At 53.0% G+C, this 57,671-nt stretch carries 55 protein-coding genes; 26 read left to right on the top strand and 29 right to left on the bottom strand.

Annotated features, from left to right (window positions below):
- Nucleotides 1-92 precede the first annotated feature (92 nt).
- From DXXMK7_RS23165 to DXXMK7_RS21340, 11 genes are all read left to right on the top strand, one after another.
- The gene (locus DXXMK7_RS23165) at nucleotides 93-215 is read left to right on the top strand and encodes a hypothetical protein (RefSeq protein WP_022632489.1); all 123 of its coding nucleotides are present in this window, start codon (nucleotides 93-95) and stop codon (nucleotides 213-215) included.
- A 101-nt stretch (nucleotides 216-316) separates the two neighbouring features.
- Nucleotides 317-1,402: a molybdopterin-synthase adenylyltransferase MoeB gene (gene moeB / locus DXXMK7_RS04970; protein WP_049842509.1), complete on the top strand. Its 1,086-nt coding sequence runs from the start codon at nucleotides 317-319 to the stop codon at nucleotides 1,400-1,402.
- A gap of 9 nt (nucleotides 1,403-1,411) precedes the next feature.
- Nucleotides 1,412-1,678 carry a hypothetical protein gene (locus DXXMK7_RS04965; protein ID WP_038918116.1) on the top strand — a complete coding sequence of 89 codons (267 nt, stop codon included), beginning with the start codon at nucleotides 1,412-1,414 and terminating at the stop codon, nucleotides 1,676-1,678.
- 2 nt (nucleotides 1,679-1,680) lie between these two features.
- Entirely contained in the window at nucleotides 1,681-2,265 is a 585-nt protein-coding gene (locus DXXMK7_RS04960) for a hypothetical protein (RefSeq protein WP_038918115.1), read from the top strand.
- Nucleotides 2,262-3,095, top strand: coding sequence for a DUF692 family multinuclear iron-containing protein (locus tag DXXMK7_RS04955; protein ID WP_038918114.1), 834 nt, complete (start codon nucleotides 2,262-2,264; stop codon nucleotides 3,093-3,095). The genes DXXMK7_RS04960 and DXXMK7_RS04955 overlap by 4 nt, the downstream gene beginning before the upstream one ends.
- 43 nt (nucleotides 3,096-3,138) lie before the next feature.
- The gene (locus DXXMK7_RS21345; protein WP_049842508.1) at nucleotides 3,139-6,156 is read left to right on the top strand and encodes a carbamoyltransferase C-terminal domain-containing protein; all 3,018 of its coding nucleotides are present in this window, start codon (nucleotides 3,139-3,141) and stop codon (nucleotides 6,154-6,156) included.
- Nucleotides 6,153-7,334 (top strand): YcaO-like family protein, encoded by a 1,182-nt coding sequence (locus DXXMK7_RS04945; RefSeq protein ID WP_038918113.1) that lies wholly within the window; start codon nucleotides 6,153-6,155, stop codon nucleotides 7,332-7,334. Before DXXMK7_RS21345 ends, DXXMK7_RS04945 begins: the two co-directional genes overlap by 4 nt.
- Before the next feature lie 2 nt (nucleotides 7,335-7,336).
- The gene (locus DXXMK7_RS21650; protein WP_071605167.1) at nucleotides 7,337-8,005 is read left to right on the top strand and encodes a TfuA-like protein; all 669 of its coding nucleotides are present in this window, start codon (nucleotides 7,337-7,339) and stop codon (nucleotides 8,003-8,005) included.
- Between the two features lie 3 nt (nucleotides 8,006-8,008).
- Nucleotides 8,009-9,343 carry an MFS transporter gene (locus DXXMK7_RS04940; RefSeq protein ID WP_038918112.1) on the top strand — a complete coding sequence of 445 codons (1,335 nt, stop codon included), beginning with the start codon at nucleotides 8,009-8,011 and terminating at the stop codon, nucleotides 9,341-9,343.
- Between the two features lie 22 nt (nucleotides 9,344-9,365).
- Complete coding sequence (locus DXXMK7_RS04935; protein ID WP_038918111.1) at nucleotides 9,366-9,926, top strand: GNAT family N-acetyltransferase; 561 nt, start codon at nucleotides 9,366-9,368, stop codon at nucleotides 9,924-9,926.
- 14 nt (nucleotides 9,927-9,940) lie between these two features.
- Nucleotides 9,941-10,729: an aspartyl/asparaginyl beta-hydroxylase domain-containing protein gene (locus DXXMK7_RS21340; protein WP_049842507.1), complete on the top strand. Its 789-nt coding sequence runs from the start codon at nucleotides 9,941-9,943 to the stop codon at nucleotides 10,727-10,729.
- A 180-nt stretch (nucleotides 10,730-10,909) separates the two neighbouring features.
- On the opposite strand, the gene DXXMK7_RS04925 is transcribed toward DXXMK7_RS21340, so the two are convergent.
- Nucleotides 10,910-11,488, bottom strand: coding sequence for a YbhB/YbcL family Raf kinase inhibitor-like protein (locus tag DXXMK7_RS04925; protein WP_071605166.1), 579 nt, complete (start codon nucleotides 11,486-11,488; stop codon nucleotides 10,910-10,912).
- 183 nt (nucleotides 11,489-11,671) lie between these two features.
- On the opposite strand from DXXMK7_RS04925, the gene DXXMK7_RS04920 reads away from it, so the two are divergent.
- Entirely contained in the window at nucleotides 11,672-12,508 is an 837-nt protein-coding gene (locus tag DXXMK7_RS04920) for a helix-turn-helix transcriptional regulator (RefSeq protein WP_038918110.1), read from the top strand.
- Nucleotides 12,509-12,654: 146 nt separating this feature from the next.
- On the opposite strand, the gene DXXMK7_RS04915 is transcribed toward DXXMK7_RS04920, so the two are convergent.
- Nucleotides 12,655-13,269, bottom strand: coding sequence for a TetR/AcrR family transcriptional regulator (locus DXXMK7_RS04915; RefSeq protein WP_038918109.1), 615 nt, complete (start codon nucleotides 13,267-13,269; stop codon nucleotides 12,655-12,657).
- Nucleotides 13,270-13,396: 127 nt separating this feature from the next.
- Here DXXMK7_RS04915 and DXXMK7_RS04910 point away from each other — a divergent pair, with 127 nt between their 5' ends.
- The 5 genes from DXXMK7_RS04910 to DXXMK7_RS04890 all read left to right on the top strand — a co-directional run bounded on the left by DXXMK7_RS04910 (nucleotide 13,397) and on the right by DXXMK7_RS04890 (nucleotide 20,031).
- The gene (locus DXXMK7_RS04910; protein WP_038918108.1) at nucleotides 13,397-14,125 is read left to right on the top strand and encodes a nitroreductase family protein; all 729 of its coding nucleotides are present in this window, start codon (nucleotides 13,397-13,399) and stop codon (nucleotides 14,123-14,125) included.
- Between the two features lie 166 nt (nucleotides 14,126-14,291).
- Nucleotides 14,292-15,254, top strand: a complete 963-nt coding sequence (locus DXXMK7_RS04905) for an efflux RND transporter periplasmic adaptor subunit (protein ID WP_197724589.1) — start codon at nucleotides 14,292-14,294, stop codon at nucleotides 15,252-15,254.
- Between the two features lies 1 nt (nucleotide 15,255).
- Nucleotides 15,256-16,356 carry an efflux RND transporter periplasmic adaptor subunit gene (locus tag DXXMK7_RS04900; protein WP_038918106.1) on the top strand — a complete coding sequence of 367 codons (1,101 nt, stop codon included), beginning with the start codon at nucleotides 15,256-15,258 and terminating at the stop codon, nucleotides 16,354-16,356.
- Nucleotides 16,356-19,397 carry an efflux RND transporter permease subunit gene (locus tag DXXMK7_RS04895; RefSeq protein ID WP_038918105.1) on the top strand — a complete coding sequence of 1,014 codons (3,042 nt, stop codon included), beginning with the start codon at nucleotides 16,356-16,358 and terminating at the stop codon, nucleotides 19,395-19,397. The genes DXXMK7_RS04900 and DXXMK7_RS04895 overlap by 1 nt, the downstream gene beginning before the upstream one ends.
- Before the next feature lie 73 nt (nucleotides 19,398-19,470).
- Nucleotides 19,471-20,031: an NADPH-dependent FMN reductase gene (locus DXXMK7_RS04890; protein WP_038918104.1), complete on the top strand. Its 561-nt coding sequence runs from the start codon at nucleotides 19,471-19,473 to the stop codon at nucleotides 20,029-20,031.
- Between the two features lie 75 nt (nucleotides 20,032-20,106).
- Here DXXMK7_RS04890 and DXXMK7_RS04885 read toward each other — a convergent pair whose 3' ends face one another.
- Together DXXMK7_RS04885 and DXXMK7_RS04880 are read right to left on the bottom strand one after the other, a co-directional pair.
- Entirely contained in the window at nucleotides 20,107-20,877 is a 771-nt protein-coding gene (locus DXXMK7_RS04885) for an alpha/beta fold hydrolase (protein ID WP_038918103.1), read from the bottom strand.
- A 111-nt stretch (nucleotides 20,878-20,988) separates the two neighbouring features.
- Nucleotides 20,989-21,363 carry a helix-turn-helix domain-containing protein gene (locus DXXMK7_RS04880; protein WP_038918102.1) on the bottom strand — a complete coding sequence of 125 codons (375 nt, stop codon included), beginning with the start codon at nucleotides 21,361-21,363 and terminating at the stop codon, nucleotides 20,989-20,991.
- Between the two features lie 94 nt (nucleotides 21,364-21,457).
- On the opposite strand from DXXMK7_RS04880, the gene DXXMK7_RS04875 reads away from it, so the two are divergent.
- The 3 genes from DXXMK7_RS04875 (at nucleotide 21,458) to mutS (ending at nucleotide 25,721) form a co-directional block, all read left to right on the top strand.
- Complete coding sequence (locus DXXMK7_RS04875) at nucleotides 21,458-21,868, top strand: DoxX family protein (RefSeq protein ID WP_038918101.1); 411 nt, start codon at nucleotides 21,458-21,460, stop codon at nucleotides 21,866-21,868.
- A 162-nt stretch (nucleotides 21,869-22,030) separates the two neighbouring features.
- Complete coding sequence (locus DXXMK7_RS04870; protein ID WP_038918100.1) at nucleotides 22,031-22,666, top strand: NAD(P)-dependent oxidoreductase; 636 nt, start codon at nucleotides 22,031-22,033, stop codon at nucleotides 22,664-22,666.
- Nucleotides 22,667-23,165: 499 nt separating this feature from the next.
- Nucleotides 23,166-25,721, top strand: coding sequence for a DNA mismatch repair protein MutS (gene mutS / locus DXXMK7_RS04865; RefSeq protein WP_038918099.1), 2,556 nt, complete (start codon nucleotides 23,166-23,168; stop codon nucleotides 25,719-25,721).
- A gap of 76 nt (nucleotides 25,722-25,797) precedes the next feature.
- On the opposite strand, the gene DXXMK7_RS04860 is transcribed toward mutS, so the two are convergent.
- Complete coding sequence (locus DXXMK7_RS04860; protein WP_038918098.1) at nucleotides 25,798-26,400, bottom strand: copper resistance protein NlpE N-terminal domain-containing protein; 603 nt, start codon at nucleotides 26,398-26,400, stop codon at nucleotides 25,798-25,800.
- 45 nt (nucleotides 26,401-26,445) lie between these two features.
- A complete protein-coding gene (locus DXXMK7_RS04855; protein ID WP_038918097.1) occupies nucleotides 26,446-26,994 on the bottom strand; it encodes a YaeQ family protein in 549 nt (182 codons plus the stop codon).
- 239 nt (nucleotides 26,995-27,233) lie between these two features.
- Between DXXMK7_RS04855 and DXXMK7_RS04850 the strand changes: the two genes are divergently transcribed.
- Both DXXMK7_RS04850 and rof read left to right on the top strand, forming a co-directional pair.
- Nucleotides 27,234-27,434, top strand: a complete 201-nt coding sequence (locus tag DXXMK7_RS04850; protein ID WP_013316770.1) for a YaeP family protein — start codon at nucleotides 27,234-27,236, stop codon at nucleotides 27,432-27,434.
- On the top strand, nucleotides 27,421-27,681 hold the full coding sequence (rof, locus tag DXXMK7_RS04845; RefSeq protein WP_038661467.1) for a Rho-binding antiterminator: 261 nt from the start codon (nucleotides 27,421-27,423) through the stop codon (nucleotides 27,679-27,681). Before DXXMK7_RS04850 ends, rof begins: the two co-directional genes overlap by 14 nt.
- Nucleotides 27,682-27,726: 45 nt before the next feature.
- Here the strand turns inward: rof and tilS are convergent, their stop codons facing one another.
- From tilS to rpsB, 19 genes are all read right to left on the bottom strand, one after another.
- Entirely contained in the window at nucleotides 27,727-29,085 is a 1,359-nt protein-coding gene (gene tilS, locus DXXMK7_RS04840) for a tRNA lysidine(34) synthetase TilS (protein WP_038918095.1), read from the bottom strand.
- Entirely contained in the window at nucleotides 29,075-29,464 is a 390-nt protein-coding gene (locus DXXMK7_RS04835; protein ID WP_038918094.1) for a VOC family protein, read from the bottom strand. The genes tilS and DXXMK7_RS04835 overlap by 11 nt, the downstream gene beginning before the upstream one ends.
- A 184-nt stretch (nucleotides 29,465-29,648) precedes the next feature.
- Nucleotides 29,649-30,608, bottom strand: a complete 960-nt coding sequence (gene accA / locus DXXMK7_RS04830; RefSeq protein WP_038661476.1) for an acetyl-CoA carboxylase carboxyl transferase subunit alpha — start codon at nucleotides 30,606-30,608, stop codon at nucleotides 29,649-29,651.
- A gap of 12 nt (nucleotides 30,609-30,620) precedes the next feature.
- A complete protein-coding gene (gene dnaE, locus DXXMK7_RS04825; protein WP_038918092.1) occupies nucleotides 30,621-34,103 on the bottom strand; it encodes a DNA polymerase III subunit alpha in 3,483 nt (1,160 codons plus the stop codon).
- Between the two features lie 75 nt (nucleotides 34,104-34,178).
- Nucleotides 34,179-34,775, bottom strand: coding sequence for a ribonuclease HII (gene rnhB / locus DXXMK7_RS04820; RefSeq protein ID WP_038918091.1), 597 nt, complete (start codon nucleotides 34,773-34,775; stop codon nucleotides 34,179-34,181).
- On the bottom strand, nucleotides 34,772-35,920 hold the full coding sequence (gene lpxB / locus DXXMK7_RS04815) for a lipid-A-disaccharide synthase (protein ID WP_038918090.1): 1,149 nt from the start codon (nucleotides 35,918-35,920) through the stop codon (nucleotides 34,772-34,774). Before lpxB ends, rnhB begins: the two co-directional genes overlap by 4 nt.
- Nucleotides 35,921-35,923: 3 nt before the next feature.
- Complete coding sequence (gene lpxA / locus DXXMK7_RS04810) at nucleotides 35,924-36,712, bottom strand: acyl-ACP--UDP-N-acetylglucosamine O-acyltransferase (protein WP_038661490.1); 789 nt, start codon at nucleotides 36,710-36,712, stop codon at nucleotides 35,924-35,926.
- Nucleotides 36,713-36,715: 3 nt separating this feature from the next.
- Complete coding sequence (gene fabZ, locus DXXMK7_RS04805; RefSeq protein ID WP_013316761.1) at nucleotides 36,716-37,171, bottom strand: 3-hydroxyacyl-ACP dehydratase FabZ; 456 nt, start codon at nucleotides 37,169-37,171, stop codon at nucleotides 36,716-36,718.
- A gap of 149 nt (nucleotides 37,172-37,320) precedes the next feature.
- Nucleotides 37,321-38,343, bottom strand: coding sequence for a UDP-3-O-(3-hydroxymyristoyl)glucosamine N-acyltransferase (lpxD, locus tag DXXMK7_RS04800; protein ID WP_038918089.1), 1,023 nt, complete (start codon nucleotides 38,341-38,343; stop codon nucleotides 37,321-37,323).
- Nucleotides 38,344-38,346: 3 nt separating this feature from the next.
- A complete protein-coding gene (gene skp, locus DXXMK7_RS04795; RefSeq protein WP_024104884.1) occupies nucleotides 38,347-38,844 on the bottom strand; it encodes a molecular chaperone Skp in 498 nt (165 codons plus the stop codon).
- A 139-nt stretch (nucleotides 38,845-38,983) separates the two neighbouring features.
- Complete coding sequence (gene bamA / locus DXXMK7_RS04790) at nucleotides 38,984-41,401, bottom strand: outer membrane protein assembly factor BamA (RefSeq protein WP_038918088.1); 2,418 nt, start codon at nucleotides 41,399-41,401, stop codon at nucleotides 38,984-38,986.
- A gap of 34 nt (nucleotides 41,402-41,435) precedes the next feature.
- Complete coding sequence (gene rseP, locus DXXMK7_RS04785) at nucleotides 41,436-42,791, bottom strand: sigma E protease regulator RseP (protein ID WP_038918087.1); 1,356 nt, start codon at nucleotides 42,789-42,791, stop codon at nucleotides 41,436-41,438.
- A gap of 21 nt (nucleotides 42,792-42,812) precedes the next feature.
- A complete protein-coding gene (cdsA, locus tag DXXMK7_RS04780; protein WP_038918086.1) occupies nucleotides 42,813-43,670 on the bottom strand; it encodes a phosphatidate cytidylyltransferase in 858 nt (285 codons plus the stop codon).
- A gap of 9 nt (nucleotides 43,671-43,679) precedes the next feature.
- The gene (gene ispU / locus DXXMK7_RS04775) at nucleotides 43,680-44,441 is read right to left on the bottom strand and encodes a (2E,6E)-farnesyl-diphosphate-specific ditrans,polycis-undecaprenyl-diphosphate synthase (protein WP_038918085.1); all 762 of its coding nucleotides are present in this window, start codon (nucleotides 44,439-44,441) and stop codon (nucleotides 43,680-43,682) included.
- 181 nt (nucleotides 44,442-44,622) lie between these two features.
- Nucleotides 44,623-45,816, bottom strand: a complete 1,194-nt coding sequence (gene ispC, locus DXXMK7_RS04770) for a 1-deoxy-D-xylulose-5-phosphate reductoisomerase (protein WP_038918083.1) — start codon at nucleotides 45,814-45,816, stop codon at nucleotides 44,623-44,625.
- A 199-nt stretch (nucleotides 45,817-46,015) separates the two neighbouring features.
- The gene (gene frr / locus DXXMK7_RS04765) at nucleotides 46,016-46,573 is read right to left on the bottom strand and encodes a ribosome recycling factor (protein ID WP_024104878.1); all 558 of its coding nucleotides are present in this window, start codon (nucleotides 46,571-46,573) and stop codon (nucleotides 46,016-46,018) included.
- 266 nt (nucleotides 46,574-46,839) lie between these two features.
- Nucleotides 46,840-47,571: a UMP kinase gene (gene pyrH, locus DXXMK7_RS04755; RefSeq protein WP_013316752.1), complete on the bottom strand. Its 732-nt coding sequence runs from the start codon at nucleotides 47,569-47,571 to the stop codon at nucleotides 46,840-46,842.
- Nucleotides 47,572-47,740: 169 nt separating this feature from the next.
- On the bottom strand, nucleotides 47,741-48,598 hold the full coding sequence (tsf, locus tag DXXMK7_RS04750; protein WP_038918082.1) for a translation elongation factor Ts: 858 nt from the start codon (nucleotides 48,596-48,598) through the stop codon (nucleotides 47,741-47,743).
- 125 nt (nucleotides 48,599-48,723) lie between these two features.
- Entirely contained in the window at nucleotides 48,724-49,449 is a 726-nt protein-coding gene (gene rpsB / locus DXXMK7_RS04745) for a 30S ribosomal protein S2 (RefSeq protein ID WP_033569777.1), read from the bottom strand.
- Nucleotides 49,450-49,813: 364 nt separating this feature from the next.
- On the opposite strand from rpsB, the gene map reads away from it, so the two are divergent.
- From map to DXXMK7_RS04725, 4 genes are all read left to right on the top strand, one after another.
- Complete coding sequence (gene map, locus DXXMK7_RS04740) at nucleotides 49,814-50,608, top strand: type I methionyl aminopeptidase (RefSeq protein WP_038918081.1); 795 nt, start codon at nucleotides 49,814-49,816, stop codon at nucleotides 50,606-50,608.
- A 52-nt stretch (nucleotides 50,609-50,660) separates the two neighbouring features.
- The gene (glnD, locus tag DXXMK7_RS04735; RefSeq protein WP_038918080.1) at nucleotides 50,661-53,342 is read left to right on the top strand and encodes a bifunctional uridylyltransferase/uridylyl-removing protein GlnD; all 2,682 of its coding nucleotides are present in this window, start codon (nucleotides 50,661-50,663) and stop codon (nucleotides 53,340-53,342) included.
- Nucleotides 53,343-53,407: 65 nt separating this feature from the next.
- Nucleotides 53,408-54,232, top strand: a complete 825-nt coding sequence (gene dapD, locus DXXMK7_RS04730; protein WP_038661525.1) for a 2,3,4,5-tetrahydropyridine-2,6-dicarboxylate N-succinyltransferase — start codon at nucleotides 53,408-53,410, stop codon at nucleotides 54,230-54,232.
- A 122-nt stretch (nucleotides 54,233-54,354) separates the two neighbouring features.
- On the top strand, nucleotides 54,355-54,741 hold the full coding sequence (locus DXXMK7_RS04725) for a DUF3461 family protein (protein WP_038661528.1): 387 nt from the start codon (nucleotides 54,355-54,357) through the stop codon (nucleotides 54,739-54,741).
- An 89-nt stretch (nucleotides 54,742-54,830) separates the two neighbouring features.
- On the opposite strand, the gene DXXMK7_RS04720 is transcribed toward DXXMK7_RS04725, so the two are convergent.
- The 4 genes from DXXMK7_RS04720 to syd form a co-directional block, all read right to left on the bottom strand.
- On the bottom strand, nucleotides 54,831-55,283 hold the full coding sequence (locus DXXMK7_RS04720) for a flavodoxin (RefSeq protein WP_038918078.1): 453 nt from the start codon (nucleotides 55,281-55,283) through the stop codon (nucleotides 54,831-54,833).
- 28 nt (nucleotides 55,284-55,311) lie between these two features.
- Complete coding sequence (truC, locus tag DXXMK7_RS04715) at nucleotides 55,312-56,085, bottom strand: tRNA pseudouridine(65) synthase TruC (RefSeq protein WP_038918077.1); 774 nt, start codon at nucleotides 56,083-56,085, stop codon at nucleotides 55,312-55,314.
- A gap of 2 nt (nucleotides 56,086-56,087) precedes the next feature.
- Nucleotides 56,088-56,408: a YqcC family protein gene (locus DXXMK7_RS04710; RefSeq protein ID WP_038918076.1), complete on the bottom strand. Its 321-nt coding sequence runs from the start codon at nucleotides 56,406-56,408 to the stop codon at nucleotides 56,088-56,090.
- 680 nt (nucleotides 56,409-57,088) lie between these two features.
- On the bottom strand, nucleotides 57,089-57,637 hold the full coding sequence (gene syd / locus DXXMK7_RS04705; RefSeq protein WP_038918074.1) for a SecY-interacting protein: 549 nt from the start codon (nucleotides 57,635-57,637) through the stop codon (nucleotides 57,089-57,091).
- Between the last annotated feature and the right edge of the window lie 34 nt (nucleotides 57,638-57,671).

The following is a 57,671-nucleotide window of genomic DNA, read 5'->3' as shown; positions in this document are numbered from 1 at the left end:
ACAATTATTTATAGCCAATAATATTTGTCACGCGGAATAAACACATTCTGCTTAATTCAAAAAACTCAATGTGAAACTATAAGGAAATTAATATGGATAAGGCTCAAGAATTAGAGTTGGCTGTTGCTGAACTGAATGCAGAAAATACCGAAGCTGAAAATGAAATTCTGCTGGATGTAACCTGCATGGTTTCGAATAAAGAGTGGCAAGAGTAAGAAAAAGTGGCCGCGATGCGGCCACCTTTCCTTAATCTATCCATCTTAAAGCAAACATCAAAACCATATTTTACTTTTCAGTAATCGAAAGGTATTTGTTTATGAGCAACATAGTCGATGGAATTGACAGTATCCGTTCAATATCGATAGATGAATTGAAAGACAGCGACGGTTTTCTTTTGATTGATGTAAGAGAGAGCCATGAATTTCTTGATGGTACTATTCCCAAAGCACTTACTATCGGACGTGGTTTTTTAGAAATAGAGCTAAAGAAAAGAAAAATAGAATTAGATAAACCTATAGTCCTCTTTTGTGCAAGTGGCTTACGCTCCAGGTATGCTGCATTAAATTTAATGCTACTTAATTATTCGAATATCTACTCCCTTCAGGGTGGATTTGAAGCATGGAAAGCTCAGGGGAATCATATTGAATACCCGCAGAGCCTTAGCGAAAATGATAAAAAGCGTTATGCAAGACATCTGTCGCTACAAGACATCGGTTCCGATGGCCAGTTAAAAATTATGCAAGCGAAAGTACTGGTTGTTGGTGCCGGAGGACTTGGCTCATCATGCCTGTTGTATCTCGCAGCCGCCGGCGTTGGTGAAATTGCCATTGTCGATCATGACATTGTCGATCTGAGCAATTTGCAACGGCAGGTCATTCATAACGAAAACATGCTGAAAAAGAAAAAAGTTGATTCTGCATTGCATACACTACGGGCACTCAACTCTGAGATCACCGTTAATACTATTGATGAGCGAGTAACGCCAGAAAATATTGATGCATTAGTAGACGGTTACGACGTCATCGTAGATTGTACCGACAACTTTAAAGCCCGGTACATTATTAACGATTCCGCTGTCGCGGCAGGAAAACCCGTCGTCTCCGCGGCCGTATTCCGTTTTTCCGGACAAGTCATGACACGCTCTAATAATCAGGCGCCTTGTTACCGCTGTGTCTATCCGGAAGCCCCTCCAGCAGAATTAGCGCCATCCTGCACAGAAAATGGCGTTATTGGTGTTATCCCTGGAATGCTCGGGATCTATCAGGCAAATGAAGTACTAAAGATTATTCTTGGGATTGGCGACTGTTTAAATGGAAAACTATTAAAAATAGACATGCTCAACAATCAGCATCAGTTACTAACCACGAAAAAACGCCCTGGATGTCAATGCCATAATAATTAATGGAACTGTATGACGATGATTGAGATATCGCTGCCAGAATCAATAAAAAGCACAAGTAAGATAACAACAGACGCTAAAAATCTTAATGATATTTTACTTGAAATCAGGAGTATGAATCCTGAGGCATTTAAATTAATAGCCGTAGAAAAAAATGAAAGCTGCAAGTTAAAACCTTTCATTACCCTTTTTATTAACAATACGATGTCAGTTGATAGTAACCCAATCCTAACCGATGGTGATCATTTGACATTCGAAGTAGCTATTTCGGGAGGTTAATCTTGGACGCGAAAAAGTTACAGAAAGCGTATGTATCGATGCTATATAGCAACAACTATCGGATAAGCGGTGCAGATACCGAGTATCAGTACCTTGCCCAAACGATGGACAGCGAAAGACTGATCGTTGAACGCGCCGCCAGGCAGCGAAATTTGCGTACCGTGCTTTATTCAGACATGCACTTTTCCCCGCGTTTTTTTAGCAAAGAGCAGTTTCTTGCCCTGGTAATAGCCTATTGTGAGTCAGACAGTTTCTGGAACTGGAACAGCAGGACACTTATTGAAAGCTTTTGCTCATTTGTCGTCGAAAAATCCGACCTGACTGAAGAAGAGAAAACCATATTTCTGATTGATGGCATTTATTCTGGCATCTCAACAAACTCGGAAAACTCACCGTGGCAATCGAAAATAACTCATGTTGCCGAAAAGTCGACAACTGAAGAGATTATTCTCGACAGATATTTTTCATTATCACTGTTGAACAAAGCGGATCATCTCTCAGATGTCACATTCGAGAATAAAACAGCATGTTTACGCTTACAAAATGAAAATGGGAAAGTAGCGATTTCACTTAAGGAGACAGCATGAGCTCACTTGTAGGATTAGGGATTGATTACACTCACAGCTATGGTCATAAATTAAGTGAACTATTGAAATTATCCCAAAACGGAATCAGCCATCTGTCAGTCGTTGCTATTCCAGATCTCGCTGTCGCTAAAACATTTCGTCAGACTTTTATTGACTATCCAATCATACACCATTTTTCAGGCATGGAGCCTGCGGGAATTGATGGATTACGGCCTGATGTACTGGAGCGTCAAAGCAACATCAGTGATGTACTGCAAGCGGCATGGTGCCTGGAAGATATCGGCATCTGGAATGTTGGCCCTTATAATCTGCCCTATTTCGCCGCACCGGTGCTCTGCGAATCAGTCCTTGCAATGACAATCGAGGGTGTAAAACGTATTCAGCAAGTCTCCCGCATTCCGTTCTGTGCTGAAATTCCCTCGTTCAGTATTGCCGCGGGCGACATGACGCTGGGTGAATTTTTTCATCGTCTGGTTGATGCTACTCAATGCGGTGTTGTGTTGGATATTAGCCATGTATTTTCTTATGCGATCTATTATGGTCTGAAACCGGAAGATGTCCTGAATAGTCTGCCACTTTCAGCCGTTAATGAGATTCATATTGCAGGAGGTAGCGTTCATCCCAAGCATCATTGGCGATATCGTGACACGCACTCAGAAAAAATTGTTGCTGAGGTGTTTCCTCTGCTAGAACAAGCCATTACGCAATGCACCGAGCTTAAAGCCATTACCTATGAGCTAGGGGTAGGTATCTCAACTGAAGTGATCGTGACAGATTTGGCAAATATAGAAAACGCCTGTCAGAGGATGAATTTCACTCCTTCATTCTGACTTAAAAAAATAAATATAATAGTACTGGTTAATAAGGCAATGTATGGATACTAACAACACGACTATCCTGCTATTTGATAGTGCAAGAAAAAACGAACTCGTAAGGCTGGCGGAAATATCAAATGTAGAAACACTACATCCACATACGGTTAAAATCTCCAGTTTGCTGGCCAGCGATCTTTTTTCTTGCTCAGGAGAAGACTTTTCCCGCGTTGTTTCCGCCAGTTACCTTGATGCCTTATCCCAAGGCTATGATAGCGTGAGAAAGCGTGTCGCCAAACAATTTGGCAACTGTCATATTGAAGCGCATGCTTATTCTTCCGCTGAAAATGAATCTTCTCATTCGCTGCATGCGGCGTTATCTCACTTTTCCGACGAAATTGAAAAGCCTTACATATTGGCATCGGTAGGTCATGATTTCGGCCGCCAGCGTTTTCCAGGCTCTTCGACGGAAGCAATCGGCGTTGCACTGTTATTAAAAAACAACACCATTCCAGGAAAAACGCCAGCAGGTAATGGCAATATAGAATTTATCGTCAGGGAATTTGACTATCCAACACGTAATAATACTGGTGCGTCAGACTCCATCAAAGGCACTTCCGCCGCTGTAGTTTACCTCGCAGGGCTGGCAGCCAACCTACGCGACTTTCTTATAAAATCGGGGCATCCTCACGATCGCCTTGCGCTGCACGCCGGTATGATCTACCTGGGTGAGGCTTATCAGGGATTGTACTTATTTGAAAATAAGCCACTTCCACAACCAATGCCACAGTGTTGGGATCTCAATGTCGAAAGATCGACGCGGGTGGAAACCGCACTCACATTGCCATCAACAGACACCGGAGTGAAAATCAGCCTGGTCGCCAGTTTTCAGGGAAGCATCGCACGCACAACCCGGTTGACGGCAATAGTCGATGGTCAGAAAATCATTGGGGAAAACGGAACACTGCTGATCTCTACCGAGCGGCTAAGTCATACCGGCGAGCATACGATAGGGTTACAAGCAGAAGGGCTGTTCGATCGGATCACCTTCGCCTCTCAGGCGACCATAGCCACAAATATAACGTCGTCACTCCCTCTGATTAAACCTGATGATGATGTCATTGTCGGCATTTCCGCCAGTCATGATGCGTCGGCATGCCTGATGGTCAACGGAAAAATTCGTTATGGTATTCAACTGGAACGCCTTACGCGGATTAAACATGATGGCCGGAGTATTCTCGACAGTACCCTGGCAGTGGATTACTGCCTTTCAGCAGCAGGCCTTACTTATAATGATGTGAACTGCTTTGCCTATAATATTCAGGCTGCCACACCGGAGTATGTCGGCCTTAATCAGCCGATCCATGCCGCAGATTTCACCCTGTTTGATCCGTTTTCCGCCAAAGCCGTCTTTGCCAGCCATCATCTGTGTCATGCCTTTGCAGCCTGGTCTGGTTCGAAATTTAACCAGGGTAATGTACTGGTCGTTGATGGTTCAGGCGGAACCGTCGTGGGCCGGGAAGATCTTTTATGCAGTGGCGAAGAATTTGCCGCCTACCTGAATGCAGGTCTGAACGGAATTAAGCCGTTGTTGCATGTCGTGTCGCATTATTCTTTTGATCAACAGGACTATCAACTAGTAAACCGGGAATACAGCCCGTCGTTTAATATCAGAAATGGCAGTTTTTCCCTTGGAGAAGCCTATGCTTCCGTGAGCCAGTTCGTATTTAATTCCTGGCAAGCCTCCGGTAAATTGATGGGATTAGCGCCGTACGGCACGCCTGAGTATGCTAATGAAATCGCGGTTGAAACACCGTCAGGCCTATCGTATGGCTATTTGTGGAAGCAAAAATTTACTGAAAAGAAATCCAATCCTATGGATTACGCCAACCTGGCGGCTTCGGTGCAGGCAGTATTAGAACAAGGAATATTTTCCCGCCTGGAGCGTTACCAGATTACGAATAATACGCCGCTGGTCATGACCGGCGGTGTGGCGTTAAATTCCGTCGTCAACTTCAAGGTTCGCAACCATCTTAAATTAAAAGACTTCTATCTATTTCCCGCGCAACATGATGCCGGTATCTCCATCGGAGCGGCCAGCGCCGCCTATTACAAAAGGCATGGAAAAACCCTGAATGATGCCTTTAGCCATGACTATCTGGGCAAAGTTTATCATCACCGGGATATTGCTTTTGCCGCCAACCGCTTTGCCGACAGAATAACCATCACCGCCATTGACACTGCCGCGCTGGCGGGACGATTAAACGCCGGACAAGTCATCGGGTATTTTTCCTGCAGTAAAGGTTCTGAATTTGGCCCGCGCGCATTAGGCGCTCGCTCATTACTGGCAAGTCCATGTTCAATGGACACCTGGAAATTCATCAACAAGTGGGTGAAATTCCGTGAAGACTTCCGCCCCTTTGCCCCAATGGTCGCCGCCGAACATCTTAGCCAGTACTTTGACGGGGATGGTGAACATAAATACATGCTCGAAGTTCTGCCGGTTAAAAAAGCATACCGAGATAAACTCGCAGCAATCACCCATGTCGATGGTACTGCACGGGTACAAACGGTCTCGGAGCATGACAATGCCGAAATCCACGCGTTGTTGAATGCCTTTGGCGAACGCTCTGGATTTCCTGTTTTGCTGAATACCTCATTCAATGTCCGCGGACAACCGATCGTTGAAGAGCCACAGCAGGCAATAGAAATGCTGCTTTCAACGCATATCGATGCCGTGGTATTTGGCGGCTATATCGTTGAACTACGCGAGTGGGAATTGGATGAACAAAACCTGCCGGGATTGTTACGTCTTAGCCCCGGCTGCAAGCTGCACAGCGCGCTGGAAAAAAATGAAGCAAAGTACTGGCTTACTCATGACTATCAGGGAACGTCGCAATCAATCAGCGCCCAACTTTATCATTCGCTAACGGAACTGCTCAGACTCCATTGCCTGGCTGATGCGCAGAAAGCCTATGCTGAACTTCCTTTAACGCTCAGAAAGCAGATAAATAAATATATTCAGTTGAAATGCCTGACTCTTGCCTATGATTTTTCGGCCGGGAGGAATGAACCTTGAAAACGGCAACGCATCCCGGCTTAAGGCGTTATACCGAGAAAGAAGTGCTGGCGCTGGCGCTACCGCTGCGCAAGCGTTTAGGTATTTCAAGACTCACTTCAGTCGGCGAGTTTATTAATCTTCCTGGGGTATCCATCGTCAATGCAGTGAGAACGGAGATAAAAAAAGGCCAGATATCATCCACACAGGGTAAAGGTCGTAGTTTAATCGCTGCGACCTGCAGCGCGCTGATGGAAGCGTATGAACGACACTGTGCTTGCTGGTGCGAGCATGCCATTTTTCATCATCAGGCAACCAGGGACGATAAAAAGACACTGCAACGATTAGGTTTCACTCCGGAATGTGATATTCAGCAATGGATAAACGGATATGAGTGGCATACGGGTCGCGAGCTGCGCCTCCCGGCTATTGAAGTACAATTTCCATATCATGGTTCCGACAGGCATAGCTCTAATATACAAGCACATACTTCCGGACTGGCTTGCGGCGGCAGTCTGGAGGAGGCGACCTGTTTTGCGATCATGGAGTCGATTGAACGTAATACGACATCCTTGTTTTACAAACACTGCCTGTCCAAAATCTGCGCTGACTTCGTTGATCTCTCGACCATTTCCAGAGCATCGACCATGACGTTGTGGGAACATCTTAACGATAAAGGGTACGAAAGTTTCGCGTTGCGCATACACGGTCCCTTACCCACTTACTACGTTGCTCTGTATGATCCCGTCAGTATGGGGCCAAAGTTTATGATTGCTGGTTCTGCGTCGGGTTTTACCGAATCTGACGCGCTGGATGCCGCAATGATGGAAGCTATTCAGGGGCTGGTGGTGAGTCTGCAAGCCTCCCGGGAAGATTTAAGCCGGCAGGAGAAAAAGTACCGCTCACAATCCTTCTTTGAAACATCGAAATTTAGCAAATTGAAGGCGTTATTCCACAAACATTATGCCAACGTGGCGATGCCGTCATCAGAGCAATCACCTTTAGAACCATCTCCTTCAGAACAGTCTCCCCAAACGCTGACAGCTGCGACGCAATTTCTTGCGAAGGTTCTCGAAAAGCAAGAGATAGAGGATGTTTATATTGTGGACTTATCGCTGCACGATCTACCTTTTCATACGGTTAAAGCCGTTATTCCTGGCCTGTATGACTGGCATGTTAATCCGGGCCGGGTGGGATAATTATGCTTTTTTCACCTAAACGTAAACCGATCGTATTTGGTGGTCCGTCAGTTTCAACGATTAAACAGCGTGACGATATTATTGAATATCGCCCACCGATTCAGGGTGGAGAGCTGGCAGCATTAACAGGTAGTGGTCGCCCAGTATTAATCGTTGATGGTTTATTTGGCACGAAAATGTCTGTAACCGTGGTTGAATGTCTGGAATTTATTCAGGCCGGAGGGTTGTTGCTGGGCTGTTCCAGCATGGGAGCACTGCGCGCTGCCGATTGTTATACTGCTGGGATGGTAGGAGTGGGACAGATTTTTCAGGGATACATTATGGGTTATTACCATTCTGACGCAGATGTAGCATTACGTTATCATTCCGGAAGTTATGAAGAGATAACGCTCTCATGGGTGCATATAGACCATATTACGCGTCATCTCGTCATGCAAAAGCAATTTTCGTCACTCACCGCCCGACTTATTTTAGCGAAGGTTCGTTCTATTAGTTGGTATGAACGTTATATTGATCGAGTAGTAGAAATCATTCGTTCTTTTTCACCACAGATCAAAGGCAGTGAATTAAGAGCACTATTTAGTGATGATGCTTTACATCCTAAAAAGAATGATGCGCAACTGGCGATTAACTATCTGACTCAATTTTATCTGGCAAGGCGTGAGCAATAAAAAATGAAAAATAGTAATTGGTTAAAAAGCATCGGCTATCTGGATAGCACCTTCCGCGCGATGCAATCGACATCAAATCAGTTAAGCCATCTTTTGGTCGGCGCTTTAGGCGGGATGTTTAATTCCGCGGTGTCGCTACGCGTTTCTATCGCATTTTATTCATCAATCCTCCTCGAAGTGCCATCGGGTTTACTCGCCGACAAGCTGGGGCATTTTAGAAGCGTTGCTTTGGGTAGCCATTTTACCGCATCGGCTCTGCTCACACTTTTTTTCTCACTGACAAGCACCCACGATGCCGGCTTGCAAATATCACTGCTGATCCTCAGCTCATTTCTCAGCGCTATCGGTATGAGCCTGATTTCGGGGGCCTATCAGGCAATGCTGCAAGACATGATAGACAACCAAATCATTAAGCATGGTGAGGAAAGCGGGTTGCGCACCAAAGCACTTCTGCTTTCGCAACGATACGGCAAGGAGATTGTGTCGATTGTCCCGATCATCTTTCTGCTCATTTTGCTCGTCATGTATCGAACTATCGGGTATGCAGAAGCGATGCTGTTTATCCCGGCAATTATGTTTATTATTTTAGGTATCTGGCTGTGGCGCTATCCGCAAAGAAATAATGCACAAGAAATTGACACTGAAAATAACCAGAAAGCCGGTGATAAAAACACGCTTAAAAATTTTATTTCTTGTCTCAGAGCGATGACCCGAGATCAGTTGGTCATGCTGATTAAAATTTCGTTGATAATTGTTTTACTTAACTTCTCAATGGTCCATGTTCATACCTACCTGATGGTGGCGGAGTTTAGGGAATACAATATCATGGACATCAGCATTATTTATCTTATCCCTTTATTCCTGTTTATTGCCTCCTTTGACGCCGCCCACTATGTTAAGGGTGTCATTGTGCCACGTGCCGCAGCGAAGTTTGATGATAAATCGCTGGTTATGCTGTCCTTTGGCAGCCTCGCATTATTATCTGCCGGTTGTTATTTCCTCTATATCTATTGCGATGGCATATTTGCACTTATTTTATATGTTTTATTTTTCCGGGCATGCGTAACAATGGGACAGGACGTCGCCATCAGTAATTTACTGGCTCGCCTTCCTGAAGAGATCCGGGCGTTCACCCTTAGTCTGGTGATGAGCTCTGTGATTGTTTTATACGGGGCTTACTCTGTCTATTTAACATTTATCGGTATTGGCGCAGAGCCCGCACAGAATGTTTTGATAGAAATCCTTATAATTGCTTTAATTGGCGGAATCTTCTCGCTTTCGTTAAAAATAGTACCGTTGAATGAACCTGATGGTTCTGAACTACAACCGTCAAATTAATGATCAGACCGGAAAAAGAAGCATGAGCACAGAAAAAACAACATTATTCTCCACTGCAAGGACCGATGTTTACTGCCTTACAGAGGATTTTTCCGAGCAACTTCAACTTTTCTTAGTCGAGAACAGGGATAATTTTGCACCATTTGAACCATTGCGTTCTGAAGATTACTTCTCGCTCGACAGCATCAGGCAGCGCATTGCCGATTCTCAGCCTGATTTTAAAGCGAAAAAATGCTTATTGCTTGTTTTCACCCTCAAAGGAGAAGATAAGATCATTGGGAGCATTAATTTTACCAACTTTGTTTATGGTGTATTCCAGGCTGGTTATTTAGGCTTCTCAATCGATAAATCATACCAGGGAAAAGGGTTGATGCATGAAGCTTTGGAAAGTTCAATCGCCTACGTCCATGAAAATTATGGTTTGCATCGTATTATGGCTAACCACCTCCCTGACAATACGCGTAGCCAAAATATATTAGAAAAATTGGGATTTGTGAGAGAAGGGTTTGCTAAATCCTATTTGAAAATAAATGGAATATGGCAGGACCACGTCCTGAACTCATACATAACCCCTGAAAAATAAGAAGGATAAATAACATGGACAAGAGCGAAATCAATCTATATCTCAAGAAATCATTTGCTGACATCACTACACAGCTATCTGATATTTATGGCATTGATTCGACAGGACGATTATCCGATTTTCTGGCCGGCATGTTGGGTGAGTCTCATAGTAAACCATCACATCCGCTGCAAAAGCCACGTTTGCTGTTTTTCCCCGGTCTTAGCAACGGCCCGTGGATTGATGAAAGCTCAAGTGAAGCGACTGCGCATGTTGCTAAACTATTGACTGAAAACTTTCATGCGATTAAAGAGGAATTCACCGCCGCAACCGGTCAATTGAAAGAATATTCATCCAGTAATCTGTTTAAAAATCTTTCAGAAAAAGACTGGTCATCCATTTCACTTTGGAGCCGTGGGAAATTCAGTGAAAAAATAGTTCACTTCCCTCACTTAGAAAAATTAATCGGTAGATTTGAAGACATTCTTTTTCCGTGGCGAGGAGAAGTCACTTTTATGCGATTAAAAGCCGGAGCCTGGCTTCCTGAACATTATGACTGGACTAATGCGCAAATAACCTGCCACTTTGGTATTAATATCCCTGAGGATTGCGGCCTAATCGTTGCGGGAGAAGAACGACGCTGGGAAGAAGGGAAGTCCATTTTTTTCGATCATAGTTTCCTTCATAACGTTTACAACCATTCTGCTCGTGATCGTGACATTTTGCTGATTAATCTTTTACATCCAGAGCTCACTGATGCGGAAGTTCATGGAATTAAGTTATTAGGCCCGGTTTTGGCAAAAATCAGCGACGCCCCCCGGTAAACGAGACCATCATCTTTCCTCCAGAATGAGCAGTCTGGGGTGTTCGGCACTATTCAGCAGGTGGCAATCAACAAGTGACAATCAGCAGGTGACAAATGGCGGCTTAACCGCACCACCGGCCCAACCGACCAGACGCTACATCCCCGCCATTCAGCGGGGAAAGCAAGATACCTCAGCGTCCTACTGCGCCGGACGGCCGTAATAGGCGGTGAAACTGGCTTTAGCCAGCGTGTTGCCGTTAATCATGTAGCCGCCGAGCGCCGGGCTGGCGTCTTTAGGGACATCCAGCGTTTTGGTCTTCAGCGCGTAAACGGTGAAGATGTAGCGGTGCGGTTTGTCGCCCGCCGGCGGACATACGCCGCCCCAGGCCTCCACGCCGTAATCGATACGCACCTGACGCGCACCGGCAGGCAGGCGTTTGCCGCCGATTTCGCCGGCGTTGGCGGCAAGACTATTCACATTCGCCGGAATATTGATCACCATCCAGTGCCACCAGCCGGAGCCGGTCGGCGCATCCGGATCATAAACGGTGACGGCGAAGCTCTGAGTCCCTGCCGGCGCGCCGCGCCAGTTTAACGCGGGAGACTGGTTCAGCCCGCTACAGCCGAAGCCCTTGAACTCAAAGCTGGCAGGCAACGCGCTATCAGGCGCGATGGATGGGCTGGATAATGTCAGGGTATCCGCGTGCGCCGCGGCGGTCATCAACAAACCGGCGAGCAGCGGCGCGCAGGAGCGAATCAGGCGAGAACGTGTTTTCATATTAGTATTCCTGTGACTCATGGTAGGCTTGGCTTGCCATTCATCGCCATGCCGCGCAGACGGCCGTATCGGGGATGAATGTCAGGACACAGACTGAACTGTGCTGCCAATGGTAGCGCGCCGATGCCAGTTCCACTGTTCCGGCTCGCGCAACCTTTGTTCCATTTTCACCACGGATACCGGATGACGCTGACCGACCACCCCAACCTGCCTCAGATGCATTCGGCCGAGCCGCTGCCCCGCCATGCGCCGCCGCTTGCCCATCAGATTATCGCCCGCAGCCAGTATGTGCTGCGTACGGTGGTGATGCGTACCGACCTGATTGGGCTGGTCGTCTCCGGCACCAAACAGCTACTGGCGCCGGAAGGCAGCAACGCGTTTGCGCCCGGCGAGTTATTTATATTGCCGCGAGGCACCCAGTGGGACGTGATCAACGACCCGGCGCCGCAAGGGCGCTATGTGGCGCAGATTCTGAACCTGCAACCGGAAACGGTGACGCGCTTTTACCAGAGTTTCGGTCAGTTTGCCGCGCTGACGCCGGTGCGGAGCTTCGCCAGAGTGACGGATAGCCGCACGATAGGGGCGGCATTTATGCGCGCCGCCGACGCGCTGAGCGACGCCGATTGTTCGGCGATGTTGAGCGAGCACCGGGTGCTGGAAGTCTTGCTCTTGCTGGCGGAGCAGTCCGGCATTGTGCTGACGCCGCCGGGCGCGCTGAACTGGAGCGAGCGGGTGCGGCGGCTGGTGGCGCAGCGCCCGTATGACCACTGGGCGGCCGACCGGGTGGCGCAAGCGCTGTCCACCACCGCCAGCACCCTGAACCGCCGGCTGGCGCAGGAAGGCAACACCATCGCCGCCTGCGTGCGGGAAACCCGGCTGGAAGCGGCGATGGTGCTGCTGCAATCATCGGATCGGCCGGTCGCCGCTATCGCCCTTGATGTCGGCTACGAATCCCACAGCAAATTCACCGCGGCTTTCCGCCGTCGTTTCGGCGTAGTGCCATCGGCGTTGCGCGACTGATACGCCGTTCGCACACTCTGTCGATGATATTTAACGCGCCGAGCACCAATGCGGGGACGACTGTCAGGCCTACTGGCGGAAGAAGGTTGATGGGGGCTCAATGTCACCGGCGTTGCTGGCGAGCGGGAGATAATCGCGCTTAACCGCTATGGTCGATTCAGATAGAACTCAAACAGCGTGACCAGCTCGCTAACCAGTAGCTGCGTATGCAAAAGAGTCGGGCGCTCTACCGTCACACGATGTATGATCGCATGCGTTGCGGTACCGATAATATAAAGCGCAAACTCGGGATCGGGGACATTGTTCATAAAGGGTTTTAGCCCATCGATTAAGCACTTACGCAGCTCTTCTTCATCCTCCAGTACACGCCGTGCCGTCAGCGGAATCTCTTCCGTCAAAACCTTATGCACGGCAGGTGAAACACGATGTTTATCGACGATCATCCCGACAATCAGCGTCAGGGCCTCCCGGAGCGAAGACTGTTCAGGGAACAACTGGAGTGTTTCATGCAACTCAGTATGCATTTCAAGAGCATGCCTGCGTTGTAACTCGTTAATAATCGCTTCTTTATTTGGGAAAAACTGATACAGAGAGCTGATGTTAACCCCCGCCCGCTCAGCAATAGCGTTAGTAGTCAGACTTTCCCATCCATGTTCATTCAGAATGTAAGCTGAGGCTTGAATTATTGCATCAACCGTTGCCCGCGAACGAGCCTGAACAGGCATTCTTCTGGGGTTGGCGACGAGTCGGCTGCGTTTCACTCCGTGCTCCGGAATATAAGTTTATTAAATTAAAGTTAAAGCTTACTATTTAAAATATGAACACACAAGGTAATTGGCAAATCTAATTTGCCAATGAGTTATCATACATTCACCAGGAATTATCTTTATGCCTATGCAAGATACCCCGTATTTATGGGCCGACTTTCAGACAACGAATCGTACGCGCAGGGCTATTAGAGACTTCGGTAATATTCCGATTGCCGATGATATCATCACCGCATTACTTACCGAAGCCGGCTACGCGCCATCCAGCGGTAACCTTCAACCATATCAGCTTCACTGGATTAAAACGCCTGAATTAAAATCACAAGTTGCAGCCGCCTGTAATGGACAAAAGGCGGCAAAATCATCAGCAGCGATTATTGTTGTTGTCGCCAGTCCTGAAATTGGCAGAAGCACGGCAAATAAACAACTTTCCTATGTTGAAGACTCCCCGATATTACAACCAAAATCAAAAGATTATTACCGCAAGCAAATAGGGAAATTTATTAAAATACTGACCATAGGTTCCTCAGCATTATGGACCCCGTTAATCAATATTATTGCATTATTTAAGCCGAGCTTATCATTACTTCCCATCGGACATACCGGAAGCCGCCATTGGGCCGCCCGAAACGCCATATTTGCCGCACAGACGCTGATGCTTGCCGCCGCAGCCAGGGGAATTGACTCTTGCCCAATGGAAGGCTTTTCAGCGACGAAAATCGTCCGGCTGCTTGGATTGCCGCGTGAGTCAGTTATTCCTCTCGTGATAGCCCTTGGATATCGTGCGGACGATGCCCGGATAGAGGAACAATGGCGTCGTCCGTTATCGGAAGTTGTGGTGGAGCATTAATCGTAAGGGATAGATGAATCGCAGATTTTCTCTTTTCAGGGGTACGTTAGCGATGCGGTGTATTCAGTGTGTAACTTACGGGTTGTGCTGTGCTTTTCTCCTTATGCTCGCGGGCTGTGATCGGCAAAAAAATGAGATTACAGGTACGATTCACCCCGTCCGCGCAATGCAAGTCTCCTCAGCGGAATACCAGCCGGATATCGAAGTGACCGGCGAAATCAAAGCAAAAATACAAACCGAGCTGTCCTTCAAAGTGGGAGGGAAAGTGACGGAACGGCGGGTGAATATCGGCACGCTGGTGAAGGCCGGCGATGTTCTCGCCCGACTTGATGATACGGAACAGCGCGCAGACGTGGAGAATGCCCAGGCAACGCTAAAATCAGCACAGGCTACCTTGCAGAGAAAGACGCTGACTTATCAGCGTTATAAAGCATTGTTACCCGCCCGAGTCATCGCTAAGGCCGATTACGATCAAACGCTTACGGATATGATTGCGGCACAAAACAGCGTTGCCTCCGCTCAGGCGGATCTCGCTACCGCAATGGATAATTTATCCAACACCACGCTGAAGGCGGATGCGGACGGTGTAATTACCGCCCTTAATATTGAGAGCGGCCAGGTGGTTTCAGCGGCGCAATCCGCTTTAACGCTAGCGCATAATGGCGCCAGGGATGCCGTGTTTAATGTTTTTGAGGCTTACTTCATCAATGGCGAGCCATTAAAAATGGTGAATATTCATCCTATCGATGAATCAGGATATCAGGCAACGGGCGTGATTAGGGAAATCTCGCCAATTATTGATTCTGCGACCGGAACGATTCGCGTGAAAGTATCACTTCCGAAAGAATCCCCCTGGCCGCTTGGTACGCCGATAACGGGACAATTTCATCAAGATACCCGCAATGGCATCGTTCTGCCGTGGACATCGATGGATTCTAATTATGGCGCGCCGGCGGTGTGGATTATCAATACCTCAAATCACGAGGTATCAATGAGAAACGTTACCGTAGCGCAATATCGGTCGGGCGATTTCATTATCACAAAGGGTTTACAGCCCAATGAATGGGTTGTCGTTGACGGCGGCAGATTTTTGCGAGAAGGCCAGACTGTCTCCTGGAGTGAGAATTAATATGAGCCGATACAAATTGCCATTGATTCCCTTATTGCTCATAACATGCCTGTTACTTTCAGCATGCGACCGACACGCAGAAAAAAACACAGAATTACGGCAAGTAATATGGACGACGGCGGAGGCGGCGCCTTTCAGCGATATTTTATTTACGGGTATCGTACAACCCCACATTGAAACTGAACAGGCGTTCAGGACATTGGGGCGCGTTATTTCACGTAACGTGGATGTTGGCGATATGGTCCACAAAGACGATATTCTTGCCGAAATAGATCCCCTCTCCCAGCAGCAGTCGGTTATTAATGCGCAGGCTCAATTACGCAGTGCGCAGGCACAATTAAGGAATGCGGTACTGACGGAGCAACGCAAGCGCGCACTCAACGCCAGATTTGTCATCAGTAAGGAAGAATATGCTCTTGCCAGACAAGCATTGGCAACGACGCAGGCAGATGTTGATAAAGCGCAAGCTAATCTCGACAAGGCCAGAGAACAATTCAGTTATACCAGATTGAAAGCTGATTTTGATGGCGTGATTACCCGCACCGCGGTAGAAGTTGGTCAGACGGTGCAGGCCGGACAAACCGTGCTGACCTTAGCAAGCCTTGAACAACGCGATGCCGTCATCGATATCCCCGGTTCAAAACTTCCTGCCATACCTGCAGATTCTCGCTTTTTAGTGTCGCTACAACTTGACGAGACAATACGTACCACCGGTGTAATTCGGGAAGTGGGTCCGCAAGCGGATTCCAGCACCCGAACACACAGGGTAAAAATCGCCATAGATCACGCACCGGTGGTTTTCAAGATCGGCACGCTGGTAACAGTATGCGCAGATAACCCCAATACCACATCCGGCATTGTTGTTTTACCTGCACAGTCGCTATATCAAAAGAGCGAAATTGATGGTCGTGCGCAGGTCTGGACGATTGATCCTGAAAAAAACACCGTCTCGCTGAAATCAATTCTGATCGACCCGCATTCGCTTAACGCACGCTATATCCGCGTCCTGCAGGGAGTAAATGTTGGTGAAAAAGTCGTTGTTTCCGGCGTCGATAAGCTAACGGAAGGACAACACATTATTCCGGGACAGAGGATGCGATAATGAAGAAATTCAACCTTTCTGAATGGGCTCTGCAACATAGCGCTCTCGTCTGGTATTTCATGATAGTTTTTTCCATTGTCGGCGTTGTTGCCTATAACCAACTCGGCCGTGAAGAGGATCCGTCCTTTACAATCAAGACAATGATCATACAGTCGCAGTGGCCGGGAGCATCGGCTGAAGAAATGACGCAACAGGTCACTGACCGTATTGAAAAGAAACTACAGGAGCTGGATAACCTTGAGCATACCCGGAGTGTTACCACTGCCGGAAAAACTACCATATTTGTTGATCTCAAGGCGGAAACAAAAGCAAAAGAGGTAAAACCGACCTGGCTGCGGATCAGAAATATGATTGCTGATATTCAGCATGATTTCCCCACCGGCGTCGTCGGGCCTTTTTTCAATGATAATTTTGGCGATGTCTACGGCAATATATTTGCTTTCTCCAGTGAGGACATGAATCACAGACAGCTGCGGGATCTGGTGGAAAATGTTCGAAGTCAGATACTCACGCTTCCTGATACCGGGAAGGTGGATATTATCGGCGCGCAGGATGAAGTGATTTATCTGGAATTTTCTACGCGAAAAATTGCTGCGCTCGGTATCGACAAATCGGATATTCTGGCAACCCTTCAGGCACAGAATGCCGTAACACAATCCGGATTTATTCAAACCAACGGCGAGCGCATTGCATTACGCGTCGGCGGTCGTTTTATCTCTGAGGACAGCCTGCGCGCAATCAATCTGCAGGTAAACCATCGTTTCTTTCCTCTGACGGATGTGGCTACCATTTCCCGTGGATATATTGATCCCCCTGACTCGTTATTTCGCTTTAATGGCAAGCCGGCGATTGGGTTGATAGTCGGTATGAAAACAGGCCGTAACCTGCTGGAATTCGGTAAAGAGCTTGATGCCATGCTATCGAAGATAACGCAGAGTCTTCCTGTCGGCGTCACTATTGACCGGGTCGCGGATCAACCGGAAACGGTTAATAAAGCAATATCAGGTTTTACCCATGCGCTTTTTGAAGCGGTAGCGATTGTGCTGACGATCAGTTTTATCAGTTTGGGAATTCGCGCCGGATTGGTGGTCGCCATCTCCATTCCGCTGGTTCTTGCGATCACCTTTGTGATTATGCAGTACGCGGATATTACCTTGCAGCGGGTATCGCTGGGGGCGCTGATCATCGCGCTTGGATTATTAGTTGACGATGCCATGATTGCGGTTGAAATGATGGTTGCCAGGCTGGAAGCCGGTGATAACCTGCGTAAAGCAGCGACATACGTCTATACCTCAACGGCGTTTCCTATGCTGACCGGAACTCTGGTTACCGTTTCCGGTTTTATTCCAATAGGCTTTAACAGTAGCAACGCCGGGGAATTCACTTTCACCTTATTCGTGGTATTGGCCGTCTCGTTGATCGTCTCATGGGGGGTAGCGGTGCTATTTACCCCTTTGTTAGGCGTGACATTATTAAAAAACATGCCGCACCATCATGTTGAAGATAAGGGACGGTTTATGCGGACATTTTCCCGCATAGTAAACTATTGCCTGAAATATCGTTGGGCGACCATCGCTACCACCCTCGCTACGTTTCTGCTGTCGATTGTGGGCCTGGCGTTTGTTCAACAGCAGTTTTTCCCGAACTCAGACCGTCCGGAACTGATTATTGACTGGAACCTGCCGCAAAATAGTTCCATTACTGAAACCAGCAGACAAATGCTTAAATTCGAAAAAGAAAAATTGGCTGAAAATAAAGACATTGACCATTGGTCAACCTATGTGGGACGCAGTGCTCCTCGTTTTATTTTGTCTTTCAATGTTCAACCTGATAATGCATTTTGGGGACAAACCATCATTGTGGCTAACGATATCGAGGCACGCGATCGACTCCGTGTAGATCTGCAACAATATCTGAAAAATACATTCCCCGGTACGGATGCGTATGTAAGCCTACTGGATATTGGCCCTCCGGTTGGCAAACCGGTGCAATATCGAATTTCGGGACCGGATATTCAGACGGTGCGCAATTATTCCCGACAACTGGCCAGCATCATTACCTCGCACCCTTCCCTGACCAATATTGCTTTCGACTGGAACGAACCGGCCCGGGTAGTGAAAGTTAATGTATTACAAGATAAGCTGCGGCAATTAGGGGTGTCATCAGAAAGTATCGCTACAGCACTGAATGGCGTCGTTGAAGGGACATCGGTAACACAAGTACTGGATGATATTTATCTGGTTGATGTGATTAGCCGCGCTGAAAAAGCAGAACGGGGGTCAATAGAGAGTATTTATAATCTTCAGTTGCCGAGTAGTAATGGAAAATCGATTCCACTGTCATCGGTCGCGACCTTTCAATATAAACTTGAACAGCCGGTTATCTGGCGCTGGGACAGAATTCCAACCGTAACCATCAAAGCCGCCATCAATGATAAAAAGCAGGCGGCAACAATCACAAAAGAACTGTCTGATAAGGTAGCCGCTTTTCAGCAGACCTTACCCCCCGGTTATTCCGTCACGGTCGGCGGTTCTGTCGAGGAAAGCGCTAAATCTCAGGCGCCTATCGCCAGAGTGGTCCCCATCATGCTGTTCGTTATGGCAACCTTACTCATGATTCAGCTACAGGGGTTTTCTAAGCTGTTCCTGGTTTTTTCGGTCGCGCCGCTGGCCCTGATCGGTGTAGTGATTGCCTTGTTGCTGAGCAACACGCCGTTGGGGTTTGTGGCATTACTGGGCGTCCTGGCGCTGACGGGAATACTCATTCGTAATTCGGTTATTCTGCTCGTATTAATAGAGGAACTTAGAAGAACGGGAATGTCCCCCTGGCAAGCCGTGGTAGAAGCAACGGAACACCGTATACGCCCTATTTTGCTGACGGCGGCTGCCGCGACGCTGGGGCTGATCCCCATTTCACGTGAGATATTTTGGGGGCCGATGTCCTTTGCCATGATGGGCGGCATCATTGTTGGAACGGTACTGACGTTATTATTCTTACCTGCGCTCTATGTTACCTGGTTCAGAATTAAGCATGACGCATGAATAGCCCCAAAGGCATACATTTCATGACCTGACGTCGAACCATCACCTTATTCATTTTCTTCAAGGGGGTTTTATGCACATTCAAATCATTATCGGTAGCGTAAGACAGGGGCGTATTGGCCCTAAAATTGCCAGATGGGCAAAAGACGTTCTTGATGAGATTCAGGGAAAGACAAATGAAGTTATTGATTTAAAAGAATGGTATTTGCCTATGGATGATGAACCTAACCTTCCTGCAGAGGGCGTTTACGTTCAGGAACATACAACGTTATGGAGTAGAAAAATTTCAGAAGCTGATGCCTATATTTTTATTTTTCCGCAATACAACTGGGGATATCCGGCAGCATTAAAAAATGCCATTGACCATTTATATAATGAATGGAAAGACAAACCTGCGGCGATGATTAGTTATGCCAACAGAGGGGGAGGAAAAGCGGCGGCACAGTTGCATCAAGTATTACTGGGGGTACATATGAAAATTATTCCTGATAATATCGAAATCAAGCTATCAGAGGTTAATTTCTCTGATACCGATAATGAATATCCTATTGAATTAACGGCTTACCAGCCTGCTCTACACGCTTTAGTACATCGTTTAGACGAACAATTACAGCAACCCGGAGCGAGCGACTGACGGGTTCATGCTGTTGATATGACACACGGCTTAATTCGGCTGTTTAACGCTCCGAAAGGCAATGATTCCCTGCGCTTACATTGCCTGCATAACACGAGTTATGGCCTTCGCCAGCCCGTCAGGATTATCGTAAGCCATCATATGACTGCTGCCGGATAACAACTCGACATGGCAGCCGGCGTCAATATACCGGCTAATTTCGTCCTGCGTAGCGCTATCCGGCAGAATAATGCCTTTGCGGATGGCCAAGGCGGCCAGATTATCCATCCAGTCGGAAGCATTATCATTGAGCGCTGAATTGGCCCACTGCCAAATGGCTCGGGGGGAGCTGACCTGAAAAGCCCCCAGCCAGGCATCATTTCCACCTTCAGCTTTTAGCTTTAACATCAGTGCAGAAAATCCACGCCGGATAAAATTCGTCTCACTCATGGCGGTAATGTCCTCCAGAAGTGAAACCCCATACTCATTCAGCCCCGGCGTACATAAAATCAGCCGTTCTGGTGCGGGAGATAACATCCGGGCCAGTTTCAGGGCAATAAACGCCCCTGCACTGTGACCAAATAGCGACACTTCAGAAAAATGAACTTCGGTGAGCCAGCGCCGCAAGATTTCAGACTGACTATCGGAGTCATAACTTGTGCTCTTCGGTTTGTCGCTGAAACCAGCGCCAGGTAAATCAACGAGCAGGGATGTGATACAGGAGTAATTCGCAGAAGAGATGACCTGAGCGTAACCACTACTGGAAGCACAGCCAAGTCCATGAATATAAACCAGCGTTTTCTTCCCCTGATGACAGGTTTGCCAGCGTAGGTAGTTGTTTTGTGCGTTGAAAGACCATGTATTCATAGCAAGTCCGTCACGTTACTGACTGGCAAGGAGTCATGAATTACAGAATCAGGACGCCGGTGTGGCGCCTTTCCATTGATGTTCATACTCACGAGGCGATAGCGCCCGGCGCTACTGGGCCTTACGCCCCCGAGAAGTCGGGCGCTTCGGCACGCTACTTCCGTACTCCTGCCACCATGCCGTCAGCGCTTCCATCGTTGGCCCAAGCCCACGCGCCTTCTGCGTAATCTCATATTCGACGCGCGGCGGTACTTCTGCGAAGACCGTACGTAATACCAGACCATCCGCTTCCAGTTCGCGAAGCTGAGTCGTCAGCATGTGCTGCGTGATGCCGGGAATGGCCTTGCGCAGCTCGCCAAAGCGGTAGATTCGCTGGTTGAGCAACCACATGATCTCAAGCTTCCACTTACCCGAGAGTAGCCCGAATGCACGGCGCATCTCCTCGTGCATATTGATATCGTCATCGCCATTAGTCTTATTATTCATACTAAGAGTCTCTATTTCATCCTACTTGCGAATTTTCATCTTAGACGACATTCTTGCCGCTTGTCGAACCCAGGAACGTAAATGAGAGAACCTTATGGCTGCTACATATACCTATTGGATCAGTACTGCACTGCTATCTCTGCTCTATTTCGCCTCGGCCGCGCTGTATGTCACGAAGAGCGCCGATGTTCGAAAGGCACAGGCGGAGTTAGGCTACTCGGCTTCCAACCTCGTGCCCTTTATGATTGTGGTAAAAGTGCTCGGCCCTATGGCGATTCTGTCGCGCTTCAATCTGGCCCTCAGCGATCTGGCGTATGCCGGCATCTTGTATCACCTGATCCTGTCCGGGCTGGCGCATCTGGGCGTCCGCAAGCCCAGGGGCGCCATTCCGGCAGCCGCGGGGCTCATCTTTCTGGCCGCCTCCTTCGCGACGCAGAACGTTGTTCGCGAACCGCCGTCGCCCTACGCACCTGCTGCAACGGCAATCCAGGCGCTGCTTAACTAAAAAGGACACCTGCAGAATCGCCGCAACGGAAAAGCCGCGGTTATCACGGGTGGCGGCCGCGGTATAAGCAGCGCGATCGGCAAGGTGTGCAACCTTGCGGCCCGGCATCACAGGCCTGGCCGATCTATTGGCAGCATCAATTCCATTTCCCCGAGGTCCAGCATGAAAATAACCCTTTTTGGCGCAACCGGAAAAACCGGAAAATACCTGATTGATGAAGGCTTAAAACGCGGCATGGATATGACGGTCTTTGCCCGGACGAACAGCCCGTTTGAAAACGCCAACGTGCGCGTCGTACGTGGAGAACTCACCGACAGGGTGAGTCTAAGAGAAGCCATTTCGGGTTCAGACGCCGTGTTGTCAGCGCTCGGTCCAACCTCGCTAAAACACCCCAAAAACCTGCCGATTACCACGGCTATGGGCGCCATCACGTCGGTCATGATACAGGAAGGGGTAAAGCGCCTGATTGCCGTATCGACCGGCACCGCCCCGGATCCTGAGGACCGATTTGACCTAAAAATCAGGTATCCCGCATTGCTTATCAGGTTTCTCATGCCCCGTTCCTTTCAAGACATTATCGGGCTTGCGAACGCGATACGGGCTTCGGAACTGGACTGGACGATGGTCCGTGTGGCATTTCTGAAAAGCAGCCCCGCGTCCAACCGTCTACATGTCGGGCTGTATGGCCGCTCAACGCATACGCTGACCGTCTCTCGTCAAGACGTTGCCATATTCATGTTCGATCAACTCTCAAGCACCGAATTCGTTAATCAAGCCCCCGGAATCAGCTCACGATAAAGTGGGCTTCTGCCGGGGTCATCATGAATCATCCGAATCGGGGAGTCGGCCGCCCCAACGTCTATTTCAACCGGACGCCGTGAACCGGTATCCGGCCACGTTCTCCGGCTTCATCTGCTGGTGTGAAAACAACCATTATTGCGAAGCGTCAGGCAAACATTGCATCCAATTCACAAAAAGCAGCAAAGCCCCGGCCCCACTCAGTTATGATGAGTACAACGATGGTGAGTACAACTGTGGTAAATACAACGTGCTGATTAAAAAGGTTGTCTGCATCCGGTAGATAAGGCGCCGCTACGTTGGCTGCCTATTCCGGGCTGCGTCCGGGTGAACGACCGCCACACAACGATTACTTAATGCTTGTTGAAGTCTATGCATGCTGGATAGATTCAGCGTCTCACAGGGAGCTGGATCGCATCTGGGAAAACATGAAAAATAGGGATCAAAATGCCCCAATTGCCCCAAAACTGGCATCGTAATTTATAAGTGATTTATTTAAATGGAAAAAGAAGACATTAGCTTGCATACCCCCATGATGCAGCAGTACCTGAAGCTGAAAGCCCAGCATCCCGATATTCTGCTGTTTTACCGCATGGGCGACTTCTATGAGCTGTTTTATGGCGACGCCAAACGCGCCTCACAGTTGCTGGATATTTCGCTGACCAAGCGCGGCGCTTCCGCGGGGGAACCCATCCCGATGGCAGGCGTTCCTCACCATGCGGTGGAAAACTATCTGGCCAAACTGGTGCAGTTGGGCGAATCGGTGGCGATCTGCGAACAAATTGGCGACCCGGCCACCAGCAAAGGCCCGGTGGAGCGCAAAGTGGTGCGCATCGTCACCCCCGGCACCATCAGCGATGAAGCGCTCTTACAGGAAAAACAGGACAACCTGCTGGCCGCCGTCTGGCAGGAAGGCCGGGGATTCGGCTACGCCACGCTGGATATCAGCTCCGGCCGTTTCCGGCTGGTGGAGCCGGTTGACCGGGAAACCATGGCGGCGGAGCTGCAGCGCACCAATCCGGCGGAATTGCTCTATCCGGAAACCTTTGAAGCGATGTCCCTGATTGAGCATCGCCACGGGCTGCGCCGCCGTCCGCTGTGGGAGTTCGAACTGGACACCGCCCGCCAGCAGTTGAATCTGCAGTTTGGCACCCGCGACCTGACCGGTTTCGGCGTAGAGCAGGCGCACCTGGGGCTGCGCGCCGCGGGTTGTCTGTTGCAATACGCCAAAGATACCCAGCGAACCTCGCTGCCGCATATCCGCGGCATCACCGTGGAACGCCAGCAGGACGGCATCATCATGGATGCGGCGACGCGCCGTAATCTGGAGCTGACGCAGAACCTGTCCGGCAGCGGTGAGAATACGCTGGCCTCGGTGCTGGACCGTACCGTTACCGCGATGGGTAGCCGCATGCTGAAACGCTGGCTGCACGCGCCGATTCGCGACGTTCAAGCGCTGCTGCGGCGTCAGCAAGCCATCGGCGCACTGCGGGATGCGGCGGCCGAACTGCAGCCGTTTTTGCGCCAGGTGGGCGATCTGGAGCGTATTCTGGCACGTCTGGCGCTGCGCTCGGCACGTCCGCGCGATCTGGCCCGGATGCGTCATGCCTTTCAACAGTTGCCGGACATTCACGCTCTGCTGGAAACGGTCAGCGCCGAAGCGGTACAACAATTGCGGACGCAAGTCGGTCATTTTGATGAGCTGCGCGACCTGCTGGAACACGCGGTGGTGGAAGCGCCGCCGGTATTGGTACGAGACGGCGGCGTCATCGCCAGCGGCTACAACGCCGAACTGGATGAGTGGCGCATGCTGGCCGATGGCGCCAGCGATTATCTGGAAAAACTGGAAATCCGCGAACGCGACCGGCTTGGCATCGACACGCTGAAGGTCGGTTTCAACGGCGTGCACGGTTACTACATTCAGGTCAGCCGTGGGCAGAGCCATCTGGTGCCGATGAACTATGTGCGCCGCCAGACGCTGAAAAATGCCGAGCGCTACATCATTCCCGAGCTGAAAGAATACGAAGACAAGGTACTGACCTCAAAAGGCAAGGCGCTGGCGCTGGAAAAAGCCCTGTACGAAGAATTGTTCGATCTGCTGCTGCCGCATCTGGCGGACCTGCAGCAAAGCGCCGGCGCGCTGGCGGAACTGGATGTTCTTACCAATCTGGCCGAACGCGCCGACACGCTGAACTACGTCTGCCCCACTCTCAGCGACAAACCGGGGATCAAGATTACCGGCGGCCGCCATCCGGTGGTGGAACAAGTGCTGAGCGAGCCCTTTATCGCCAACCCGCTGTCGCTGTCGCCTCAGCGTCGGCTGCTGATCATCACCGGCCCCAACATGGGCGGGAAAAGCACCTATATGCGACAAGCGGCGCTGATTGTGCTGATGGCGCACATCGGCAGCTACGTCCCGGCCGAACAGGCGGTGATTGGCCCGGTCGACCGCATCTTCACCCGCGTCGGCGCCGCCGATGATCTGGCTTCCGGCCGTTCAACCTTCATGGTGGAAATGACGGAAACCGCCAACATTCTGCATAACGCCACCGAACACAGTCTGGTGTTGATGGATGAAATCGGGCGCGGTACATCAACTTACGACGGTCTGTCGCTGGCCTGGGCCTGCGCCGAAGCGCTGGCGAACAAAATCAAGGCGATGACCCTGTTCGCCACTCACTATTTCGAGCTCACCAACCTGCCGGAAAAAATGGAAGGCGTGATCAATATCCATCTCGACGCGCTGGAACATGGCGACACCATCGCCTTTATGCACAGCGTGCAGGAAGGCGCAGCCAGCAAGAGTTACGGACTGGCCGTAGCGGCGCTGGCCGGCGTGCCGAAAGAGGTCATCAAGCGGGCAAGACAAAAGCTGAAAGAACTGGAGTCACTGGCAGGTCATGCTTCGGCCAGCCACGTCGACGGCTCGCAACTCGCGTTGCTCACGCAGGAAGAACCGTCGCCGGCACTGGACGCGCTGGAAGCCATCGACCCGGACACGCTGACGCCGCGTCAGGCGCTGGACTGGTTGTATAAACTGAAAGGAATGATGTAAAAGTGTTGAGCGGAGAACAACGGCTTTCAGGTTCTCCGCTCACGCTATCTCTGTCCGCCCGAGGCTCAAGGCTACATCACAGCGCCACAGGATAGGCAATCACGCGGGAATACGAGTAATAGCTCACGTGCACGGCAGTGATTCCCGGCTCCATCGCAATGGAAAATACATGCCCACCCGGTTGCTTCGTCATATAACGCTCAACCGCAGCCGTTATCGCGCGCATATCACGACCGGGAAGCAGGCTCAGACATGCGGGCTCTACCGGCTTATCCTGCTTATCCACGGCAAGCAGCCGGTAACGCTGAGCGGCGGCGCCCAACGGCTGGCCGTCATCGCCCAAGGCTTCAAGGCCATTGTTTAACGGGCGGAAATAGCGTTTCTCGCCATAGTTATCGGTCAGTACCAGCCGTTCGGCGGTACGGCTCCAGCGGCCCGATTCCGCAACGGTGGTGTTACCGTCAGTCCCGGACGGGTAGCTCTCCTGCATGACAAAACTGCCGTCCGTATTCAAAAACAGTGACGTATCCATCTCGCCGCACGCGCCACAAGGCAACTTACCGCGATAATATTGCGCCATCGGGCGTAATGGCTCTTCCTGAATCTGGGGGCGGGAATGGCACCCCATCAACCCCGATAATAAAAGAACAAGCATCACCCCTGTCGCCAGTTTTTTCATCCTTATTCTCCTGCTGTGTTGTGCTGGCATGCTGTCAGATCATCCTTAACCTTGGGCAATTTGCCAGCTACTGAACGACAATTCCAGATTATTCTGATCGTCAGACAGCCAGATAGTTCCTTCCTGCAACGTAGCCTGTAATGTCATGGAACGTTTCGCCAGGGCAGCCAGGCTCGCCAGTTGCTGATCATCGAGAAAATACACCGTCAGATTGGACAGAGACGCCGCCTTGTCGGCCATGTTTTGCCACCATACCCGGGCAGCGCGTTCGCCATAGGCATACAGCACCACGTCGGGCGACAGACTACAGGCTTTTTTCAGGCGTTTTTCATCAGGCAGGCCCAGTTCAATCCATAACATCAGTTGACCGTCGTCGCTATGTTGCCAGATTTCCGGCTCGTCATCCGCGCTCAATCCCTTGGTGAAACGCAACCGATCATCGGCATGGCAGATCCACGCCAGCAGTCGCAGCATCATGCGCTGGTCGGTTTCGGAAGGGTGCTGGGCCAGCGTCAGGCTGACATCCTGGAAGAACGCGCGATCCATATCGGCGATGTTGACGTTGGCTTTGTAAACCGTTGCTTTTAAGGCCATTCTCTACCCCTAATTACAGAGCCGTTAGTCTACCCCAGCTGCGACGTACATCACAGTCACATGCGCGTTATGGGCGGTAACAGCAGAATTATGCTGTTGCATTATGCTGATAACCTACCGGGGCCTATGCTATAGTCGGAAAGAAGATGAGAGTTTATCTTCGTAGACTTACATTGCAGTCACCATAACAATGAAGGATGCATGAATCTCTACCGGGTTAAGCTCTAAGAGAGGATATTATGCAACAATACAGTGAATTAGTGCGCCGTCTGTACGCGGAGATCGCCAGTGGCGATCTGGGGTTTATACCCGACGCGCTGGGTTGTGTGTTGAAAACCCTGGATGGCATCGCGACAAACAGCGAATTACCATCCTCTGTCAGGGAACAGGCGGCTTATGCCGCCGCTAACTTATTGGTGAGCGATTATGTCAATGAGTAATGAATATCAACCCATCAATTGTGATGACTACGATAACCTGGAAGCCACCTGCCAGCAGCATCTGACGCTGACGGTTGAACTGCGCACTGGCGAGGTCGTGGTCGGTAAAGCCAGTGATATGATCTCTCGAAAAAATATCGAATATCTGGTGATTGAAGAGTCGGGTCAGAAACGCGAGCTCCGTCTCGACCATATCCTCAGCTTCAGTCACCCCGAAATTGGTAAAGTGGTGGTCAGCGAGCCCTGACAGCCCTTTTCGTCTACAGCAACGGACAACGCGGGTTGTCCGTTTTTATTTCAGCCCACGCCAGTCGATAAACCATCCGCTCTCATCCGCCGTCGCCTGTCCTTCACGGGTCACAAATCGCCCGACCGCCGCAATCAACTGGTCGTTATAGAAAATCAGCGGCGTGCGCTCCCGCAACCACGGCGGCACGTCCAGCTCCTGCCATAATTTCTTGATAGGGCGGCCATGCGCGCGCCCGACTATCTGCACATACCCCTGAAAACCGAAACGCACGGTGACGACTTCGTCATGGCGCGGCTGCCGCATCCAGGTTCCCTGCGTCGATACCCGCAGTTGCCCGAGGTTATCCGGCAACGGCAAGGGCGCTGCCGCTGGCTGCCACGGCAGCACATATCCGGTTACCGGCATCATCGCCGGCAGCAGATACAAGTAGTGGCGAAACCGCCTGACCTGCCACGAACCGAGTTGCAGGCAAGGATTGGCATCGTCACGGCTGGTCGCCACCTCTTCCCACAATCGCGTCAGTTGTTCGCGGGACGGCATACGCGCGCCCTGCTCCGCCAGCCAACGACGCAATAAAGCGAACCGCCGTGCGGCGCTCATTGCCGTCAACGCCGCCACGCTCAACGCGCCATCGGCATTGCGCAGCGTCGCCAGCGACTCAGCCAGCAGTTCATCCAGCAGTTGTTCCTGTTCCGCGCACAGTTCGGCGCTGCGCGCCACCGCTGAAGGGAAATGAGGCCAACGCCGTTTCAGCAACGGCAACACCTGCCGGCGCAGAAAATTGCGGTCGTAGCGCTCATCGGCGTTGCTGTCATCCTCCACCCAGGTCAACTGGTACGCGTTGGCATAAGCCTCCAGTTGTTCGCGGGCTATCCCCAGCAGCGGGCGTTGCAGCCGAACGCCGTTTGGTTGCGCGGTCGCCGCCATCGACGCCAGTCCGGCAGGCCCACTACCGCGTTTAAGCGCCAGCAGGAACGTCTCGCTCTGGTCATCCTGATGTTGGGCCGTCAGCAGCGTTTCCCCGTCATGCAAATGCTGTTGCAACGCCTGATAACGCGCGGACCGCGCAGCGGCTTCAACGCCGCCGTCGCGGGCATCCACCTGAACCTGCAACACATCGAACGGCACCTGCCAGCGCAGGCACTGGGCGCGGCAATGTTCAGCCCACGCATCGGCATGCGCGCTCAGGCCGTGATGCACATACACCGCCCGCAGAGGCAATTCCTGTAAAGACAATACCGGTAAAGACGATACACGCCGTCGGCGTAAACGCATCATCAAATGCAGCAGCACGCTGGAGTCCAGCCCGCCGCTGTAGGCCACCAGATAGTGCCCATCGGCCGCAATCTGCGCGTCAATCGCCGTCAGCAGTTCGGGAAAAATATCGGTATCAGCGTTCATACAACTCAAGCGGCAATCCGTCCGGATCGGCAAAGAAGGTAAAACGGCGGCCGGTATACTCGTCTGTCCGCACCGGCTCGCAGTCCACCCCCGCCTCGTTCAGCGCAATGACCGCCTGTTCGATATCGTCAACCGCAAACGCCAGATGACGCAGCCCGCAGGCTTCCGGTCGGCTGACGCGTGCCGGCGACGAAGGGAATGAAAACAGTTCGATCAGATAAGCGCCGTTAAGCGCCAGATCGCCTTTCCAGGAGTCACGGGCCGCCCGGTAGACCTCCTGTTGCAGCGTAAAACCGAGCACGTCGCAATAGAAACGCTTACTGCGCTCATAATCCGAGGCAATAATCGCGATATGGTGAACATCCAGCAATGTCAGCATAAGAGTGGTTCCCTTGAATGGCGCGCCACCACGCTCGCCGATGCCATGTCATGGTTGAGGAGAAAATGCGGGTCGAACAATAAGCCGCCGCGGTGATGGCACGTCGCGTAACACCGTTATCAGCATAACAAAAAGTCCGCGATCGTTCCCAATCGCGGACTTTTTTGATGCATAGCGAGGTAAATCAGCAGTAGCCGTAATTCATCAAACGCTGGTAACGGCGGTTCAGCAATTCCTGTTCGCTCAGCGTATCCAGTTCGTTCAGGTCAGACAGCAACTGTGATTTCAGCGATGCGGCCATTGCTGCTACATCACGATGGGCTGAGCCCAGCGGTTCCGGAATCACCGAGTCAATCAGCTTCAGCTCTTTCAGACGCGGTGCGGTAATCCCCATCGCTTCCGCAGCCAGCGGCGCTTTGTCGGCGCTTTTCCACAGAATCGAGGCGCAGCCTTCCGGCGAAATAACTGAATAGGTGCTGTACTGCAGCATGTTCACCTTGTCGCCGACACCGATAGCCAGCGCGCCGCCGGAGCCGCCTTCGCCAATCACCGTACAGACGATCGGTACACGCAGGCTGGACATTTCGCGCAGGTTGCGGGCGATCGCTTCAGACTGGCCGCGCTCTTCCGCCCCTACGCCCGGATACGCGCCCGGGGTGTCGATAAAGGTGATGATCGGCATTTTGAAACGTTCAGCCGTCTCCATCAGACGCAGCGCCTTGCGGTAACCTTCCGGCGCCGGCATCCCGAAATTGCGACGGATTTTTTCTTTGGTTTCGCGGCCTTTCTGATGACCAATAATCATCACCGGACGCCCGTCAAGACGGGCGATGCCCCCGACGATTGCCTTGTCATCGGCATAGGCGCGATCGCCGGCCAGTTCGTCAAAGTCGGAGAAAATGTGCTGAACGTAGTCCAGGGTATAAGGACGCTGTGGATGGCGCGCCAGTTGGGCAATCTGCCAGGCGCCCAGATCGGCGAAGATTTTGCGCGTCAGCTCTACGCTCTTTTCACGCAGACGCTTAACTTCTTCATCCAGATTAATATCCAATTTTTCATCTTGGCGGCTGACTGCGGTCAGGGAATCAATCTTTGCTTCCAACTCTGCAATCGGCTGCTCAAAATCAAGAAAATTCAGACTCATAGTATTCCTATTTTAGTCAAATTCCAGTTCTACCTGTTCATTACCAACCAGGGTACGTAAATCATTCAGCAACCCATCGGTGGGCGTGATACGCCATGCCGCACCGAAACGTAGCCGGGCACGCGCGTCCTGGCGCTGGTAGTAGAGATGCACCGGAATCGTCCCCGATCGATGGGGTTCCAACGACTGACGGAGACGGTTTAACAACTGGTCATCAATTTGCCTGTCAGTCAGCGAGATAGCAAGCCCGCGCGCATATTTTTCCCGCGCTTCGCTGATATCCATTAGCTCTCTGACCGTCATTTTAAGTCCGCCGCTGAAGTCATCAAAGCTGACCTGTCCGCTGGCAATCAAAATGCGATCCTGCTCCAGCAGGTGCTGATATTTTTCCAGCGCGTCGGTAAACAGCATCACTTCCAGACGACCGGAACGATCATCCAGCGTACAGACGCCAATACGGTTGCCCCGTTTGGTCACCATCACCCGGGCGGCGAGCACCAACCCGACGGCAGTGGTCATTTTTCCCCGCTCCGTGGGATGCATGTCTTTTAAACGCACGCCTCCCGCGTAGCGTTCAATTTCCTTCAGATACTGATTGATGGGGTGTCCGGTCAGGTACAACCCCAATGTTTCCCTTTCGCCGTCCAGCACCACCTGTTCCGGCCACGGCGGCACCGTGCTGTAGGATTGCTCCACCTGCTCAGGCGTTTCCGCCAGCACCCCGAACATATCCGCCTGGCCGATAGCCTCCGCTTTCGCGTGCTGTTCCGCCGACTTCATGGCGTCCGCCAGCGAATTCATCAACGCCGCCCGGTGCGGCCCCAGCCGGTCAAACGCGCCGGACATAATCAGCTTTTCCAGCACCCGCCGGTTCAGCTTTTTGATATCGGTACGGGCGCAGAGATCAAACAAATCGCGGAAATAACCATCGTTATTACGCGCTTCAATGATGGCTTCGATCGGCCCTTCACCCACGCCTTTGATGGCGCCGATGCCGTAGACGATCTCGCCGTCATCGTTGACGTGAAAATGGTACAGACCGCTGTTGATGTCCGGCGGCAGGATCTTCAACCCCATACGCCAGCATTCGTCCACCAATCCGACGATCTTGTCGGTGTTGTCCATATCCGCGGTCATCACCGCCGCCATGAACTCCGCCGGATAATGGGCCTTCAGCCACAGCGTTTGATACGATACCAGCGCGTAGGCGGCCGAATGCGACTTGTTAAAGCCGTAACCGGCGAACTTCTCCACCAGGTCGAAGATTTTCATCGACAGCTCGCCGTCGACGCCCATCTTCTCCGCGCCCTCTTTAAATACCGAGCGCTGCTTGGCCATCTCTTCGGGCTTTTTCTTACCCATCGCACGACGCAGCATATCCGCGCCGCCAAGGGTATACCCCGCCAGCACCTGGGCAATCTGCATCACCTGTTCCTGATACAGGATGATACCATAGGTCGGTTCCAGCACCGGTTTCAGCGTCTCATGCTGCCACTCGATATCCGGGTAGGAAATCTCTTCACGCCCGTGTTTACGGTCGATAAAGTTATCCACCATGCCCGACTGCAGCGGCCCCGGACGAAACAGGGCCACCAGTGCGATCATATCCTCAAAGCAGTCCGGCTTAAGGCGTTTGATCAGGTCTTTCATGCCGCGCGATTCAAGCTGGAATACCGCCGTGGTTTCCGAGCGTTGCAGCATATCGAAACTTTTCTTGTCGTCCAGCGGGATGGCGGCGATATCCACCGGCTCCAGCCCTTGCTTGCCGCGCCGGGCGTTGATCATCTCCAGCGCCCAGTTGATGATGGTCAGCGTGCGCAGGCCGAGGAAGTCGAATTTCACCAGACCGGCGTATTCCACGTCGCTTTTGTCGAACTGGGTGACCGGGTGGTTGCCTTCCGGGTCGCAGTACAGCGGCGCAAAATCGGTAATTTTGGTAGGCGAAATCACCACGCCCCCGGCGTGCTTGCCGGCGTTGCGGGTCACCCCTTCCAGTTTGCGCGCCATGTCGATCAGCGCCTTAACCTCTTCGTCCGCTTCGTAAATTTCACCCAGTTGCGGCTCGGCGGCGAAGGCTTTCTCCAGCGTCATGCCAGGGTCGGGCGGCACCAGTTTGGAAATGCGATCGACAAAACCGTACGGATGCCCCAGCACCCGGCCAACGTCGCGGATAACCGCTTTGGCAGCCATGGTACCGAAGGTGATGATTTGCGACACCGCGTCGCGGCCGTACATGTCCGCCACGTGATCAATCACCAGATCACGTTTTTCCATGCAGAAGTCGACGTCAAAGTCAGGCATCGAAACACGCTCCGGGTTAAGGAAGCGTTCGAACAGCAGGTCAAACTCCAGCGGATCCAGATCGGTGATTTTCAGCGCATACGCCACCAGCGAGCCGGCGCCGGAGCCGCGTCCCGGCCCTACCGGCACGTCGTTGTCCTTCGACCACTGGATAAATTCCATTACGATCAGGAAGTAACCGGGAAAACCCATCTGGTTGATGACGTTGAGTTCGATTTCCAGACGTTCGTCGTATTCCGGGCGGCGCTGGGCGCGAACCTCTTCATCCGGGAACAGGAATTCCAGTCGTTCTTCCAACCCTTTTTTGGAGCACATCACCAAATAGTCTTCGGTCGACATGTCGCCGGTAGGGAATTGCGGCAGGAAATACTCGCCGAGCCGAATGGTGACATTACAGCGTTTGGCTATCTCTACGGTGTTGATGAGCGCTTCGGGGATATCGGCAAACAGCTCGCACATCTCCTCCTCGCTGCGCATGTACTGCTGCACGCTATAATTTCGGGGGCGTTTCGGGTCGTCCAGCGTGAAGCCGTCATGAATCGCCACGCGGATCTCATGGGCCTCGAAGTCATCCTGACTGATGAAGCAGACCTCGTTGGTGGCGACCACCGGCAAGCCATGCGCGGTCGCCAGCTCCACCGCCGCATGCAGGTAGCTTTCCTCATCCGGCCGACCGGTACGGATCAGCTCCAGATAAAACCGCTGCGGAAAATGCTGCTGATAAAAGGCGACGCTCTGTTCCACCAGCACCTGATTGCCGCGCAGCAGAAACTTGCCGATGTCGCCGTGGCGCCCGCCGGACAACAGCAACAACCCGGCCTGATACTCCACCAGCCATGCTCGATCAATCGTCGGCCCAGCGGCGCCGTACCCGCGCTGATAGGCGCGGGAAATCAACAGCGTCAGGTTCTGATAACCTTCGTTGTTCATCGCCAGAATGGTGAGGTGCGCCAGTTCGTCGCCCAGCTCTTCACTCTGCAGATAAAAATCCGCACCGATGATTGGCTTGATGCCGGCGCCGTGCGCGCCGCCATAGAATTTCACCAGCCCGCACAGGTTGGTAAAATCGGTGATCGCCAGCGCCGGCATCCCCAGCGCAGCCGCTTTTTTTACCAACGGGCCGGTTTTCGCCAGCCCATCGATCATGGAATAGTCACTGTGAACACGCAGGTGAACAAAACGTGGTTCGGCCATTTCCGGATCCCATAATCTCTTCAGTAACCCGCCTGGTGAACAACATCAGGCACATATGCGTTTTATGCGTTTGCGTTATGCCAGGCCCAGCGCCCGTTTGACCGGGGCGAAACTGCGCCTGTGATGAAGGGTGGCGCCCAGCGTCGCCAGCTTTTCAAGATGATACGCCGTAGGATACCCCTTGTGCTGCGCAAATCCATACTCAGGAAACTGCTGGTCCAGCACTTCCATTTCGCGATCTCGCGTCACTTTGGCCAGAATCGAGGCCGCGCTGATTTCCGCCACCCGGCTGTCGCCTTTGACCACCGCCTGCGACGGCATCGGCAACGATGGGCAGCGATTACCGTCGATCAGCACAAAATCCGGCGTGATGGGCAATCCGGCTACCGCGCGCTGCATCGCCAGCATGGTGGCGTGCAGAATATTGAGCGTATCGATCTCTTCCGGTTCAGCGCGGCCAAGACTCCAGGCCAGCGCTTTTTCACGGATTTCGTCGTACAGCGCCACACGGCGCTTCTCGCTAAGCGTTTTGGAATCCGCCAGCCCGGCAATCGGCCGGTTGGGGTCCAGAATTACCGCCGCCGTAACCACCGCGCCCACCAGAGGGCCGCGGCCCACTTCATCCACACCGGCAATACAATGCGCCTGGGGATAAACAAAAACCTCACTCATGACCGCCACAGCTCCAGTACAGCCTGCGCAGCCTGCTCATCGGCGTCGCATCGAATCTGCTCATGCAGGTGCAAAAAGACCTGCTGCAATTGCTGCGCCGCTTCGCCGCCAGCCAGCCAGGGCTGCAGCGCCGCCGACAGTTTGTCAGGCGTGCAGTCATCCTGCAGCAATTCCCTGACCAGCTCGCGCCCGGCCAGCAAATTGGGCAACGACACCCACGGCGTTTTCACCAGTCGTTTCGCCAGCCAGAACGTGAACGGCTTCATCCGATATCCAACCACCATCGGACTCTTCGCCAGCATGCACTCCAGCGCGGCCGTACCGGACGCGAGCAGTGTGGCGTCGCTGGCGATCATCGCTTCACGCGCCTGCCCGTCCAGCAGGCGAACATCCATCTCTGGCGCAACCTCAGCTTTAATCTGTTCAAACTGTTCGCGGCGACGTTGGTTAACCATCGGCACCACGACTTCCAGCCCAGGATAGGTTTGCCGCAGCAATTGCGCCGTTTTCAGAAAATCGGCGCTCAGCATTTCCACTTCGGCGCTTCGGCTGCCGGGCAGTAGCGCCAGACAACGCGCATCCTCAGCCAGCCCCAGCGCACGCCGGGCCGCAGCTTTGTCCGGATGCAACGGCATCGCATCCGCCATGGTATGGCCGATAAAACGGCAAGGGACATTGAAACGATCGTAAAACGCTTTTTCGAACGGCAGAAACGCCAGCACCAGATTGGTGGCTTTACCGATTTTAAACACACGATTCTGCCGCCATGCCCACACCGACGGGCTGACATAGTGAATGGTTTTGATGCCATTCTGCTTGAGGCGGCCTTCCAGAGTAATGTTGAAATCGGGGGCGTCGATGCCGACAAACACATCCGGCTGCAATTCGCTGAAACGCTGCGTCAGGTCGCGGCGGATTTTCAGTAAGCGCGGCAGGCGCCCCAGCACCTCCACCACGCCCATCACCGCCAGCTCTTCCATCTCGTACCAGGCTTCGCAACCTTCCGCCTGCATACGCGGCCCGGCCACGCCGACAAAGCGGGCATCGGGCACGTGCGTTTTCAGCGCGCGGATCAGGCCTGCGCCAAGAATATCGCCGGAGGTTTCTCCGGCGACCAGTCCGATAGTCAGGGGACGCGGCGTCATAACTTAGCGAATAATGCCGCGCGTCGAGCGGGTAAAGAAATCAAGGTATGCCTGTACCGCCGGGTGCTCCGCCGCCAGCGCTTCGAGATCGGCTTTCACTTCGTCCAGCGTTCTGCCGCTGCGATAGATCAGCTTGTAAGCGTTGCGGATAGCATGCAGGGTTTCTTTTTCAAACCCACGGCGCTTCAGCCCTTCAATGTTGATGCCGAACGGCGTGGCGTGGTTGCCCTGCGCGATCAGATACGGCGGGACATCCTGCGCCACACCGGAGCAGCCGCCCACCATCACGTGCGCGCCAATTACGCAGAACTGATGCACCGCCGTCATGCCGCCAATGATCGCGAAATCATCAACGGAGACATGACCGCCCAGCGTGGCGTTGTTCGCCAGGATACAGCGATTGCCAATGACGCAATCGTGAGCGATATGCGTATTGATCATCAGCAGGTTATCATTACCGACTTTAGTCAACCCGCCGCCCTGCGCTGTGCCACGGTGAATGGTCACGCTTTCACGGATACGGTTACGGTCGCCCACTTCAACGCGAGTCGGCTCGCCTGCGTATTTCAGGTCCTGATTGACTTCACCAATCGTGACAAACTGATAGATTTCGTTATCACAACCAATCTTGGTGATACCGTTAATGACGACATGAGATTTCAGTACCGTACCCGCGCCGATTTCAACCTGCGCACCGATATGGCAGAACGGCCCAATATGCACACCGGCGCCGATAACAGCGCCGTCTTCAACAATCGAACTGGGGTGAATAAAGGCGGTTTGATCAATCACGAATCAGCCCTCCCGACGACGAGCGCACATCATTTCAGCTTCACAAGCAATTTCACCATCAACTTTGGCAACGCCCTTGAATCGCGCGATACCGCGGCGTTCCTTGAGGAACTCGACTTCCAGAATCATCTGATCGCCCGGCGCAACAGGACGTTTGAAACGCGCTTCGTCTACAGCGGCGAAATAGTACAGCTCGCCCGGTTCCAGTTTACCCAGGCTCTTGAACGCCAGAATACCGGTAGCCTGAGCCATAGCTTCCAGAATCAGCACGCCGGGAAAAATCGGTTTACCAGGGAAATGCCCCTGAAAGAACGGCTCGTTAAAAGAGACATTTTTTACCGCGCGCAGGAATTTTCCTTTCTCAAAATCCAGTACACGATCCACCAGCAAGAACGGATAGCGGTGCGGTAGTAGATCCAGAATCTCTTCGATATGCAGAGTATGCGTGTCTGTATTCAAAATACTCTTCCTGTCAATAAAAACGATAGCATCAACAACACGGCCTGCACATTCCCCAACCAGGGAGGAACAACATGCAGGCCGCAAATAAAAATTGCGCACACGGCGCCAGTCTTGCGTCCGAAACGCAGGGTTGCAAATACGGGCGATTAACGCTCTTCGAGCTTACGCTCGACAGCTTTGAGCCGTTTGCTCATCTCGTCAATATTCATCACCAGCGCTGCAGTCTTACGCCAGACCTTGTTCGGCTGCAATGGGATACCGGAAGAATAAACGCCCGGCTCAGTGATAGGCCGCATGACCATCCCCATCCCTGTGACTGTAACCTTGTCGCAAATCTCCATGTGACCATTGATCACGCTGGCGCCACCAATCATGCAGTACCGGCCAATCTTCAGACTGCCCGCCATGATTACCCCGCCAGCAACCGCGGTATTGTCCCCAATCACAACGTTGTGTGCAATCTGACATTGGTTATCAATGATGACACCGTTACCAATAATGGTATCGTCCAGCGCGCCGCGATCGATGGTGGTACTGGCGCCAATCTCGACACGATCGCCGATGATGACCGTTCCCAGCTGGGGAATTTTGATCCAGTTACCGCGATCATTAGCGTAACCAAATCCATCCGAACCGATTACCGCACCGGACTGAATCAGGCACTGTTCGCCCAATACGACGTTATGGTAAATCGTGACATTGGCCCATAACCGGGTTCCAGCCCCGATACGGGCATTCTTGCCGATAAAGCAGCCCGCGCCAACGATCGCGCCATTACCCAGTTCCACGCCGGATTCGATAACAGCATTCGCGCCCACCGAAACCCCATCTCCTAAACGCGCATCAGGAGCAATCACCGCGGAAGGTGCGATCCCCTGTGCAGGCGCCGGCGTTGTATCCATCAACTGCGCCATACGCGCATAGGCCAAATAAGGATTCTTTACTACCAGAGCGGCCTTGTCGCAAAACGGCAAATCGGCCTCTGTCAGCACCACGGCGGAAGCCTGAGTGCTGCTCAGTTGCTCGCGATAGCGGCTATCGGATAAAAACGTAATCTGTCCTGCCTGCGCTGAATGCATAGAAGCAACAGCGGTGATGACGATATCGCCATCACCGTGTAATTGTGCATCCAACTGTTGAGCCAAGGCGTCCAGTCGAATTGAAAACATGAATTATTTAACCTGTTTCAGCACATCTGCAGTAATGTCTTTCGCGTTGTCAGCATAGGCAACCGCGTTAGCGTCGATAACCACATCATAGCCCTGCTTAGTGGCAACCGCTTTGACCGCGTCCTGAATACGGCTCAGGATCTTGTTGCGCTCTTCCATCTGACGACGACGGTTGTCCTGATCGAACGCCTGAGCTTTGCTGGAGAATTGCTCGCGCTGGGCCATCACGTCGCTTTCCATTTTGGAGCGTTCGCTGGCTTTCATGGTAGAACCATCACGCTGCAGTTTCTGCATTTTTTCCTGCAGAGCACGTTCCATAGACTGCAGCTCAGAGGCGCGGCCTTTGAACTCGTTCTCCAGCTGTTTGCCCACTGCTTCACGCTGCGGCAGCTGTTGGAAGATGCTGGAAACATTGACAATCGCAATCTTGTCGGCAGCCTGGGCGCCGGCAGATACAGCCAGCGTTAAACCTAAACCTGCGGCATACAACCACTTTTTCACTTTGAAACTCCTCACCCTAAGTATTTCTGCGCTGATCGCGCTTATCGTAATCGCGACATCGGCGGCCAAGCTGTACACTCAAGCCGCCGCCGGATGCCGGTACATCTTCCTTTCAACCTCGAACACCAGGCAGTTCTGCTTACCAGGTCTTACCGATGTTAAACTGGAACTGCTCGGAGCGATCCCCATCGTATTTCTTAAACGGCTGGGCATACGAGAACACCAGCGGCCCCAGCGGCGACATCCATTGCACAGCAAGACCTGAAGACATACGAATATTACCAGGCGTACTGTAATCCGGCACGCCGGCCGCCAGCGTCTGAGCGGTGTTTTCCCAGTGAGTATCCCACACAGTACCGGCATCGACGAAGAAAGATGTACGGATAGAACTGGAGTACTTGTCGCTAATGAACGGCGTCGGCACGATCAGTTCCGCACTGGCGACCGCCATTGCGTTACCGCCCACCGCATCTCTCATTTTAGTGGAGTCGATGCTGCAAGACGACACGCTCTCTGAACCGCACCCGGTGTAGTAGGCCGCTTTCGGACCGATGGTATTGGAGCGGAAACCACGCACCGAACTAGAGCCGCCCGCAAAGAAGTTGTCGTAGAACGGCACTTCCTTACCACTCAGACCATCGGCATAACCGGCTTTGGTTCTCGCCATCAGCACCCAGTTGTGGTTTTCGCTGAGCGGGAAGTAACTCGCCGAATCGAAGGTCAGTTTATAGTATTCGTTGTCCGAACCCGGCACGGTCACCTTGGCGTTCAGGTTGGCGCGGTTGCCCGCTGTCGGGAAGTAACCGCGGTCAAGGTTATTGTAGGTCCAGCCAGACGTCAGGAAGAAGTCGTTGGCATCGAAACTGGCGCTCGACGTGGTACGTGGATCCGGATCCACGCCGGCTTTGTTCAGATAACGCCACATCGCCACCTGCGGCTTCATGTCCGACAGGGAGTTGTGTACATAATCAAGGCCGACGCGCAACGAGTTGTTTTCGTTGATCGGGAAGCCCAGCGTCGTGCCCGCACCGTAACTTTGGTTGGTGTAGTCGGACAGGTCCGCATCCAACGCTTTAAAGTTGTTGTAGAAAATACGGCCGCCGAGGCTGACGCCATCCACCGTGAAGTATGGATCGGTCATCGACAGTTCGACATAGGTCTGGTAGTCGTTGCGGGTACCGCTGATGCCAACCGAGTTACCGGTCCCCAGCCAGTTGTCCTGCTGGACGCCAGCCTGGAAGCTGATGCCGCTTTCAGTACCGAAACCGACACCGAAGTTAAGGCTACCGGTGTTACGCTCCTTGACCTTGTACACCACGTCTACCTGATCAGGCGTTCCCGGTACGCGCTGGGTCTCAACATCCACACTTTCGAAATAGCCAAGGCGGTTCAGTCGTTCTTTACCCTGCTGCACCAGATCGTTGCCGAGCCAGCCGCCTTCCATCTGACGCATTTCGCGGCGCAGTACGGAGTCTTTGGAAACATCGTTGCCGTCAAAGCGAATGCGGCGTACGGTGAAGCGGTTGCCGGCATCCACGTTGATGTTCAGGCGCACGGTCTTGTCGCTATCGTTGATTTCCGGCTGGGTCACCACGCGGGGATAGGCATAGCCATAACGTCCCAGCAGTTTTTTGATGTCCTCTTCCATCCGGGTCACTTTGGTGCCGTTATACAGCTCGCCCGGCTGGACGCGGGTCAAATCTTCGATTTCGGTGGCATGACCAACCAGATTACCGCGCACCACCACGCCGGAGAGCTTGTACTGATCGCCTTCGGTGATGTTGACGGTGATGTAGATGCCTTTCTTGTCAGGCGTCAGGCTGACCTGGGTGGAATCGATATTGAAGCGCGCATAACCGCGGTCGAGATAAAAACTGCGCAGGGTTTCCAGGTCGCCGGAAAGTTTCTGCTTCTCGTATTTGCGATCACCGACCACGTTCCACCACGGCACTTCGTCACGTAACTGGAAGCGGGAAATCAATTCATCAGAGCTGAAGGACTTGTTGCCGACGATGTTGATTTGCTGGATCTTGGCGGATACCCCTTCGGTAAACACCAGTTTGAGGTCGACGCGATTGCGGGGCAGCGGCGTCACGACGGCTTTCACCGTGGCGCTGTATTTACCTACGCTGTAGTAGAAATCTTCCAGTCCTTTTTCGATGTTGGACAAGGTGGTGCGGTCCAGCGCCTCACCGACGCGAACACCGGAGGCCTCAAGATTCTCTTTGAGCATCTCCTCTTTCACCGCCTTGTTGCCGGAGAAGGTCAGGCTGGCAATCGTCGGACGCTCCTTGACCTGAATCAGCAGTGAATCCCCATCGCGCAGGACACGGACATCTTCGAAGTTTCCGGTCGCAAACAAAGCCCGAATGGTGTTACCGATATCCTCGTCAGTGACGGAATCTCCCACCCGGACAGGCATGCTGAGCAATGCCGCACCGACGGCAACCCGCTGCAGGCCCTCGAAATGAATATCTTTCACTACGAACCCGTCTGCACCGTATACGGTGGCGCTGCTAAACAGCAGCGACGCTATGAGCAACTTTTTCATCGCCATCGTTGTTATGCGTTTTTCCTAACCTGTTCCACACCTAAAGGCGGGAGAAATCATTGAAAAGTGCGAGTCCCATTAACATCATCAGCAACACCGTGCCAATGCGATAGCTAACGTCCTGCACACGCTCGGAAACCGGTCCGCCCTTCAGCTTTTCAATCGCCAGAAAGAGCAGATGACCACCATCCAGTACTGGCAGCGGGAACAGATTGATAATCCCCAGGTTGACGCTGATCAACGCCAAAAACATCAGGTAATACACCAATCCGTAGTCTGCTGACATGCCTGCTCCCTGCGCGATGGAGATCGGGCCGCTCAGATTATTCAGCTTCACGTCACCGGTAATCAGCTTACCCAGCATACTGACTGTCAGTTTCATCAACAGCCAGGTTTTATTCCCGGCTTCATAGATGGCGCTGAACGGCCCATACTGGCGCACGGTCTTGTACTCATCAGGCAAAGGGGTGACTTTCGGCACTACACCGGCAAACCCTTCCAGCCGGTTCTTCCCCACCGTTTTGCTATCAGGCGTCAGAGCAACGGACAGCGAGTCACCGCCTCTTTCCACCTCCAGCGTAATCGGTTTGCCTGGGTTATCACGCACGGCAATGACAAACTGCTGCCAACGAGCCAACAGCTGACCATCGACTTTAACGATCCTGTCCCCGACTTGCAAACCCGCTTTTTCAGCCGCGGAACGCGGCTGAACCTGCGTCAGTACCGCTTCGACCTGCGGTCCTTTGGGCACAATCCCCAGCGATACCGCCGGATCTTGCCTTTCCGGATCGAAATGCCAGTCTTGCAGTTCAAGCCGCTTACTCTCGGTTCTGGCGACGCCCAGCGGCGCGGTTTCAATCACCACATCAGGTTCGCCAATCTTGCCAATCAGGGCCAAACGCGCGCTATCCCAGTCAGGCGTTTCGATGCCATCAATCGACTTTAGTTCCATCCCCGGCGAAATTTGGGCCTGTGCGGCAATCGAACCGGGTAAAACCTCGCCAACCACCGGGCGGACGCCCGGCACGCCAATAATGAACACCAACCAATAGGCGATAACGGCGAAAATGAAGTTCGCGATCGGTCCGGCGCTGACAATCGCCGCCCGTTGCCAGACGGTCTTATGATTGAATGCCTGATGCTCAAGCCCCGCAGGCACCTCATCAACCCGGCCATCCAGCATTTTCACATAGCCGCCCAACGGAATCAGCGCGATCACATACTCGGTTCCCTGACGATCACGGCGACGCCACAGCGCCTTGCCGAAACCGATGGAGAAACGTTCGACGCGAACGCCGCAACGGCGGGCAACCCAGAAATGCCCAAATTCGTGCACAGTGATCAGCACACCGAGTGCGACGATAAATGCGGCCAGGCTCCAGAGAATATTCAGCATAAACAGACTCTACCTGTATTCCTAAACGGCCTTGAACAGCAGCAGCATCAGGCAGGCAAATACCGGAATGGCTGCGGTCAGGCTGTCAATACGATCCAGTACCCCACCGTGACCCGGAATCAGATGACTGCTGTCCTTGATGCCGGCCTCACGCTTGAACATGCTCTCAGTCAGATCGCCCAATACCGAAGCCAGCGTCGCTACTACGGAGCAAACCAGCAAGGTAAAGGTAGAAACAGACAATGGCGCATAGTGGCTAAACAGTAACGCAATCACCGCCGACGTTGCCAGCCCGCCGATAAATCCCTCCCAGGTTTTTCCCGGCGAGACTTTCGGCGCCAGCTTATGCCGGCCGAACAGTTTGCCAAACAGGTAGGCGCCGCTATCGGCGCCCCAAACCAGCACCATCACATACAGCAACCACCAGGCGCCGCTAAAAGGGTTGGTTTCATATTCGAACTGGCGCAGCGCCACCATCCCCCAGAAAAAAGGCACAATGGTCAACAGGCCGAAACACAGACGCAGTACGCGGGAATGACGCCACACCGCAGCGGAAGACGGATAAAACAGGACCATCAGCAACGCCACGCCCCACCAGGCAAGGGAGAGCCATAGCGAAAGGCAAACCGGTACAAGCGCAACGGAATAATGATAATCAGGCAGAGTCAGCAGCATCGCCGCCAGCACGAAACCGCAGGCGATGGAAAGCCAGATTCGCTGTGTGTAAGAAACCAGACCAGCCAGTTGACCCCACTCCCAGGCGGCCAGCATACAGACAGCCAGCGTTACCAGAGAGAAAACCAACGGCGGCAGGAAAAAAAGCGCCGCAATAACCAAAGGAATAAGAACCAGCGCAGTAATCAGGCGATACTTCAGCAAAAATACCCCCTACGATGCACCCGCATCGTCAGGTGTGGTTCCCCCAAAGCGACGCTCACGTTGAGCAAAGGCATGAATGGCACCTTCAAAGGTTTGTTCGTCAAAATCCGGCCAGAGAACATCGGTAAAATAGAGTTCTGCATACGCAATCTGCCACAGCAGGAAATTGCTGATGCGATGTTCTCCACTGGTTCTTATTAGCAGATCAACCGGAGCCAGATCGTTCAAGCACATGTAGCGACTCAGAGTCGACTCGTCAATGGTATCAGGACGCAGCAACCCTTCCTGAACCTGTTCGGCGATTTTTCTGACCCCGTGGATAATATCCCAACGCCCGCCATAATTCGCGGCAATATTCAGGGTGAGACCAGTATTATTTTCCGTCACGGCCTCTGAGCGGCGAATAAGTCCCTGCAATCGACTACTGAAGCGACTGATATCACCGATGACTCTCAGACGGACATTGTGCTTGTGCAAATTCTTGACTTCGCTATCCAGCACGCGCACAAACAGTTCCATCAGCGCAGAAACCTCCTGCGCCGGACGATTCCAGTTTTCGCTGCTGAACGCATACAGCGTCAGTGCTTCAAGGTTCTGGCCGACCGCATAACTGATCGCACGGCGTACTGACTTCACTCCCGCCTGATGACCGAAGATCCGCAGCTTTCCCCTCTGTTTAGCCCAGCGGCCATTGCCATCCATGATTATCGCTACATGGCGCGGACCGTTAGGTAACAACTTCTGACTACCTTGTTGATTTTCGGAGGGCATAGCGTGTATTGATTTCCTCGAGCAAGAAAATGATTATTCCAGTCGCGCCAAACCTGACAGCATAAAAAAAGCTGTGAACACACAGCTTTCCATCACCGTGGCTTTTATTAATAACCACCTGCATCAAGCGGCGCAGACTATACCATTTCAGGCGCATGTGAACAAACACACCAGCGTAAGGTTACTGATAACGCCGCAATACATTTTCTGCGGCTTGTCTTGCCCAGGTATCGATAGACAATACATCATCAACGCTTTGCGGTTCAGGTAATGTCAACTGTTCCATCACGCTCTGATTGACTGCGGCGATATCGGTAAAACGAATACCGGATTGTAAAAATGCCGCAACCGCAATTTCATTTGCCGCATTGAGTGCCGTCGTAGCGGCTTGCCCCTGATTGCATGCGTCGATCGCCAGACGCAGACAAGGGTACCGCTGGAAATCCGGCGCAGAGAAGGTCAAAGCCCCTAACTGGCAGAAATCAAGCGCCGGCGCGCCGGAAAAAACGCGATCGGGGTAGGCCATCGCATAGGCTATGGGGGTTCGCATATCGGGCGTTCCCAACTGAGCCATCACACTGCCATCCCGGTAACGCACCATGGAATGGATGACTGATTGGGGATGGATAACCACTTCCATCTGTGCTTCCGAGGCGTTAAACAGCCAGCGCGCCTCGATATATTCCAGTCCCTTATTCATCATGGTGGCGGAATCCACCGAAATTTTTCGCCCCATAGACCAGTTTGGATGGGCGCACGCCTGATCAGGGGTGACGCAATCCAATGCGGCAAACGGAATCTCGCGGAATGGCCCACCTGAACCGGTCAGCACAACCCGCTCAACCCCGTATTGCTTCAGGGAAGCATATCCCAGTTGCCGTTGGATTGGCTCAGGTAAACTCTGAAAAATGGCGCTGTGTTCACTATCAACCGGCAACAGTTGCGCCCCGTTCTTCGAAACCTCGTCCATAAACAGACGGCCGCAGGTCACCAGAGATTCTTTATTGGCCAGCAGCACCTGCTTGCCGGCGCGAATCGCCGACAATGCCGGCAACAAACCGGCTGCGCCAACAATCGCCGCCATCACCTGATCGACCTCGTCCAGCGCCGCCAGCTCACAGGCAGCCTTCTCGCCTGACAGCACGGTTGTCCGACTCCCGGCTTCGTTTAAGCGGATGCGGAGTTCACGCGCAGCGTCTTCGTCTGCCATTGAGGCGTATGCCGGGCAAAACTCCAGGCACTGTTCCGCCATCAGGGAAACATTGCGTCCGGCAACCAGTGCCGTTATCGAAAATTTGTCTGGATTGGCCCTGACCACGGCCAGGGAACTGACGCCAATAGAACCGGTGGAACCGAGGATTGTCAGTTGCTTCATGAATATGACCTGATAAAACTGGGTTTGATAACAGGCGTGGTGCCAGTCTGTAACGTCAGCGCCGGCCTGTCGATAAGGCTGGCGTGAAAATGCGCGGCGTTACGCAAAACATCCCGCATCCAAAAGCTGAAAAACAAAACGCCGCAGGAGGCGCGGGCCTGACCCTGCACCTGCCGCGGCGCTGTGCCTGACTGACGGATTAGAAATCCATCAGTTCTTTTTCTTTCTCGGCCAGAACGGCATCGATCTTCTTGATAAAGCTGTCAGTGAGCTTCTGAACGTCGTCCTGAGAACGGCGTTCATCATCTTCGCTGATGGTCTTATCTTTCAGTTGCGCCTTCAGCTTGTCGTTGGCATCACGGCGAACGTTACGTACCGCCACTCGGCTCTGCTCGGCTTCGCCGCGCACCACCTTGATCAGGTCTTTACGACGTTCTTCCGTCAGCGGCGGCAGCGGAACGCGGATAACCGTACCGGCGGACATCGGGTTAAGACCCAGATCGGATGCCATGATGGCTTTTTCCACCGCCGGGCCCAACGTCCGGTCAAATACGGTGACGGCCAGCGTACGCGTGTCTTCCACCACGATGTTGGCTAACTGGCGTAACGGGGTTGCGCTACCGTAATATTCCACATGAATGCCGTCCAGAAGACTGGGGGACGCGCGGCCAGTACGCACTTTGCTGATCTGGTTCTTGAAAGCTTCTACGCATTTGTCCATGCGCGTTTCAGCGTCTTTTCTGATTTCATTAATCACGTTGTGAACCCTTGAAAACTGGTTGCCAGTCAGGTCACGCGCGGCTTGCATGACCCAGCGAATCATTGATTACCAGCGGCAGGCTGGCGATGTATGGCGCAATCTTGTATACCCGTCATATTTCAAGTTGCAGGTGTGTTGGCTGCGTTCGTTCACCCGAATCACTTACCTGAGTAAGCTCATCGGGATTCTCTCTCTTGCCGCCTTCCTGCAACTCGAATTATTTGGGTATATCACCAAAACAAGATATTACCTTAAATTAGACGTCAGCCGTTATTACTGATCAACGTCCCTTCTTTTTCGCCCATGACGACGCGACGCAGTGCCCCCGGCTTATTCATATTGAACACCCGGATCGGCAGGTTGTGGTCACGCGCCAGCGTAAAGGCCGCCAGATCCATCACTTTAAGTTCGCGCTCCAGCACTTCCTGATAGCTCAACGATTCGTAGAGCGTCGCATTGGGATCTTTAACCGGGTCAGCCGAAAATACGCCATCCACTTTGGTGGCTTTCAGTACGACATCAGCTTCGATTTCAATCCCGCGCAGGCAAGCAGCGGAGTCGGTGGTGAAGAAGGGGTTGCCGGTACCGGCGGAGAAAATCACCACGCGGTTGTTGCGCAGCAGGCTGATGGCTTCAGCCCAGCTGTAGTTATCGCACACGCCATTGAGCGGAATGGCCGACATCAGGCGGGCGTTGACATAAGCACGATGCAGCGAATCACGCATCGCCAGACCGTTCATGACGGTAGCCAACATCCCCATATGATCACCCACCACACGGTTCATGCCTGCTTTGGCCAGACCAGCGCCGCGGAACAGGTTGCCGCCGCCGATCACTACACCGACCTGAATGCCCAACTCAACCAGTTCCTTCACTTCCTGGGCCATGCGATCGAGGATGCTCGCATCGATACCGAAACCTTCAGCTCCCTGCAGCGCTTCGCCACTCAGCTTCAGCAGGATACGTTGATATACGGGTTTTGCGTTGGTTGCCATGGTGTTCTTGTCCTAACAGGCTGTCATCGTACTGGGGGTTATTACTGCCACACCCGGCACACCATCGATAGGGGCCAGATGCCATGAAATTGCTTGTATCACGAATTACAGGTATCGCGAATAGTTTGGCTGGATAAAAAGGAACCGCCAACTGGCGGCTCCTTTTTTATTAAGACTGCTTGCTCATTGCTGCGACTTCGGCAGCAAAGTCAACTTCAGCTTTCTCGATGCCTTCACCCACTTCGTAGCGGATGAAGCTGCTCACGGAGGCATTGTGCTCTTTCAGCAACTGGCCAACGGTTTTGTTCGGGTCCATTACGAAGTTCTGACCGGTCAGAGAGATCTCGCCGGTGAACTTACGCATGCGGCCTTCAACCATTTTTTCAGCGATTTCGCGCGGCTTGCCGGACTGCATGGCGATGTCCAGCTGGATCTGATGCTCGCGGGCAACGACGTCAGCCGGCACGTCTTCAGCATGAACGTATTCCGGTTTGCTGGCGGCGATGTGCATGGCAACGTGCTTGATCAGCTCTTCGTCGGCACCGGTAGCGGCAACCATAACGCCGATACGAGCGCCGTGCATGTAAGAACCCAGCGCGTCGCCAGTCTGAACGGCGATACGACGGATGTTGATGTTTTCACCGATTTTCGCTACCAGCGCGGTGCGCTGTTCTTCGAATTTCGCTTTCAGAACTTCAACATCAGTGATGCGTTCGTTCAGCGCAGCGGCGATAACTTCTTCGCCAAACGCTTTGAAGCCGGCGTCTTTTGCTACGAAGTCAGTTTCGCAGTTCAGTTCAACGATGACGCCGTATTTGCCGTCAGCGGCAATTTTGGTCAGGATCACGCCTTCAGCAGCAACGCGACCTGCTTTTTTCGCAGCTTTAGCCTGGCCGGATTTACGCATGTTGTCGATTGCCAGCTCGATGTCGCCATTGGCTTCAACCAGAGCTTTTTTACATTCCATCATGCCTGCGCCGGTACGTTCGCGCAGTTCTTTTACCAGGGCAGCGGTAATTTCAGCCATTATCTTTTCCTCGGTTATCTCGTGGGGGAGATAAGTAAGAGATAAGTAAAAAGGGGGCCTGACAAGGCCCCCTAACCAACATATGTCAATACCTGGTTAATAAGGGCTCAACAGAGCTGGCCTTATTATTCAGCTTCGACGAAGCTCTCTTCTGCCTGTTCAGCCAGATCCTGAGAACGGCCTTCACGGACAGAGGCGGCAACAGCGCTCAGGTACAGGGTTACTGCACGGATGGCGTCGTCGTTACCAGGGATGATGTAGTCAACGCCATCCGGATCGGAGTTGGTATCAACAATTGCAAATACCGGGATACCCAGGTTGTTTGCTTCTTTGATAGCAATGTGTTCGTGATCGGCGTCGATAACGAACAGCGCGTCAGGCAGACCGCCCATGTCTTTGATACCGCCCAGGCTGTTTTCCAGCTTGTCCAGTTCACGGGTGCGCAGCAGCGCTTCTTTCTTGGTCAGCTTGTCGAACGTGCCGTCCTGAGCCTGAGTTTCCAGATCTTTCAAACGTTTGATGGACTGACGAACGGTTTTCCAGTTAGTCAGCATACCGCCCAGCCAGCGATGGTTCACGAAGAACTGGTCGCAACCGGTAGCAGCTTCTTTTACCGCTTCGCTTGCTGCGCGTTTAGTACCGACAAACAGGATCTTGCCCTTGCGGGAAGAAATTTTGCTCAGCTCAGCCAGGGCTTCGTTGAACATCGGTACAGTTTTCTCAAGGTTGATGATGTGAACTTTGTTGCGTGCACCGAAGATGAACGGTTTCATTTTCGGGTTCCAGTAACGAGTCTGGTGACCAAAGTGTACGCCCGCCTTGAGCATGTCGCGCATGGAAACAGTTGCCATGATTACCTCTGTAGATTAAGTATGGGGTTATGCCTCCACGTGTCCCATTGCGCCGACCTGAATGGAAAACCATTCTGGCACCCCGGCGAATGTGTCGACACGTGTGTGTTATACACATAGTGAGTTCAGTTTGAACCAGTCGGTATTCAGTTGCCTGAACGCCAGCCGGATCACCGGCGCGCTTTATACCATAAACCGCCCCCGGACACCAACTTTTGTTGCATTCTACCGTGACGCTCCAAGCCCCGGATGACAGCTTCGTGACGGAATGATGATTTGGCAGTGTCAGGCTGGGCTGATACCATAAATCACTATTTACCGACCCTCTTTCGCCGGAAAAGGCGATACCCGTGGACTGAATTCAATGGCAATCTCAATCAAAACCTCTGAAGATATCGAAAAAATGCGTGTGGCCGGCCGCCTGGCGGCGGAAGTGCTGGAAATCATCGAGCCGCACGTGGTTCCAGGCGTAAGCACCGGCGAGCTGGACCGAATCTGTCATGATCACATCACCAACAAGCAAAACGCGATTTCCGCCAGCCTCGGCTACCACGGCTTCCCGAAATCCGTCTGCATCTCCGTTAACGAAGTGGTGTGCCACGGCATTCCGAGCGACGAGAAAATCCTCAAAGACGGCGATATCGTCAACATCGACGTCACGGTGATCAAAGACGATTTTCACGGCGACACCTCCAAAATGTTCATTGTCGGCAAACCGACCATTCTGGGGGAGCGCCTGTGCAAGGTGACGCAGGAAAGTCTGTATCTGGCGCTGCGGATGATTAAACCGGGCGTCCGGTTGCGCACGCTGGGCCGCGAAATCCAGAAATTCGTGGAAGCGCAGGATTTCTCCGTGGTGCGCGAGTACTGCGGTCATGGCATCGGCCGTGGTTTCCACGAAGAGCCGCAGGTGCTGCACTATGACGCCGACGACGGCGGCGTGGTGCTGCAGCCGGGCATGGCGTTTACCGTGGAACCGATGGTCAACGCCGGCGATTACCGTATCCGCACCATGAAAGACGGCTGGACGGTAAAAACCAAGGATCGCAGCTTGTCGGCGCAATACGAGCATACTATTGTGGTGACTGAAAACGGCTGCGAAATAATGACGTTGCGTAAGGATGACACCATCCCCAACATCATCACGCATCAGGAATAATTGAGCATAAGCCGGCTAATGCCGGCTTTTTTTATGTTTATGGTGGCGCAACATGATCGACAGAGACCTTCCGCACGATATCCCCGGTTCCACCACCACGGTTCATCCGGCACCGGCTTCTCCCCTTACCTTCACGGACGACATGCTGAAATGTCAGACGCTGAAAACCCATCTGGAACAGTTCCAGAGCTGGCTGGCGGAGGAGTTCAAAGCCGGCGTCAGCGCGGAAGCGTTGATCGATGCCCGCACGCTGTTTATCGATCACCTGATGCAACGGCTATGGCGCTTTTACGGTTTTGAGAGTACGCCGCAAACCGCGCTGGTAGCGGTAGGCGGCTACGGGCGCGGAGAATTGCACCCGCTGTCGGACATTGACCTGCTGGTCCTGAGCCAGCACAAGCTGACGGACGATCAGTCACAGACTATCGGCACCTTTATCACGTTGCTGTGGGATCTGCGGCTGGAAGTCGGCCACAGCGTGCGCACGCTGGACGAATGTCTAGAAGAAGGCCGGGCGGATATTTCCGTCGCCACCAACCTGATCGAATCCCGCATGATTTGCGGGGACGTCGCGTTGTTCCTGATGCTGCAAAAACACATTTTCAGCGACGCGTTCTGGCCATCGGAAACCTTCTTTCCCGCCAAGATCGCCGAGCAGCGGGAACGCCACCAGCGCTACCACAGCACCAGTTACAATCTGGAGCCGGATATCAAGAGCAGCCCCGGCGGACTACGGGATATCCACACCCTGCTGTGGGTCGCCCGTCGTCATTTTGGCGCCACGTCGCTCAACGAAATGGTCGGGTTCGGTTTTCTGACCGAAGCTGAACGCAACGAACTGAATGAGTGCCAGAGTTTTCTGTGGCGCATTCGCTTCGCGCTGCATTTGATCCTGCCCCGTTACGATAACCGCCTGTTGTTCGACCGCCAGCTTAACGTGGCGCAACTGCTGCAATATCAGGGCGAAGGCAACGCGCCGGTAGAACACATGATGAAAGACTTCTACCGTATGACGCGTCGGGTGGGCGAACTGAATCAGATGCTGCTGCAACTGTTTGACGAAGCCATCCTGGCGCTGGACGCCAGCGAGAAACCCCGTCCGCTGGACGAGGAATTCCAGTTGCGCGGCCAGCTTATCGACCTGCGTGACGAAACCCTGTTCGAGCGCAAGCCCGAAGCCATTATCCGCATGTTCTACCTGATGGTGCGCAATCAGGAAATCAGCGGCATCTATTCAACAACCCTGCGGCATCTGCGTCATGCGCGCCGGCATCTGAGCCAGCCGCTGTGCACTATTCCTGAAGCGCGCAGCCTGTTCATGAACATTCTGCGCCACCCGCGCGCCGTCAGCCGGGCGTTGCTGCCGATGCACACCCACAGCGTGCTGTGGGCCTATATGCCGCTGTGGGGCAACATCGTCGGGCAGATGCAATTTGACCTGTTCCATGCCTATACCGTGGATGAGCACACCATCCGGGTGCTGCTGAAACTGGAAAGTTTTACTGAAGAGGCCACTCGCGCGTCGCATCCGCTGTGCGTAGAGCTATACCCGCGACTGCCGCAGCCGGAACTGTTGTTGCTGGCCGCCTTGTTCCACGACATCGCCAAAGGTCGCGGCGGCGACCACTCGGAACTGGGCGCCAAGGACGCACTGGAGTTCGCCGCGCTGCACGGGTTGAATTCACGAGAAACCCAACTGGTCGCCTGGCTGGTGCGCTGTCATCTGTTGATGTCGGTCACCGCGCAACGCCGCGACATTCAGGACCCGGCGGTAATCCAGCAATTCGCCGAACAGGTGCAGAGCGAAACCCGGTTGCGCTACCTGCTGAATCTGACCGTAGCGGATATCTGCGCCACCAATGAGACGCTGTGGAACAGCTGGAAACAGAGCCTGCTGCGCGAATTGTATTTCGCCACCGAGAAGCAGCTGCGCCGCGGCATGCAGAACTCGCCGGACCTGCGCGAACGGGTGCGCCATCACCGCTTGCAGGCGCTGGCGCTGTTGCGCATGGACAATATCGACGAGGAAGCGCTGCACCACATCTGGAGCCGCTGCCGCGCCGACTACTTCCTGCGCCATTCCCCGAATCAATTGGCCTGGCACGCCCGCCATCTGCTGGAGCATGACGTCAGTAAACCGATGGTGCTGATCAGCCACCAGGCCAGTCGCGGCGGCACCGAAATTTTTATCTGGAGCCCGGACCGCCCTTACCTGTTCGCCGCGGTCGCCGGTGAACTGGACAGGCGTAACCTGAGCGTACACGACGCCCAGATCTTCACCAGCCGCGACGGTATGGCAATGGACACCTTTATCGTACTGGAGCCGGACGGCAGCCCGCTGGCGCCGGATCGTCACGAGATGATCCGCCACGCCATCGAGCAGGCGCTGACCCAACGGGATTACCAGCATCCGAGAGCACGTCGGCCCTCCTCCCGCCTGCGCCACTTTAGCGTGCCGACGGAAGTCGGTTTTCTGCCGACGCATAACGACCGGCGCAGTTATATGGAGCTAATCGCGCTCGACCAACCCGGCCTGCTGGCGCGGGTGGGCGAAGTGTTCGCCGACCTTAATCTGTCGCTGCACGGCGCCCGTATTTCCACCATCGGCGAACGAGTAGAAGACCTGTTTATTCTGGCAGATAGCGAAAGACGGGCATTAAGCCCCGAATTACGGCTTAAGTTGCAACAACGGTTGACAGAAGCCCTCGACCCAAACGATAAAGTAGCTTCTTAAATGTTAAGCCGCGTCCCGCATGGCGGCGCGCGGCCTGGTTTGATTAATCACGAAAGAGAAACAGGATGCAGCAATTACAGAACATCATCGAAACCGCATTTGAGCGTCGCGCAGACATCACCCCGGCCAATGTGGACACGGTGACGCGCGAAGCGGTGAATCAGGTTATCAGCCAGTTGGACAGCGGCGTGCTGCGTGTGGCTGAGAAAATCAACGGCCAGTGGGTGACGCATCAGTGGCTGAAGAAAGCGGTGCTGCTCTCTTTCCGCATCAATGACAACCAACTGATGGAAGGAGCCGAAACCCGCTACTACGACAAAGTGCCGATGAAATTCGCCGGTTACGACGAAGCGCGTTTCCAGCGTGAGGGTTTCCGCGTCGTGCCGCCAGCCAGCGTACGTCAGGGCGCGTTTATCGCCCGTAACACCGTACTGATGCCGTCTTACGTCAACATCGGCGCCTATGTCGATGAAGGCTCGATGGTTGACACCTGGGCGACCGTCGGCTCCTGCGCTCAGATCGGCAAAAACGTGCACCTGTCCGGCGGCGTCGGCATCGGCGGCGTTCTGGAACCGCTGCAGGCTAACCCGACCATCATCGAAGACAACTGCTTCATCGGCGCCCGCTCCGAAGTCGTGGAAGGCGTGATCGTGGAAGAAGGCTCGGTGATCTCAATGGGCGTGTTCATCGGCCAGAGCACCAAAATCTACGACCGTGAAACCGGCGAAGTGCATTACGGCCGCGTACCGGCGGGCTCGGTAGTCGTATCCGGCAACCTGCCATCTAAAGACGGCAGCTACAGCCTCTACTGCGCAGTGATCGTGAAAAAAGTGGATGCGAAAACCCGCGGTAAAGTGGGAATTAATGAGTTATTACGCACTATCGACTAATACCACTATCGACTAAACTGAATGGCGGGTTATGACCCGCCATTTTTTACGGCATCAAGCCGTCACGACCAACAATACTGGCCCAGTTTTTCAAGCCGACGTAAAACAAGAAAGGTGGTGTTATGTACGACAATCTGAAAAGTCTTGGGATTTCCAACCCGGAAGATATCGACCGCTATAGCCTCCGCCAGGAAGCCAGCAACGATATTCTGAAAATTTACTTTCGCAAGGATAAAGGGGAATTTTTCGCTAAAAGCGTCAAGTTCAAATATCCGCGCCAGCGCAAAACCATCGTCGCAGATAACGCCGGGCAGGGTTACAAAGAAATCAACGAGATCAGCCCCAATCTGCGCTATGTCGTGGACGAACTCGATCAGATTTGCCAGCGCGATCAGGTTGAGGTGGATTTGAAGCGCAAGATTCTGTCCGACCTGCGTCATCTGGAAAGCGTAGTCACCAACAAGATCAGCGAAATCGAAGCCGATCTGGAAAAACTGACCCAGCGCTGAGTGGGTGTCGTCGACAAGGCTGTAACGCAGCCGATTCAGCATAAGAAACGGGGCCTGGAAGGCCCCGTTTTCACAACCGGCTCCCGGCATTACTTATCCAGCAACGCGGCCCAGGACTCTACCCACGGGCAGGAAACCACTTCGGGTTCCGGATGCTCGGCCGCATCAATTTCCAGCAACTCGCCCAGGCGCTTCGCGCCCATCTCCTGCAACAACGCATCAAACTGATGGCCGCCGCCGCAGAAGTTATCGTAGCTGCTGTCGCCCAGCGCAATCAGCCCGTAGCGTAAATCCGGCTGATAACCGACTTTTTCACGCAGCGCTTCGTACAACGGCACGATAGACTCCGGCAACTGCCCCTGACCGGTGGTGGAGGTCACCACCAGCACCGTCAGCTGGCTGTAAGCCAGCCAGTCATCTACCGAAGCCTCTTCGAAAATCTTTACCTCATGCCCGTGCGTCTTAAGGATGCTTTCCGCTTCCTCCGCCACCAGCAACGCGTTGCCGTACACCGTGCCAACAAAAATACCGACTTGCGCCATGACGCTGATTCTCCTGTTTATGCTGACGTCAGGCGTTATCCTGACCCGACGCCTGAGGAAACTCAACCCTTTCAACATCAGGGAGACTGCCTTGCCAGCCGAATTGCGTCATTACGCCCTGCCAGGGTTCGTCCCAGCGTGCCGATATTACCAGCGGCTCGTTGGTAACCGGGTGAGTCAGCGACAAGCGGCTGGCGTGCAACATCAGGCGGGCGCAGTCGAAGTGCGCCGCCATACCGCGGTTCTGGCGCAGGTCGCCGTGGGTAGTATCCCCAATAATAGGATGACGCAAATGCGCCATATGTCGCCGCAACTGGTGCTTGCGTCCGGTCCTGGGGCTCAATTCCAGCAGGCTGTAGCGAGAGGTGTCATAACGCCCGATCGCCACCGGCATCTCGGCACGCGCCAGTACCCGATAGTGGCTGACGGCAGGCTGCGGCGCTTTGTCGGGGTCGGCGTATTTATCGGCGATGCGATCCAGCTCTTCCGTCAGCGCATAATCAATCACGCCGTCTTCCATCACATAGCCGCGAACCACCGCATGATAGGTTTTCTCCATCTGATGCTGCTCGAACTGCTGCGCCAGTAGCCGCGCCACCTCAGGGGACAACGCCATCAACAGCACGCCGGAAGTAGGACGGTCCAGACGGTGCACGGTAAACACGTGCTGACCAATCTGGTCGCGTACCGTTTGCATCACCACCACTTTTTCCTTACGATCCAGCCAGCTACGGTGCACCAGCCAGCCTGCCGGTTTATTCACCGCAATCAGATGCTCATCCTGATAGACAATCTCCAGCATCCTCATTCCTCAAACAATACGTCCAACGCACGCAACTGCGTCAGCAATTCACCGACATCATCCGAACGCCCGTCGAACGCCACCTCGAAGTAAGGCAGGATGGCAAGCCGGGCCGGCAACGGCGCACCGCTATCCAGTAACGCGTGCATACGCGGCAGAAATACCCATTGCAGCCACTGTTCGGCCGCCATCGTATCAATGCAGAACGGCTCCTGACTGGCAAACGCCGCCTCATCAGGCGCAGAAGACTGCCATAACGGGCTCGCCTTCAGGGCATGCTCGATAGCGAACAGCGATTGTCGGATGCGAATCTCTACACTCATGGGCCGGGGTCTCATCAGGCTTGGTAACAGGGCGGCAAAGCATAGCATCGTTGTCCTGTTCTGGCATCCCGGATGCATCCCCCGCAACCGGAATGCGCGTACTGAGCGGCAACAGGTAAAAACGAAAAGAGGGAACCGATTTCTCGGTTCCCTCTTAGTTCGTTTGCAGCAGTCCCGCTACCTTGTTGCTTCCCTGCTCGTCCTTGAAAACTTGTCCTTGATGGTCTTCCTAACCCACAATCCTTGCTGGCGATCCCTCTTTCATCCGTGACGGTCGATCCTTCATAATCATCCGTGATCGCATTCCTTTAGGCTCCTGCCCCACCGGCATTCCCAGGCCGGCTCTCATTCTCCTTCCTGGAGGTGTCCCTTATTTCATCCTGAAAAAAGAGTCTGGTTGTAACAGCAATTGACTCCCTGCCCTCCTAGCATGGTCGACATACCCTGTTACCGTGTTACGAAACTGAATAATAAGATGTATTAATTAAACCGAATCAGCAAGCCACCCAAACGCCCCAATAGCCGCATAAAAAACGCGGTTTATTGACGAACACCATTAATTCATTAATTAATAATGCAAAAATTAAACGGAAATCTTAGTTTAATATTAAAGATAAGAGATCGCTTACACGCAATGTAAGAGATCTCTCACACGTCGAAAAGCGAAACGCGATTCAGCATTATGGAATCAATGGCAACAGCTTATACAGAAAATCAACCAGATCCGATGACAACACTCGACGCTGGCGTGTTCCGAATTCTTCCAGCACAACTTCGCCGCTCAGGTTGCACAAAGAGATTAGCGCCATTTCAGAATGCGTTGTCGCAAGAAATAACGTAGGTGACAATTTTAGTCGTTTTTGTGTCAAAAGGTGACCAATCAGATTCTCCTGCAGACGGATAAAATCGTCTTCGCTCCAGGCCTGAAGCAGCGTGCATTCCAAATCATCAAAGCGAGCCGTCATGTCGCCGGCGAACTGGCTGGTGAAAAAGGCATGCGCATCCGGGTGCAGTTGAATCTCCAGCGCCCGTTCAACGCCATCCAGCCGCGCAGGCACGACCGGCGCCTGCGGCAACCAGTGCACCCGGCTATCCTGCGTGGCGACGATGCAGGGCGAGGCCACGCCGTACAAATCCTCGCTGGCTGGCGGATGGCCCGTTTCCCGTTGCCATAATTCGACATAACGCTGGGTGAATGCGTTCAGCGCCTGTGATACCTGCTGCTCCATCTTACCTCTCAATCTGAGTCTGTCGGATTTCACT

The sequence above is a fragment of the Dickeya sp. MK7 genome, assembly GCF_000406305.1.
Lineage (GTDB): Bacteria > Pseudomonadota > Gammaproteobacteria > Enterobacterales > Enterobacteriaceae > Dickeya > Dickeya fangzhongdai.
This window is presented reverse-complemented; position numbering and strand designations above follow the sequence as displayed.

Excerpts from the sequence above, each read along its gene's own strand:
- glnD (WP_038918080.1), top strand. The coding sequence starts at position 50,661 with ATGATCGACAGAGACCTTCCGCACGATATCCCCGGTTCCACCACCACG.
- DXXMK7_RS21345 (WP_049842508.1), top strand. The coding sequence starts at position 3,139 with ATGGATACTAACAACACGACTATCCTGCTATTTGATAGTGCAAGAAAA.
- bamA (WP_038918088.1), bottom strand. The coding sequence starts at position 41,401 with ATGGCGATGAAAAAGTTGCTCATAGCGTCGCTGCTGTTTAGCAGCGCC.
- DXXMK7_RS04910 (WP_038918108.1), top strand. The coding sequence starts at position 13,397 with ATGCCTATGCAAGATACCCCGTATTTATGGGCCGACTTTCAGACAACG.
- syd (WP_038918074.1), bottom strand. The coding sequence starts at position 57,637 with ATGGAGCAGCAGGTATCACAGGCGCTGAACGCATTCACCCAGCGTTAT.
- dnaE (WP_038918092.1), bottom strand. The coding sequence starts at position 34,103 with ATGGCCGAACCACGTTTTGTTCACCTGCGTGTTCACAGTGACTATTCC.
- pyrH (WP_013316752.1), bottom strand. The coding sequence starts at position 47,571 with ATGGCAACCAACGCAAAACCCGTATATCAACGTATCCTGCTGAAGCTG.
- DXXMK7_RS04885 (WP_038918103.1), bottom strand. The coding sequence starts at position 20,877 with ATGAATACATGGTCTTTCAACGCACAAAACAACTACCTACGCTGGCAA.
- DXXMK7_RS04935 (WP_038918111.1), top strand. The coding sequence starts at position 9,366 with ATGAGCACAGAAAAAACAACATTATTCTCCACTGCAAGGACCGATGTT.
- DXXMK7_RS04905 (WP_197724589.1), top strand. The coding sequence starts at position 14,292 with ATGCAAGTCTCCTCAGCGGAATACCAGCCGGATATCGAAGTGACCGGC.
- ispC (WP_038918083.1), bottom strand. The coding sequence starts at position 45,816 with ATGAAGCAACTGACAATCCTCGGTTCCACCGGTTCTATTGGCGTCAGT.
- DXXMK7_RS04710 (WP_038918076.1), bottom strand. The coding sequence starts at position 56,408 with ATGAGTGTAGAGATTCGCATCCGACAATCGCTGTTCGCTATCGAGCAT.
- DXXMK7_RS04955 (WP_038918114.1), top strand. The coding sequence starts at position 2,262 with ATGAGCTCACTTGTAGGATTAGGGATTGATTACACTCACAGCTATGGT.
- rnhB (WP_038918091.1), bottom strand. The coding sequence starts at position 34,775 with ATGAGTGAGGTTTTTGTTTATCCCCAGGCGCATTGTATTGCCGGTGTG.
- DXXMK7_RS04855 (WP_038918097.1), bottom strand. The coding sequence starts at position 26,994 with ATGGCCTTAAAAGCAACGGTTTACAAAGCCAACGTCAACATCGCCGAT.
- DXXMK7_RS04925 (WP_071605166.1), bottom strand. The coding sequence starts at position 11,488 with ATGAAAACACGTTCTCGCCTGATTCGCTCCTGCGCGCCGCTGCTCGCC.
- DXXMK7_RS04850 (WP_013316770.1), top strand. The coding sequence starts at position 27,234 with ATGCAACAATACAGTGAATTAGTGCGCCGTCTGTACGCGGAGATCGCC.
- tsf (WP_038918082.1), bottom strand. The coding sequence starts at position 48,598 with ATGGCTGAAATTACCGCTGCCCTGGTAAAAGAACTGCGCGAACGTACC.
- DXXMK7_RS21340 (WP_049842507.1), top strand. The coding sequence starts at position 9,941 with ATGGACAAGAGCGAAATCAATCTATATCTCAAGAAATCATTTGCTGAC.
- DXXMK7_RS04965 (WP_038918116.1), top strand. The coding sequence starts at position 1,412 with ATGACGATGATTGAGATATCGCTGCCAGAATCAATAAAAAGCACAAGT.
- moeB (WP_049842509.1), top strand. The coding sequence starts at position 317 with ATGAGCAACATAGTCGATGGAATTGACAGTATCCGTTCAATATCGATA.
- DXXMK7_RS04870 (WP_038918100.1), top strand. The coding sequence starts at position 22,031 with ATGAAAATAACCCTTTTTGGCGCAACCGGAAAAACCGGAAAATACCTG.
- map (WP_038918081.1), top strand. The coding sequence starts at position 49,814 with ATGGCAATCTCAATCAAAACCTCTGAAGATATCGAAAAAATGCGTGTG.
- DXXMK7_RS04725 (WP_038661528.1), top strand. The coding sequence starts at position 54,355 with ATGTACGACAATCTGAAAAGTCTTGGGATTTCCAACCCGGAAGATATC.
- DXXMK7_RS23165 (WP_022632489.1), top strand. The coding sequence starts at position 93 with ATGGATAAGGCTCAAGAATTAGAGTTGGCTGTTGCTGAACTGAATGCA.
- lpxD (WP_038918089.1), bottom strand. The coding sequence starts at position 38,343 with ATGTTTTCAATTCGACTGGACGCCTTGGCTCAACAGTTGGATGCACAA.
- rseP (WP_038918087.1), bottom strand. The coding sequence starts at position 42,791 with ATGCTGAATATTCTCTGGAGCCTGGCCGCATTTATCGTCGCACTCGGT.
- DXXMK7_RS04860 (WP_038918098.1), bottom strand. The coding sequence starts at position 26,400 with ATGAAAAAACTGGCGACAGGGGTGATGCTTGTTCTTTTATTATCGGGG.
- rpsB (WP_033569777.1), bottom strand. The coding sequence starts at position 49,449 with ATGGCAACTGTTTCCATGCGCGACATGCTCAAGGCGGGCGTACACTTT.
- truC (WP_038918077.1), bottom strand. The coding sequence starts at position 56,085 with ATGCTGGAGATTGTCTATCAGGATGAGCATCTGATTGCGGTGAATAAA.
- accA (WP_038661476.1), bottom strand. The coding sequence starts at position 30,608 with ATGAGTCTGAATTTTCTTGATTTTGAGCAGCCGATTGCAGAGTTGGAA.
- DXXMK7_RS04920 (WP_038918110.1), top strand. The coding sequence starts at position 11,672 with ATGACGCTGACCGACCACCCCAACCTGCCTCAGATGCATTCGGCCGAG.
- DXXMK7_RS04895 (WP_038918105.1), top strand. The coding sequence starts at position 16,356 with ATGAAGAAATTCAACCTTTCTGAATGGGCTCTGCAACATAGCGCTCTC.
- ispU (WP_038918085.1), bottom strand. The coding sequence starts at position 44,441 with ATGCCCTCCGAAAATCAACAAGGTAGTCAGAAGTTGTTACCTAACGGT.
- rof (WP_038661467.1), top strand. The coding sequence starts at position 27,421 with ATGTCAATGAGTAATGAATATCAACCCATCAATTGTGATGACTACGAT.
- dapD (WP_038661525.1), top strand. The coding sequence starts at position 53,408 with ATGCAGCAATTACAGAACATCATCGAAACCGCATTTGAGCGTCGCGCA.
- DXXMK7_RS04720 (WP_038918078.1), bottom strand. The coding sequence starts at position 55,283 with ATGGCGCAAGTCGGTATTTTTGTTGGCACGGTGTACGGCAACGCGTTG.
- mutS (WP_038918099.1), top strand. The coding sequence starts at position 23,166 with ATGGAAAAAGAAGACATTAGCTTGCATACCCCCATGATGCAGCAGTAC.
- DXXMK7_RS04880 (WP_038918102.1), bottom strand. The coding sequence starts at position 21,363 with ATGAATAATAAGACTAATGGCGATGACGATATCAATATGCACGAGGAG.
- DXXMK7_RS04940 (WP_038918112.1), top strand. The coding sequence starts at position 8,009 with ATGAAAAATAGTAATTGGTTAAAAAGCATCGGCTATCTGGATAGCACC.
- DXXMK7_RS04890 (WP_038918104.1), top strand. The coding sequence starts at position 19,471 with ATGCACATTCAAATCATTATCGGTAGCGTAAGACAGGGGCGTATTGGC.
- lpxB (WP_038918090.1), bottom strand. The coding sequence starts at position 35,920 with ATGACGCCGCGTCCCCTGACTATCGGACTGGTCGCCGGAGAAACCTCC.
- DXXMK7_RS04835 (WP_038918094.1), bottom strand. The coding sequence starts at position 29,464 with ATGCTGACATTGCTGGATGTTCACCATATCGCGATTATTGCCTCGGAT.
- tilS (WP_038918095.1), bottom strand. The coding sequence starts at position 29,085 with ATGAACGCTGATACCGATATTTTTCCCGAACTGCTGACGGCGATTGAC.
- DXXMK7_RS21650 (WP_071605167.1), top strand. The coding sequence starts at position 7,337 with ATGCTTTTTTCACCTAAACGTAAACCGATCGTATTTGGTGGTCCGTCA.
- DXXMK7_RS04875 (WP_038918101.1), top strand. The coding sequence starts at position 21,458 with ATGGCTGCTACATATACCTATTGGATCAGTACTGCACTGCTATCTCTG.
- DXXMK7_RS04900 (WP_038918106.1), top strand. The coding sequence starts at position 15,256 with ATGAGCCGATACAAATTGCCATTGATTCCCTTATTGCTCATAACATGC.